General features: G+C 42.3%; 54 protein-coding genes and 1 tRNA gene (1 of these 55 running past the window's edge). 21 read left to right on the forward strand and 34 right to left on the reverse strand.

Going from position 1 to position 57,671, the window contains the following annotated elements; all coding sequences use genetic code 11:
• Window positions 1–125: 125 nt before the first annotated feature.
• Entirely contained in the window at window positions 126–545 is a 420-nt protein-coding gene (pfdA, locus tag FJ354_05300) for a prefoldin subunit alpha (GenBank protein MBM3906077.1), read from the reverse strand.
• Window positions 546–1,002: 457 nt separating this feature from the next.
• Window positions 1,003–1,623, reverse strand: coding sequence for a superoxide dismutase (locus FJ354_05305; protein MBM3906078.1), 621 nt, complete (start codon window positions 1,621–1,623; stop codon window positions 1,003–1,005).
• Between the two features lie 64 nt (window positions 1,624–1,687).
• On the opposite strand from FJ354_05305, the gene FJ354_05310 reads away from it, so the two are divergent.
• Window positions 1,688–3,754, forward strand: coding sequence for a peptidase S8 (locus FJ354_05310; protein MBM3906079.1), 2,067 nt, complete (start codon window positions 1,688–1,690; stop codon window positions 3,752–3,754).
• A 1-nt stretch (window position 3,755) separates the two neighbouring features.
• On the opposite strand, the gene pckA is transcribed toward FJ354_05310, so the two are convergent.
• On the reverse strand, window positions 3,756–5,354 hold the full coding sequence (gene pckA, locus FJ354_05315; GenBank protein MBM3906080.1) for a phosphoenolpyruvate carboxykinase (ATP): 1,599 nt from the start codon (window positions 5,352–5,354) through the stop codon (window positions 3,756–3,758).
• 129 nt (window positions 5,355–5,483) lie between these two features.
• On the opposite strand from pckA, the gene FJ354_05320 reads away from it, so the two are divergent.
• Together FJ354_05320 and FJ354_05325 are read left to right on the forward strand one after the other, a co-directional pair.
• Window positions 5,484–5,891, forward strand: coding sequence for a 50S ribosomal protein L32e (locus FJ354_05320; GenBank protein MBM3906081.1), 408 nt, complete (start codon window positions 5,484–5,486; stop codon window positions 5,889–5,891).
• Window positions 5,875–6,336, forward strand: a complete 462-nt coding sequence (locus FJ354_05325) for a 50S ribosomal protein L19e (protein MBM3906082.1) — start codon at window positions 5,875–5,877, stop codon at window positions 6,334–6,336. Before FJ354_05320 ends, FJ354_05325 begins: the two co-directional genes overlap by 17 nt.
• Here the strand turns inward: FJ354_05325 and FJ354_05330 are convergent.
• The gene (locus FJ354_05330; protein MBM3906083.1) at window positions 6,326–6,619 is read right to left on the reverse strand and encodes an MGMT family protein; all 294 of its coding nucleotides are present in this window, start codon (window positions 6,617–6,619) and stop codon (window positions 6,326–6,328) included. The genes FJ354_05325 and FJ354_05330 overlap by 11 nt on opposite strands.
• Window positions 6,620–6,624: 5 nt before the next feature.
• Entirely contained in the window at window positions 6,625–7,401 is a 777-nt protein-coding gene (locus tag FJ354_05335) for a D-tyrosyl-tRNA(Tyr) deacylase (protein MBM3906084.1), read from the reverse strand.
• A 39-nt stretch (window positions 7,402–7,440) separates the two neighbouring features.
• Here FJ354_05335 and FJ354_05340 point away from each other — a divergent pair, with 39 nt between their 5' ends.
• From FJ354_05340 to FJ354_05350, 3 genes are read left to right on the forward strand one after another with little or no spacing between them, the layout of a single operon-like run.
• A complete protein-coding gene (locus tag FJ354_05340) occupies window positions 7,441–7,611 on the forward strand; it encodes a protein translocase SEC61 complex subunit gamma (GenBank protein MBM3906085.1) in 171 nt (56 codons plus the stop codon).
• 6 nt (window positions 7,612–7,617) lie between these two features.
• The gene (locus FJ354_05345; protein ID MBM3906086.1) at window positions 7,618–8,076 is read left to right on the forward strand and encodes a transcription elongation factor Spt5; all 459 of its coding nucleotides are present in this window, start codon (window positions 7,618–7,620) and stop codon (window positions 8,074–8,076) included.
• 34 nt (window positions 8,077–8,110) lie between these two features.
• A complete protein-coding gene (locus FJ354_05350) occupies window positions 8,111–8,593 on the forward strand; it encodes a 50S ribosomal protein L11 (GenBank protein MBM3906087.1) in 483 nt (160 codons plus the stop codon).
• A 1-nt stretch (window position 8,594) separates the two neighbouring features.
• On the opposite strand, the gene FJ354_05355 is transcribed toward FJ354_05350, so the two are convergent.
• Window positions 8,595–9,053, reverse strand: a complete 459-nt coding sequence (locus FJ354_05355) for an Lrp/AsnC family transcriptional regulator (protein MBM3906088.1) — start codon at window positions 9,051–9,053, stop codon at window positions 8,595–8,597.
• Between the two features lie 165 nt (window positions 9,054–9,218).
• Between FJ354_05355 and FJ354_05360 the strand changes: the two genes are divergently transcribed.
• The gene (locus tag FJ354_05360; protein MBM3906089.1) at window positions 9,219–9,875 is read left to right on the forward strand and encodes a 50S ribosomal protein L1; all 657 of its coding nucleotides are present in this window, start codon (window positions 9,219–9,221) and stop codon (window positions 9,873–9,875) included.
• Complete coding sequence (gene rplJ / locus FJ354_05365) at window positions 9,876–10,742, forward strand: 50S ribosomal protein L10 (protein ID MBM3906090.1); 867 nt, start codon at window positions 9,876–9,878, stop codon at window positions 10,740–10,742.
• A gap of 2 nt (window positions 10,743–10,744) precedes the next feature.
• Here rplJ and FJ354_05370 read toward each other — a convergent pair whose 3' ends face one another.
• The 3 genes from FJ354_05370 to FJ354_05380 all read right to left on the reverse strand — a co-directional run bounded on the left by FJ354_05370 (window position 10,745) and on the right by FJ354_05380 (window position 12,286).
• Window positions 10,745–11,320: a trimeric intracellular cation channel family protein gene (locus FJ354_05370; GenBank protein MBM3906091.1), complete on the reverse strand. Its 576-nt coding sequence runs from the start codon at window positions 11,318–11,320 to the stop codon at window positions 10,745–10,747.
• A gap of 108 nt (window positions 11,321–11,428) precedes the next feature.
• Window positions 11,429–11,734, reverse strand: a complete 306-nt coding sequence (locus FJ354_05375) for a 50S ribosomal protein P1 (protein MBM3906092.1) — start codon at window positions 11,732–11,734, stop codon at window positions 11,429–11,431.
• A gap of 39 nt (window positions 11,735–11,773) precedes the next feature.
• Window positions 11,774–12,286: a hypothetical protein gene (locus tag FJ354_05380; GenBank protein MBM3906093.1), complete on the reverse strand. Its 513-nt coding sequence runs from the start codon at window positions 12,284–12,286 to the stop codon at window positions 11,774–11,776.
• An 80-nt stretch (window positions 12,287–12,366) separates the two neighbouring features.
• Between FJ354_05380 and FJ354_05385 the strand changes: the two genes are divergently transcribed.
• From FJ354_05385 to FJ354_05395, 3 genes are all read left to right on the forward strand, one after another.
• Complete coding sequence (locus FJ354_05385; GenBank protein MBM3906094.1) at window positions 12,367–15,075, forward strand: alanine--tRNA ligase; 2,709 nt, start codon at window positions 12,367–12,369, stop codon at window positions 15,073–15,075.
• Window positions 15,072–17,918 carry a leucine--tRNA ligase gene (gene leuS / locus FJ354_05390; GenBank protein MBM3906095.1) on the forward strand — a complete coding sequence of 949 codons (2,847 nt, stop codon included), beginning with the start codon at window positions 15,072–15,074 and terminating at the stop codon, window positions 17,916–17,918. The genes FJ354_05385 and leuS overlap by 4 nt, the downstream gene beginning before the upstream one ends.
• 547 nt (window positions 17,919–18,465) lie before the next feature.
• Window positions 18,466–19,476 (forward strand): NAD(P)/FAD-dependent oxidoreductase, encoded by a 1,011-nt coding sequence (locus tag FJ354_05395; GenBank protein ID MBM3906096.1) that lies wholly within the window; start codon window positions 18,466–18,468, stop codon window positions 19,474–19,476.
• A 65-nt stretch (window positions 19,477–19,541) separates the two neighbouring features.
• On the opposite strand, the gene FJ354_05400 is transcribed toward FJ354_05395, so the two are convergent.
• The 4 genes from FJ354_05400 to FJ354_05415 all read right to left on the reverse strand — a co-directional run bounded on the left by FJ354_05400 (window position 19,542) and on the right by FJ354_05415 (window position 23,607).
• Window positions 19,542–19,844, reverse strand: a complete 303-nt coding sequence (locus FJ354_05400; GenBank protein MBM3906097.1) for a hypothetical protein — start codon at window positions 19,842–19,844, stop codon at window positions 19,542–19,544.
• Window positions 19,845–20,405: 561 nt separating this feature from the next.
• On the reverse strand, window positions 20,406–21,569 hold the full coding sequence (locus FJ354_05405) for a cation:proton antiporter (protein ID MBM3906098.1): 1,164 nt from the start codon (window positions 21,567–21,569) through the stop codon (window positions 20,406–20,408).
• Window positions 21,570–21,639: 70 nt separating this feature from the next.
• A complete protein-coding gene (locus tag FJ354_05410) occupies window positions 21,640–22,800 on the reverse strand; it encodes a cation:proton antiporter (protein MBM3906099.1) in 1,161 nt (386 codons plus the stop codon).
• A gap of 180 nt (window positions 22,801–22,980) precedes the next feature.
• On the reverse strand, window positions 22,981–23,607 hold the full coding sequence (locus FJ354_05415; GenBank protein MBM3906100.1) for a YkgJ family cysteine cluster protein: 627 nt from the start codon (window positions 23,605–23,607) through the stop codon (window positions 22,981–22,983).
• A 111-nt stretch (window positions 23,608–23,718) separates the two neighbouring features.
• On the opposite strand from FJ354_05415, the gene FJ354_05420 reads away from it, so the two are divergent.
• Window positions 23,719–24,036, forward strand: a complete 318-nt coding sequence (locus FJ354_05420) for a hypothetical protein (GenBank protein MBM3906101.1) — start codon at window positions 23,719–23,721, stop codon at window positions 24,034–24,036.
• 37 nt (window positions 24,037–24,073) lie between these two features.
• Window positions 24,074–24,179: transfer RNA gene (locus FJ354_05425), tRNA-Gln, on the forward strand.
• Between the two features lie 243 nt (window positions 24,180–24,422).
• Here FJ354_05425 and FJ354_05430 read toward each other — a convergent pair.
• The 9 genes from FJ354_05430 to FJ354_05470 form a co-directional block, all read right to left on the reverse strand.
• A complete protein-coding gene (locus FJ354_05430; protein MBM3906102.1) occupies window positions 24,423–25,022 on the reverse strand; it encodes a 30S ribosomal protein S7 in 600 nt (199 codons plus the stop codon).
• Window positions 25,023–25,024: 2 nt separating this feature from the next.
• Window positions 25,025–25,462, reverse strand: a complete 438-nt coding sequence (locus tag FJ354_05435) for a 30S ribosomal protein S12 (protein MBM3906103.1) — start codon at window positions 25,460–25,462, stop codon at window positions 25,025–25,027.
• Between the two features lie 2 nt (window positions 25,463–25,464).
• Window positions 25,465–25,923, reverse strand: coding sequence for a NusA-like transcription termination signal-binding factor (locus FJ354_05440; protein MBM3906104.1), 459 nt, complete (start codon window positions 25,921–25,923; stop codon window positions 25,465–25,467).
• A gap of 50 nt (window positions 25,924–25,973) precedes the next feature.
• Window positions 25,974–26,282: a 50S ribosomal protein L7ae gene (locus FJ354_05445; protein MBM3906105.1), complete on the reverse strand. Its 309-nt coding sequence runs from the start codon at window positions 26,280–26,282 to the stop codon at window positions 25,974–25,976.
• A 109-nt stretch (window positions 26,283–26,391) separates the two neighbouring features.
• The gene (locus FJ354_05450; protein ID MBM3906106.1) at window positions 26,392–27,483 is read right to left on the reverse strand and encodes a hypothetical protein; all 1,092 of its coding nucleotides are present in this window, start codon (window positions 27,481–27,483) and stop codon (window positions 26,392–26,394) included.
• Window positions 27,484–27,523: 40 nt separating this feature from the next.
• Window positions 27,524–28,702 (reverse strand): hypothetical protein, encoded by a 1,179-nt coding sequence (locus FJ354_05455; protein MBM3906107.1) that lies wholly within the window; start codon window positions 28,700–28,702, stop codon window positions 27,524–27,526.
• 43 nt (window positions 28,703–28,745) lie between these two features.
• On the reverse strand, window positions 28,746–32,534 hold the full coding sequence (locus tag FJ354_05460; GenBank protein ID MBM3906108.1) for a DNA-directed RNA polymerase subunit A': 3,789 nt from the start codon (window positions 32,532–32,534) through the stop codon (window positions 28,746–28,748).
• Window positions 32,535–35,882, reverse strand: a complete 3,348-nt coding sequence (locus tag FJ354_05465) for a DNA-directed RNA polymerase subunit B (GenBank protein ID MBM3906109.1) — start codon at window positions 35,880–35,882, stop codon at window positions 32,535–32,537.
• Window positions 35,883–36,134: a DNA-directed RNA polymerase subunit H gene (locus FJ354_05470; GenBank protein MBM3906110.1), complete on the reverse strand. Its 252-nt coding sequence runs from the start codon at window positions 36,132–36,134 to the stop codon at window positions 35,883–35,885.
• A 178-nt stretch (window positions 36,135–36,312) separates the two neighbouring features.
• On the opposite strand from FJ354_05470, the gene FJ354_05475 reads away from it, so the two are divergent.
• The 3 genes from FJ354_05475 to FJ354_05485 all read left to right on the forward strand — a co-directional run bounded on the left by FJ354_05475 (window position 36,313) and on the right by FJ354_05485 (window position 39,028).
• Window positions 36,313–37,152 carry a PEFG-CTERM sorting domain-containing protein gene (locus tag FJ354_05475; protein ID MBM3906111.1) on the forward strand — a complete coding sequence of 280 codons (840 nt, stop codon included), beginning with the start codon at window positions 36,313–36,315 and terminating at the stop codon, window positions 37,150–37,152.
• 65 nt (window positions 37,153–37,217) lie between these two features.
• On the forward strand, window positions 37,218–38,126 hold the full coding sequence (locus FJ354_05480; protein MBM3906112.1) for a PEFG-CTERM sorting domain-containing protein: 909 nt from the start codon (window positions 37,218–37,220) through the stop codon (window positions 38,124–38,126).
• Between the two features lie 74 nt (window positions 38,127–38,200).
• Window positions 38,201–39,028, forward strand: a complete 828-nt coding sequence (locus FJ354_05485; GenBank protein MBM3906113.1) for a PEFG-CTERM sorting domain-containing protein — start codon at window positions 38,201–38,203, stop codon at window positions 39,026–39,028.
• Here the strand turns inward: FJ354_05485 and FJ354_05490 are convergent.
• The 3 genes from FJ354_05490 to larC are packed head-to-tail and all read right to left on the reverse strand — an operon-like array spanning window position 39,025 to window position 42,175.
• Window positions 39,025–40,179, reverse strand: a complete 1,155-nt coding sequence (locus tag FJ354_05490) for a cysteine desulfurase (GenBank protein ID MBM3906114.1) — start codon at window positions 40,177–40,179, stop codon at window positions 39,025–39,027. The genes FJ354_05485 and FJ354_05490 overlap by 4 nt on opposite strands.
• A complete protein-coding gene (gene larE, locus FJ354_05495; protein MBM3906115.1) occupies window positions 40,176–40,970 on the reverse strand; it encodes an ATP-dependent sacrificial sulfur transferase LarE in 795 nt (264 codons plus the stop codon). The genes FJ354_05490 and larE overlap by 4 nt, the downstream gene beginning before the upstream one ends.
• Window positions 40,967–42,175 (reverse strand): nickel pincer cofactor biosynthesis protein LarC, encoded by a 1,209-nt coding sequence (gene larC / locus FJ354_05500; protein MBM3906116.1) that lies wholly within the window; start codon window positions 42,173–42,175, stop codon window positions 40,967–40,969. Before larC ends, larE begins: the two co-directional genes overlap by 4 nt.
• 387 nt (window positions 42,176–42,562) lie before the next feature.
• On the opposite strand from larC, the gene FJ354_05505 reads away from it, so the two are divergent.
• Window positions 42,563–43,471: a malate dehydrogenase gene (locus FJ354_05505; protein MBM3906117.1), complete on the forward strand. Its 909-nt coding sequence runs from the start codon at window positions 42,563–42,565 to the stop codon at window positions 43,469–43,471.
• A gap of 35 nt (window positions 43,472–43,506) precedes the next feature.
• Complete coding sequence (larB, locus tag FJ354_05510) at window positions 43,507–44,277, forward strand: nickel pincer cofactor biosynthesis protein LarB (protein ID MBM3906118.1); 771 nt, start codon at window positions 43,507–43,509, stop codon at window positions 44,275–44,277.
• On the opposite strand, the gene FJ354_05515 is transcribed toward larB, so the two are convergent.
• A complete protein-coding gene (locus FJ354_05515) occupies window positions 44,264–44,986 on the reverse strand; it encodes a hypothetical protein (GenBank protein MBM3906119.1) in 723 nt (240 codons plus the stop codon). The two genes, larB and FJ354_05515, sit on opposite strands and share 14 nt — an antisense overlap.
• 119 nt (window positions 44,987–45,105) lie before the next feature.
• Here FJ354_05515 and FJ354_05520 point away from each other — a divergent pair, with 119 nt between their 5' ends.
• Entirely contained in the window at window positions 45,106–46,632 is a 1,527-nt protein-coding gene (locus FJ354_05520; protein MBM3906120.1) for a B12-binding domain-containing radical SAM protein, read from the forward strand.
• A 404-nt stretch (window positions 46,633–47,036) separates the two neighbouring features.
• On the opposite strand, the gene FJ354_05525 is transcribed toward FJ354_05520, so the two are convergent.
• The 3 genes from FJ354_05525 to FJ354_05535 are packed head-to-tail and all read right to left on the reverse strand — an operon-like array spanning window position 47,037 to window position 51,508.
• Entirely contained in the window at window positions 47,037–47,363 is a 327-nt protein-coding gene (locus FJ354_05525) for a hypothetical protein (protein MBM3906121.1), read from the reverse strand.
• A 30-nt stretch (window positions 47,364–47,393) separates the two neighbouring features.
• Window positions 47,394–48,575 (reverse strand): hypothetical protein, encoded by a 1,182-nt coding sequence (locus tag FJ354_05530; protein MBM3906122.1) that lies wholly within the window; start codon window positions 48,573–48,575, stop codon window positions 47,394–47,396.
• A 23-nt stretch (window positions 48,576–48,598) separates the two neighbouring features.
• Window positions 48,599–51,508, reverse strand: a complete 2,910-nt coding sequence (locus FJ354_05535) for a peptidase (protein ID MBM3906123.1) — start codon at window positions 51,506–51,508, stop codon at window positions 48,599–48,601.
• 74 nt (window positions 51,509–51,582) lie between these two features.
• On the opposite strand from FJ354_05535, the gene FJ354_05540 reads away from it, so the two are divergent.
• Window positions 51,583–52,941: a cation-efflux pump gene (locus FJ354_05540; protein ID MBM3906124.1), complete on the forward strand. Its 1,359-nt coding sequence runs from the start codon at window positions 51,583–51,585 to the stop codon at window positions 52,939–52,941.
• Here the strand turns inward: FJ354_05540 and FJ354_05545 are convergent.
• Window positions 52,938–54,104, reverse strand: a complete 1,167-nt coding sequence (locus tag FJ354_05545) for a divalent cation transporter (GenBank protein ID MBM3906125.1) — start codon at window positions 54,102–54,104, stop codon at window positions 52,938–52,940. The two genes, FJ354_05540 and FJ354_05545, sit on opposite strands and share 4 nt — an antisense overlap.
• A gap of 2 nt (window positions 54,105–54,106) precedes the next feature.
• Window positions 54,107–55,105: a copper oxidase gene (locus FJ354_05550; protein ID MBM3906126.1), complete on the reverse strand. Its 999-nt coding sequence runs from the start codon at window positions 55,103–55,105 to the stop codon at window positions 54,107–54,109.
• A gap of 132 nt (window positions 55,106–55,237) precedes the next feature.
• On the opposite strand from FJ354_05550, the gene FJ354_05555 reads away from it, so the two are divergent.
• Entirely contained in the window at window positions 55,238–55,738 is a 501-nt protein-coding gene (locus tag FJ354_05555; protein ID MBM3906127.1) for a hypothetical protein, read from the forward strand.
• On the opposite strand, the gene FJ354_05560 is transcribed toward FJ354_05555, so the two are convergent.
• The 3 genes in view from FJ354_05560 to FJ354_05570 are tightly spaced (at most 8 nt apart) and all read right to left on the reverse strand, a layout consistent with a single transcriptional unit that may run on beyond the window.
• Window positions 55,731–56,024, reverse strand: a complete 294-nt coding sequence (locus FJ354_05560) for a hypothetical protein (GenBank protein ID MBM3906128.1) — start codon at window positions 56,022–56,024, stop codon at window positions 55,731–55,733. The two genes, FJ354_05555 and FJ354_05560, sit on opposite strands and share 8 nt — an antisense overlap.
• Window positions 56,025–56,032: 8 nt before the next feature.
• Complete coding sequence (locus tag FJ354_05565; protein ID MBM3906129.1) at window positions 56,033–57,373, reverse strand: VWA domain-containing protein; 1,341 nt, start codon at window positions 57,371–57,373, stop codon at window positions 56,033–56,035.
• A protein-coding gene (locus tag FJ354_05570; protein MBM3906130.1) for a hypothetical protein crosses the window boundary here: on the reverse strand, window positions 57,360–57,671 show its final stretch. 1,299 nt of this gene lie beyond the right edge of the window; only the last 312 of its 1,611 coding nucleotides appear in the window; its start codon lies off the right edge, out of view; the stop codon is at window positions 57,360–57,362. Before FJ354_05570 ends, FJ354_05565 begins: the two co-directional genes overlap by 14 nt.

Below are 57,671 nucleotides of genomic sequence, written 5' to 3' on the forward strand. Positions count from 1 at the left end.
TTCCATTAATGCAATTTCTAGCTGGAAAAGAACATCATCAATGTCATTTACCTTTAACTCTTTTTCGCTAAACGATTTAGCAACAGACGAGAACGCATTTCGTAGTTTATCAAACATAATATCACTTACTGTTTAGGAGTTTCAGCCTGCATTAGCTGGTTCATTTGCTCTTTTAGGCCGTCTAACTGCATCATTGCTTGATGTTTTTGTGCAGAGGTTTCATTAAGTGCCACTTGGAATTCTTTGATTCTGGATTCTAGATAATTCATGGCAGATGTATGGTCTCGCTCCACTGCGATTCCCGCTCCAATATCCACAATTACTTTGGAATTTGTGGGAATTCTTGCCTTGGCATATGCACCGAGGCCAAGAGGCACGAGTGATTCTACCTCCTTGTCGCCCGAAAGATTCCTAATGGACTCGACTGACGCCATTGCCTCTCGCAGAAAGTTCACAATTAATCCTTCTTTTTGATCCAAGCTTGCCACTATTGATTCCAGCATTTGCATTCGATAAAGAAATTGTTGGGCTTGCTCTTCACTCATGTACAAAAAGCCTGCCAGTTGGCTAATAAATGCATTCATTAAAAATTTAGTTTGAGTATCGTTCAAAAATTGGAAAGTTCCCAGGCGAAAATCAGAATGGGTTTTCCCATACAAAAAAGAACATCCAACAGTCTAGATCGAAATCAAATTGCTCCTTGATGAGAAAATTAATGGAAGCAGAATTGTTGGATTTGAGGTAAGAATAGAGCTAGGCAGCGTGATCAATCACAATATATGAAATGGATACGTCTTGGTGTATTAACCAAAGGGAAAATGTCTTGTTACCTTAGAAATACAACAAGGACGATTTCGCCAAAGATAATGATGTTCATTCCGCTCAAAGTACCACATCGATTCTACAACATGTTTTCTGCACCATGGGGGAATCTCGTTTGCGATAGGTAACAACAAAAAGATCAACAAGATGTGGATGGAAAATTAAAAAAGAAGAGTAAGATTATTTTGCTTTAGAGTAGCGCTGTTCTACTTCATCCCAGTTTACAACGTTCCACCAAGCACCAACATAGTCTGCTCTTTTGTTTTGGTATTTGAGATAGTATGCATGTTCCCAAACATCAAGACCTAGCAGCGGTACAAGTCCCTCTGTTCTTGGGCTTGTTTGGTTCGGCATTGATTTGTATTCAACGTTCTTTGTTTTTGGGTTGAATACCAGCCAGCCCCAACCGCTTCCTTGGATTGCTGTGGTTTTTGTGGAAAACTGTTCTTTGAATGCGTTGAAGTCTCCAAATGCCTTTTGGATTGCATCTGAAATCGAGCCGCCTGGTGCCCCCCCGCCGTTTGGCTTCATGTTGTTCCAAAACAATCTATGATTGTCGTATCCGCCTCCGTGGAAGTTTATTGCTCCACGTACTGCTTCTGGAACTGCAGATATGTTAGCCAAGACATCTAGTAGGTCTTTACTTTGCATGTCTGCTGGAAGTTTTTCCCAGTTGTCGTTTAGGCCATTTGTGTATGCTTGGTGATGCTTTGAATGATGAATTTCCATCGTTTTTGCATCAACATTTGGCTCTAATGCATCGTATGCATATGGTACTTCAGGAAGTGTAAATTTTCCCATAATACCGTCGCTTCGTTTTCTAATTTAATGATTTGTCCCCCAAGATGCAAGTTTTGTCGGATTTTTGGACGGCACCAAAAATAAAACAGACATCAATTCAGCAGTATCAGTAGACAAGATGAAAAAAACAAGACTGCTGGCGTTTTACTTTTCTTTGGTTCTAGTTAGCGTGTTTCTTTTTTCTGCCAAAGTCCAGACAGAACCCGTATCAGAGGTTCTCATGGATAGATCGACAAAACATGTTGGAGTGCAATATCCACACAGTTTGGGATTTTATGGTAAGGACATCAAAATTGCGGTAATTGATACCGGTGTTGATTCTGGCCATCCAGATTTGAGAGACAAAATAATTGGCGGTTATGATTTTATTGAAAATGAAAATACGGTACAAGATATAGACGGACATGGAACCGAGGTTGCCGGAATAATTGCTGCAAACGGTAAGATGCGCGGTGTTGCACCAGAAGCAAAGATTTTGGCTTATCGCGTATCTGACACTGGAAACTCAGTATCATCGGATCTCATAGTGAAGGCAATTCAAAAAGCAATAGAGGATGATGTGGATATTATCAATCTGAGTCTTGGAGTAAATAGGACCAACGACAGGATAGAAGATGCAATAAACGATGCAGTAGAAGCAGGAATTGTTGTAGTGGCAGCTGCTGGAAACAGCGGCCCAGACCTTAGAACGATTGGAAGCCCTGGAAAAGATCCTCACGCAATCACAGTTGGTGCCACATACAATAACATCACGGCAAGCCTCGTTGCTACACTTGACATTGATGGAAAACGATTTCAAGTTTTGCCAATGGTGGGAATAATTCCTCTCTCAGAGCCCCTGACTAGTGAGATTATTTTTGGAAAATATGGTAAAGAGTCGGACTTGGCGGTCCTTAATGTCAAGGACAAGATCTTGCTAGTGGAGCGAGGAAGTGATGTAAACGACGAATTGTTGTACTTTTCCGTCAAGGAGAAAAACGCCGCAAGTGCCGGTGCTAAAGCAATCATCGTATACAATAACGAGCCTGGAATCTTTCTTGGAGACCTGAATAACAAACTGGAGGGTCCTGAATACAAGCCACGAATTCCTGCAGTATCAATGTCAAAAGAAGATGGACATACGCTTTTGTCGATTCTTCAAAACAAGACAACTGGTACAATCAACATGTTCTACCACCCTGATTTTGTATCATTTTTTAGCTCTCGTGGGCCGGTATCACCGTTTTACATCAAGCCGGATCTTGTGGCGCCCGGAGTCTTTGTGAACACTACATCCATCCAAGGAGGATACAACCTTACCAGTGGGACTAGCTTTGCAGCCCCCCATGTTTCCGGAGCTGCGGCTATTTTGCTGGAAAAAAATCCCGGTCTTTCCCCAAGCCAGATCAAGGCAATCATAATCAGTACGGCAGATCCTGTCTCAGATACATTTGGTACCCTGTTTCCGCAAGAGATTAGTGGAGCCGGCAGGCTAAACATTACTCGGGCAGTTGATGCTAATTTGGCAGTCAGTCCTTCTTTTGCCATTTTTAACTTGTCTCCATTTACAAAATCCCAGACACTCCAATTCAAACTGGAAACAATAGATGGTACAAGAGCCCAGCCGCAAATTAAGATCATGCCGGCTAATTCTGCAGCAAAGTTTGATCATTGGATTGACGGTTACACTCTTTTTGTAAGGGCCGAGATGACTGAGCAAAAAACAGGCCAATACCAGGAAAGTATTGTGATATTGGACAAGGTAGTACAGCGCATCCCGGTTTTGCTTAGGATCTCAGACGGTGTAATACAGGTTTTTGAAAACGACGGCAAACTTGATTTCAAAATAGACTCTGAGGAGAAATGGTCTTATGCGAAGATCTCGCTATACAATGACGATGGAAGGCTAGTCGACAGTGTTTCTCTTACACCCACAAAAGACCAGTCAATCACAGTCGGCGCTCCGGGTGAATACTGGGTCCAGGCAGAGCTCAAAACAGAAAATGGCACAGCATCAGTGTACAACAGCATAACTGTACAGTCTGCAGATCGCCAAACACTTGACATTGGGATACCATACCAACCATTGATCATACTGGGTGGAATTGGTGCTATAGTAATTCTTGTTGGGTTACTGATTCGCAGAAAATAGATTATGCTTTTGGTCCTGCATTTACTATAACAGGATCGACTGTCTTGAATTTCTTAAAATTGTCCACAAACATCTGAGCCAGCTTCTTTGCTGAGAGATCATATGCATCGCGATCTTGCCACGTCAATTTTGGATCTAACACCTCGAATGGTACTCCTGGGCATTCTGTTGGAACATCCAAGTTGAACAAGTCGTCGTGTCTGTATTTTACAATATCTAGCGCTCCTGTGAGTGCAGCTGTTACCATTGCTCTGGAATGTTTGATAGAGACACGTTTTCCTACTCCGTATGGACCGCCAGACCAGCCGGTATTGATTAGATACACCACGGTATTGTGATTTCGGATTTTGTCGCCAAGCATCTTTGCATATACTGATGCAGGTCTTGGCATAAACGGCGAGCCAAAGCATTCTGAGAAGGTTGCCTTGGGTTCTTTGATGCCTCGTTCTGTGCCGGCTAGCTTGCTAGTATAGCCAGACATGAAATGGTACATTGCGCCTTCCTTTGTGAGCTTGGACACGGGCGGCAAAACGCCAAGTGCGTCTGCTGTTAGGAATATGATTACTTTAGGGTTGCCTCCAACACTTGGGAAAATTGCAGTTGGGATGTATTCCAAAGGATATGCGGCCCTAGTGTTTTCGGTTAGTGAGCCATCATCAAAGTTTGGCTTGAGTGTTTGCTTATCAATCACTACATTTTCTAGTACTGCGCCCGACTTGATTGCATTCCAGATTTGCGGTTCTGATTCTTGGTTTAGGTTGATGCATTTTGCATAGCATCCACCCTCAAAGTTAAAGACACCCTTGTCAGACCAACCATGCTCATCATCTCCAATTAGCATTCGGTCATTGTCTGCAGAAAGAGTTGTTTTTCCTGTGCCTGACAATCCAAAGAAGAGTGTGGTGTCTCCGTTTTTGCCAATGTTTGCAGAGCAGTGCATTGGAAATACTCCCTTTTTTGGTAAAAGATAGTTCATTACTCCAAACATGGATTTTTTCATCTCACCTGCATAGCTTGTTCCGCCGATGAGGACTAGTCTCTTTGTCAGATCAATTAGGATGAAGACGTTGGTGCCAGTTCCGTCCACTTCAGGAATTGCCTCAAATCCATTAATACACAGTATAGTAAAGTCCGGCTCGTGCTCTTCTAGCTCTGCCGCAGAAGGTCGAACAAATAACTGTCTTGCAAAGAGGTTTTGCCAGGCATGGTCATTTATGACGCGTATGGATAATCGGAGGTCCTTGTCTGCCCCTACAAATCCATCAAAGATGAATAATTCCTTACCTTCTACGAATTTCTTCATTTTTGCGAAAATCTTGTCAAATCTGTCAATTGGGAATGGGTGATTTACTTTGCCCCAGTCTACATTGTCGTGGGTTTCATCGTCGTCTACGATGTATCTATCGTCTGGCGATCTACCTGTGTATTTGCCTGTCTTTACAGCCAGAGAGCCTGTCGATGTGACTACACCTTCGTTTCTTTGTACTGATGCCTCGACTAGCTTTTCAGGCATGAGATTTCTGAACACTTGGGAAGGTTTGATTCCAAAGGCCTCAAGTTGCGCGATAAATTTGGGCGTAAGTGTTGTTTTAGAGTCCATATTTTCACCACATCAATGAATCTGGGGTCATTGAATATCCACACCGTCTCTGCATTATTATTATCTCTTACCTTTTGATGGCTGATCTCAGGGTAACCTATTTATTGAAAAATCCAAGGAGTGCATCTATTGACCATCAATAAGGATCTGCTAGCATTAAGGGAAAAAGTCAACGAGAAAAGACCAGACTTTATCAGACAAGAAAGCTGGCGTTATGGCAGACTAGCCAAGTGGTCTTGGAGAAAGCCAAAAGGAATCGACAATCACCAAAGAAAGCAAAAGTTTCGTGGCAGACCAGGCCTAGTCAAAGTGGGATATGGTGGCCCAAAAATAGCAAGAGGATTGCATCCATCAGGATTTACAGATAATTTGATTCACAACGTAAATGATTTACAAAAACTAAACCCAAAGACCGACGGAGTGAGAATTGCTCATGGTGTTGGAACAAAGAAAAGAGTAGAGATAGTAGCAGTAGCAACACAAAAGAAATTCAAGATCTTTAACGCAAGAGTGAGAACAAGTGGTAGTAAATCTTAGAACCAAAAAACGACTCGTATCACGAGTTGTAGGAGTAGGCCTATCTAGAATCAAGTTTGACCCAGAAAGATCAGATGACATTGCAGATGCAATCACAAGACAAAACATCAGAGGTCTGATCACAGCTGGTGTAATTACAATCAAGTCAGCAAAAGGCACATCACGTGGAAGAGCCGAATTCAAGAGAACTCAAAAGAAAAAGAGAGGAACCACGACCGGTTCTAAGAAAGGTCGCAAGGGTGCCCGCGTAGGCAAAAAAGAAGTCTATGTAGCAAAGGTTCGTGCATTGCGACACCGACTCAAGGTAGCAAAGGACAGAAAGGAAATCACAAATCCGGAATTCTGGACAATCTACAAGAAGATAGGCGGTAACACTGTTAGAAACATTGCTCACCTCCGAAGCCTAATCGAGGAAATCAAAGAGCACCGAAAGTCTAGAACCTAAAGACTGTTTTTTCCCAATCTTTAATCTTACCATCTGTAATTTTTATGCCTTCATGAGACAGCATTCTTGTCTTGACTTTTTCGCCATAGTAATAGCCTCCAATTTTGCCGTCCGACTTAACAACTCGGTGACATGGAATTACAACAGGGAATGGGTTACGATTCATTATTTGTCCTATGACGCGCTGCCCATTTTCTAACCCAACTGCTTTTGCAAGCTCGCCATATGTCGTGACTTTACCCTTTGGAACTGCAAGTAGATTCCTGTAGACTTTTTGATCCAGTTTGTTCAGAGTTTGGTCACTTGGAGAGACGTAGTACTCAGCATGTCAAGTACTTTTTGTTTGTGAGGACCCAAACCTGCCCAATCAAGGAGTGCTGTTTTTGCTTCCTTGTTTTGTAACATTATATGCGAGAAGAGCTCGTCGTCTAGGAATTCCAGTACATGTTTTGGTATCACAGTTCCTAATGCATATGCTCCGTGGATCAGCTCCTCTGTGAATTTTTCTGGATAATGCGTGCTGCCAAAGCAGATGGCAACTGGGGATTTTTTGATCGGCTCCGACATTGTTTCTAGGACTAGCTTTGCCACAGAACTACACAGAGATTCGTCTGTCCATTGCTTTTCTGTTGTGCCAATTTCAATGAAAATTGTCGGCTTCGATAGCGCAGTAGGTCCATGATGTGTTGCCTCTATTATTACCTGAAAGTCGGAAAAAGAATCCTTGTTAAGATATAATTTTTGCATGTAGGCTTTTTGCAGGTGGGGATGGGGAATTGCCACCTGTCTTTCGTTGCCGCCAAACTGGGCAATAGAGAAATTTCCGGTACTATGGCAAGTAAGTGCAAGTTCACCTGACTCGGCGGCGTGTTTTGATAGAAAAACAAATCCGTCATAGTGATATTTTTGCTCTAACCAATCTGCAGAAATCGTAGGGCTGGGAATTATGGCCAAGTCGAAATTTTTGCTCCTGAAGACATCGCCGTCTTTTGCCATGTTTTTTGAGAGAAACTTTGCCATGTTGTGCCCTGCTGGGTCTTGCTCGTATGCAACCAGTAGTTCCATGTCCCAAAAAATATAAGGACACCATATTAAACCCCACCAATGGATCTAAATCAAACCATAAAGAACATGGTAAACACCATAAAGCTTGCTAAAAAGTCCGACAAGGAGGACTATATGCAGCATCTACGGCTAGTTCTCTTGGGAATTGGTGGCATCGGGGCGATTGGATTTATAATTCAGTTTGTATTTTCGGTCTTCAGATTCGGATAGATGGAATTGTCTCAAGAAATCAAAACACATCTTTTTGCAATAAGGACCACGGGAGGTCAGGAAAAGATAGTCATGAACCTTCTCCAAAGTAAGATTAACAACGGTCAGATCAACCTGTATTCGGTTTTACTAGTGGATAATCTCAAAGGGTATATCGTAGTAGAGGCAAAGGACGCAAACTCGGCATTCAACTCCTTACAAGGAATAAGGCACATCCGAGGACAGCTACGTGGTGAAATGGAATTCAAAGACATTGAGGGATACCTCGTTACAAAGAGCACTGCACCTATAATTGCAGTAGATAACATAGTTGAGATCATCGGTGGCCCATTCAAGGGCATGAAGGCAACAGTAACTAGAGTAGACAACGACAAGCAAGAAGCAACAGTCATTTTGCTTGACGCACCATACCAGCTTCCGGTAACTGTTGACTCTAACTATCTGAAAATATCCACATCCGCTTAGGAAGGATTAAATCGTCATCTAAAAGAGCACAGACATGGCCGATACACAAACAGTTTCTGCACTAGTAACAGGTGGAGGTGCATCCGCAGGTCCACCATTAGGTCCAGCTTTGGGTCCACTAGGTGTCAATATTATGGAAATCATTAAGGCCATAAACGACAAAACAGCAGACTTCGAGGGAATGAAGGTCCCAGTCACAGTATCAGTTGATACCAAGACCAAAAAATGGGAAGTAACTGTCGGAATTCCATCGGCATCCGCACTTCTTCTAAAGGAGGCAGGAATTCAAAAGGGATCTGGAACCAGTGGTACAACATGGGTTGGCGACATCAAGGTAGATTCCATTGTAAAGGTTGCCAAGGCAAAACTAGAATCATCCTATGCTACTTCGATAAAGTCAGTTGCAAAAGAAGTTGCAGGAACCTGTGTATCTTTGGGAATCAAAATAGAAGGCAAAAACCCCAAGGAGTTTTCTGCCGATGTAAACGCAGGAAAATATGACGATAAACTAAAGTAAATTATTTTTCTACTAGATACGACGGCTCTTTGTCCGTTTTTTGTAATTCTACAAAAGTTTCTGTGCTCTGTATTCCCTCTATTTTACCGATTTTCTCAATTACTATAGTGTGGAGCTCTTCTAGGTTTTCCGCATGAACTGAGACCATGATATCAAATCTTCCGGTTACCTCGGATATTGACACTATTTCTGGGGTTTGGAGTAGTTGCTTGTGAATTGCATCTTTTAGTTTTGGGTCACGGTTGATACCAATTGTTGCCTTGACGCCTATTCCAAGCTGTGACTCGTCTACTAGAATTGTGAACTTTTTGATTAGCTTCTTTTTTGTAAGGCGCTTTATCCTAGAATACAGAACAGAGGCGTTTATTCCCATTTTCTTAGACAGATTTGGAACCGATATGCTCCCATCATGAATAAGCTCGTATAGGAGTTTCATGTCCAGATCATCTAGCTTTTGCAATGTTTTCAAAAGAGTCGGTTTGATGTTAATAAACGTAGTTTTAGGCATGGAAAATTGCACATAATATAATGTGCTACGAGGAAATTAGAAAATTTTACATTTTCCACCAAAACCCGTGCCTGCCAACACTAACGATTTTAAAGAGGCCTTTTTGCAAGATTTTCGTTGATTAACGAAGCTGAGCTAGCTAAAATGATAAAGGATGCCAAGGACGCTGACAAGGAACGTAAGTTCAAGCAGACCTTGGAAATGTACGTAATCCTAAAGGACATTGACGTAAAGAAAGGCTTCGCCATGAACGAGACGATTCAGCTTCCAAAGAAACTCTCCAAGCCAACAACGGTTTGTGTTATGGCGGGAGGAGACATGGGCCTCAAGGCAAAGAGTGCAAATGCAGACAGAGTGGTTTCTGGTGATGAGTTAAACATTCTTGCGGCAAACAAGCGAGAGGCTCGTAAATTTATCAATAATTATGATTTCTTTTTGGCAGACACACAACTCATGACGACAGTCGGTAAGGTGCTAGGTCAGCTGTTGGGTCCAAGAGGCAAAATGCCAATCCCAGTTCCATTTAATGCACCAATAGAATCATTCCTTGACAGATTTAGATCATCAATTAGAGTAAAGGTAAAAAATTCCTTGTCCATGTCATGCAAAATCGGAGACGAATCCATGGATGATGGAGACTTGGCGGCAAACGCTCATGCAGTACTAAACGCAATTGAGAAAAAACTTCCAAGCGGTGACAAGAACATTAGAAGAATTATTGTGAAAACGTCTATGGGCAAGCCAGTAAAGCAGATACAGCAGGCGAGAAAGTAAATGCACGCGAACAGAACAACTTATCCTGCAAAAAAGACAAGAATGTACCAGCAGCTGCAGGAGCTTCCAGCAAAATACAAAGTAACTGCCCTTGTTAGAATGGAAAAGGTCCGCTCATCACAAATGTTGCCTTTAAGAAAAAAATTCCTAGGCCAAGTTGAAATCATTAGCATCAAAGATAAGGTAGCACAAAAGGCACTTGAAAAGCTAAACATCCCTGGAATTGCAAAGATGGCAGAAGCCCTGACAGGTCAGTGTGTTTTGATGTTTACAAATATGTCACCATTCAAACTAAACGTGTTACTAGGCAAGAACAAAATCATGATGTTTGGTCGTGGTGGAGACATTGCAAGTGTAGACATCAACGTACCAGCAAAGAACACAGGTATTGCCCCAGGTCCAATGCTCACTGAATTCAAGGAAGCCGGCATTCCAACCAAAATCGACCAGGGAACAATTTGGATTCTAAAGGATTCTACTCCAGTCAAAAAGGGTCAGCCGATTCCTGACAAGCTTGCAACATTACTGCAAAAGCTAGACATCAAGTCAGTAGAGGCAGGAATCCTACTTGATGCTGCGATAGAGGAAGGAATCCAGTACAAGCGAGAAGAGTTGATAATAGATTTGGAATCATACAGAGGCCTATTTGCACAAGCACACCAAGAAGCAATATCACTGTCTATTGAGGCAGGATACATCACAAAGGACAACATCAAACAAGTCTTGGCAAAGGCTGCACATGGTTCACGTTCCGTTGCAATCGAAGCAGGCTATATCACAGAAGATACCAAAGAAGCAGTCCTCCAAAAAGCAAATGCCCAAGCCCAGTCTGTTGCCTCTAAGGCAAAAGGCTACACTCCTGCGTAAAATTATTTTTCTCGCGCCCTAGGCAAATTCCAGTTGTACTTCATAGCTACCAGTCTTAGTATTGTAGTTACTATGATTCCAATGATTGATGCCAGATATAGTGGGATTTCTGCCACAAGTAATCCATAGAATATTACAACTCCGACAAAGCTTGCAGTGACATATAGCTCTTTGACAAAAATGAACGGCACTTCATTTACAAAGACATCTCGCAAGATTCCACCGCCCACTGCTGTCAAAATCCCTGCAAAAGCGATTGCCAAGAAGTTCAGGCCGAAAATATTGTACGCAAATGTTGCACCAGTAATGGAAAACACTCCAAGACCAATTGCGTCAAATTTCAGAAACAAATTCCAGTGCTTTTTGAGATACGGGTGCAAAAAGAACAGGGTAACGCCAGAGGTCACGCTAATTCCGACATACAGAGGATCAAATATAGAGTTTGGAGGAACCCTGCCAATTATCACGTCACGGATTGTTCCGCCTGCCACGCCTGTAATTATTGATAGAATTAGAATGCCGACAATGTCGGACTTGTGTTCTATTGCCTTGAATGCACCAGTTACTGCAAAGGCCATTGTACCAAAGAGATCAAAGACATAGATCAGAAACAGAAACGGTGTGTCTGCCACTATACCGTATGGTATATTGTGCTAGATAAAGGTAAAAATGAGAATTTTGAGGAATTAACCAAATAGTGAAGCGAGGCCTTCCATTGCTTGCTCTTCAGATTTACCTGCTGGAGCTTCTTCTTTCTTTGCATCAGCTGCTGGAGCTGCGCCACCTGCACTTGCTGCTGGTGCTGCTGCTACGGCAACTGGAGCTGCCTTGATTGCTTCTTCAATGTTTACATCAGCTAGTGCAGAAACCAATGCCTTTACTTGTGCATCACTAACTTCCGCGCCTGCTGCTTTGATAACACTACTAACGTTAGCTTCGTTAATTTCCTTCTTTAGTTTGTGCAAAATTAATGCAGCGTAAACGTATTCCATTGTATCGTGACTCTTTTTGGGGATAATATAAAACTACGTCTAGTTTAGGATTTTGAGGCTTCGACATACAGAGTAGAGATTCTGCTTTAGGTTCTTGTCGTATAGAGTATCCATTCTTTGCTTGAGTATTCTCTTTGACTGATCGCGCTCTGCACCATCCGGTAAAGATAAGACATTGTTGATCATTTCTGGCAGCGATTCGCGAATCCAGCCGTCCAGAACATAGAATAGTTTTTCAGACATTTCCACCACATTGTTCTCTTTGAGATCTAGGGTATCATTGAATGTGTCATGTTCTGTTCTGTAAACTAGTCCAAGAATGCAGCTTTGCGGTGTTGGATTTTTGAGAATTTCTTCGGATCTTGGCCCTGCCTTTCCTTGTGAAACTTTGTTTTTGAGGCCTGCCATGTTTATGATTAGGCCGCTAACGCCTATTTTGTCGCCGTCAATTCCAGTTACAGCGCCGACGATCACATTGGTGAATTGACCATCAGGCTTTGTTGCAAAGACATAGTTACCTTCTTGGAGCTGTTTTGGTTTTCGGCCGAACATTAATCAAATTGTAAAACTTGCGTATTTAATTGATCCTAAATGGTAATTTTTAATATTAGTCAGCCAGAGTTTTCTTCAGAATGAACAAGGATGAGATTCTTGCCAAGTTTTCAGCAGAGCCAGAGCGATACTACAAAATCAGATTGTTCCAAGAGCAGGGCTTTGCGAGAAAATCATGCAGTGTTTGCAAGAGATTTTTTTGGACGCTGGACTCGACAAGACACGCTTGCCCTGATCACTCTGATGACACTTATTCGTTCATTGGAAATCCGCCGACATCAAAGCGATTTGATTATACGCAAGCCTGGAAGGAAGTAGAATCTTTTTTTGTAAGAAACGGCCACACCTCAATTAACCGCTATCCAGTTGTGTGCCGATGGCGAGATGATCTTTACTTTACCATAGCATCAATTGTTGATTTTCAAAGAGTAATGGGCTCCAAGGTTGTATTCGAATTTCCTGCAAATCCTCTTGTAGTTCCGCAGACATGTCTTCGCTTCAAGGACATAGAAAATGTTGGAGTAACAGGTAGGCACTTCTCCAGCTTTTGCATGATTGGTCAGCACAGCATTCCAAACAACAAGGGCTACTGGAAAGATGAATGTGTCGATCTTGACTTTAGATTACTAACAGAATCGTTTGGAATAAACAAAAATGAGATCACGTTTGTAGAAGATGTCTGGGCTGGCGGCGGCTCGTTCGGCTCTTCACTGGAGTATTATGTTAGAGGATTAGAGCTTGGAAACGCAGTCTTTACTGAATTCCAGGGAGAGCTTGGAAACCACACAACGCTAGACCAGAAAATCATCGACATGGGCGCAGGCCTAGAGAGATTCGCATGGATTACGATGGGGACTCCAACTGCCTATGATTGTTGTTTTGGTCCAATCACGCAAAAATTATTTCAAAAGATGGGAATCGATACTGATTCACAAATCTTGACAAAATATTTCACTGAAATTGCAAGAAACCTAGAGAAATTCCCGGATTTGTCACAAGTAAGAAAGGCCGCAATCAGTGCATCTAATTTGTCAGAGAATCATCTCTCTAAAATGATAACACCGCTTGAGGGACTCTACATGATTGCAGACCATCTGCGAACCCTGATCTTTGCAATATCGGATGGTGCATTGCCAAGCAATGTAGGCGGCGGATACAATCTCAGAATTATTCTGCGAAGAATTATGGCTACAATAGACAGATTGGGACTAAAATTGGATCTAGACGAGCTGATTGACGCCCACATTGACTATCTAAAAAATACCTATCCAGAACTTGAGCAATACCGAGCCGAAGTCAAGACCATCATCAGTATAGAAGTCGGCAGATACCACGAGTCAAAATCCAGAATGGAGAAGATTGCGCAAAACCTCAAGTCTCAGAAAAAGACATTAAATGTAGATGACATGATCCGCCTTTACGAATCAGACGGTGTCACGCCAGACTATCTCAAAGAATATGATGTGATTTCAGAGACTCCAGACAGCTTTTATAGTAAATTATCTGATCTGCACCAATCTGAGAAGAAAAAGGCTACTGAAGAATTTGACTTGACCGGAATTGCAGAGACTGAACTATTATTCTACAAAGACGATCCACCGAAATTTGACGCCAAGATACTCAAGGTAATCAAGGGAAAATTTGTCGTCCTAGATAAGACGTCATTTTATGCAAGGGGTGGAGGACAGGAACCAGACCACGGAAAGATCAACGGTCAAGACGTTGTAGATGTAACTAAACATGGTAGTGTTGTTTTGCATGAGATCAAGGGAACAGCTCCCAAGGAAGGTGATACAATATCATGTGAGGTTAATGTTGAAAGGCGGACAAACATTACCAAGCATCACACCAGCACCCACGTGGTAAACTCGTCTGCAAGAAATGTTCTGGGCTCTTGGGTCTGGCAGCACTCCGCATACAAGGAAAATGATTACGGGAGACTGGATGTGACACATCACTCCAGTTTGACAGAAGATGAGGTCAAAAAAATTGAAAACTTTGCAAACATGATAATTCAAAAAAACCTTCCAGTTACGATACAGGAATACGAGCGAGGTCAGGCAGAACAGACCTTTGGGTTTAGGATATACCAAGGCGGAGTCGTGCCTGTAAAAGCAGTTCGAATCGTCAAAATAGAAGACTTCGATGTAGAGGCTTGCGGCGGGACCCATGTCAAGAGAACGGGTGATCTCGGACTAATCAAAATCATAAAGACGGAAAGAATTCAAGACGGAGTTATTCGAATGGAATTTGTGTCAGGGCAAGCTGCAGTTGACTTTGTACAAAAGCAGGAAGGCGATGTAATGAATATAATAAAATCACTTGGGACAAACCGAGAAAAACTGCTAAAGTCATTCGAGCATGCAATGGATGACTCGGAATCCGCCAAGAAAAAGCTAAAGCAGCTAATCAAGCGAACCAGTATAACATCCGCTAAAGAGGCAATTGGGGTAGCCAAAGTTTTCGGTAATGTCAAATTCTATCACGTAATAGAAGAAGAATTGGATGATGAATTTCATATTGCAGTGGGTGATGAGGCAATCAAGACAGACCCGACTCTGATTTATTGTGCATTGATTGTAAAGGGATCTGGAATTAGAATAATTGTATTTGCTGGAGAAAAGGCAAGCTTCAAGGCAGGAGATCTAGTCAAAGAGATCTCGTCTGAGCTTGGGGGCTCTGGTGGAGGCGATACAAGATTTGGTCAGGGCGGTGGCAAGGATATCTCCAAGCTAAATAACGCATTGGCCCATGCAGAATTTTTAATCAAAAAGACAGTGAACGTATGATTTCCTGGAATTACATCGAGACAAAGTGGCGCGCCAAGTGGGCACAGGAAAAAGAATTTGAAATAGAACCAGACTCGCGCCCAAAAAAATTCATCACAGTTGCATATCCGTATCCAAATTCACCTCAACACATAGGCCACGGTAGAACATACACTTTGGCAGATGTCCACGCACGATTTTTGCGCATGAAAGGCTACAATACTTTGTTTCCGATGGGATTTCACTATACCGGCACACCCATACTAGGCATGGCAAAACGAGTCCAAGAAGGCGATAAGGAACTAATCGAGAATTTTGAAAAACTATACCATGTTTCACCAGATACAATCAAGGAATTTGTCGAGCCAGAGAAGATTGCGGATTATTTTCACGAGGAAATCAAACAGGGAATGATAGAGATGGGTTATTCTATAGACTGGCGGCGTGAATTTACCACTATAGATCCAGTTTACAAAAAATTCATCGAGTGGCAGTTTCGAAAACTAAAGTCGCTCAATTTTGTAGTGCAGGGCTCGCACCCTGTGGGTTGGTGTCCTAACGACCAAAACCCAGTATCACAACACGATACACTGGGTGATGTAGAACCGGACTTTACAGAATACATTTTGGTAAAATTCCACCTAGATGGTGTAATAATTCCAACTGCTACACTACGCCCGGAGACAATCTTTGGCGTGACAAACCTCTGGGTAAACCCACACATAAAATATAAAAAAATCAAGGTAGACGACGAAACTTGGATTGTCAGCCCAGAATGCGCATACAAGTTGGGATTTTTGAACAAATCCATTATAATGATTTCCGAAGTTTCCGGCTCTGAGCTAGTAGGAAAGACCGTTTCTATACTTGACAAAAAGATTCCAATGCTTCCTGCAAGCTTTGTAGAATCACAGACAGGCACCGGCATAGTAATGTCAGTGCCTGCACATGCTCCATTTGACTATCAAGCATTAGTTGACTATCAAAAACAGAATTCCAGTATTACAATACAGCCAATCCCAATCATCAAGACAGAGGGATTTGGCGAGATTCCTGCTAAGGAAATTGTCGAGAAAATGGGCATAACGACTCAGGATGACCCCAAGCTGGACGAGGCTACAAACGAGGTTTATTCCAAGGAGTTTTACTCTGGAATACTGTGCGAGAACACCAGCAAATTTGCAGGACTCAAGGTTTCTGAGGCAAAAGAGACGATAAAGGCCTGGCTTGTAGAATCAAAGAATTCCGATATGCTGTTGGAGCTAAATGACGGGCCTATCCGATGTAGATGTGGAGCAGAATGTGTTGTAAAACTATTGAACAACCAGTGGTTTCTCAATTATCTAGACCAACCCTGGAAGGACAAGACAAATCAGTGCTTTGAGAAAATGAGTATTCTACCAAATGAAATCAGGACGGAGTTCAATTATGTTGTCGGTTGGCTACGACAAAGGGCATGTGCAAGACAGCATGGACTAGGAACTAATCTACCTTGGGACCAAAACTGGATTGTTGAGAGCTTGTCTGATTCCGTAATCTACATGGCATACTATATTCTGGCAAAATACGTTAATTCAGGAGAATTAAATGCAGACTCGCTTTCTGATGAATTTTTCGAGTTTGTATTTTATGGAAAGGGTGATGTAATGCAAATAGCTGCAAAATGCTTAGTACGGGAAAACATTTTACAAAAGATACGGGCAGACTTTACATATTTTTATCCAGTTGATGCAAGACATTCCGGGCGCGACCTAGTTCCAAATCATCTGACATTTTTTGTTTTAAATCATGTTGCCATATTCCCAGAAGCACTATGGCCAAAACAGATCGTAGTAAACGGATCCGTACTGATGGACGGCAAAAAAATGTCCAAGTCAATGGGAAACATCATCCCGTTAAGAAAAGCAATTCAAGATTATGGCGCAGATCCGATTCGACTGGCAATAATCACATCTGCCGAGCTGCTCCAGGATGCGGATTTCAATTTGGAATCCGTAAACACTATCAAGGGTAAGCTAGAGGTAATCTACGAGGATTGTGTCAGACACAAACCAGGCATGCCTGCAAAACTGCAATCAGAAGATGGTTGGATTCTGGGAAGACTTGATCACCTAATGACACAGACAACCGGTGCAGTGGAAAAAATGAGGTTGAGAGAGGCCCTGCATCATATTTTATTTTCGTTTGAATCTGACTTGCAGTGGTATCTCAAAAGAGTCGAGGCAAAAGGTAGGAATGATGTTTCAGGAATATTGCACCGGGTATTAGCTGTTCGGGTCGCAATGCTGTCTCCGTTTGCACCACACCTAGCAGAAGAAATGTGGGAGCGACTGGGTAATTCTGGCCTAGTATCTAGATCAGATTGGCCTGTACCAAACAACTCTACAGATTCTTCATCAGTGCAATCAGAGGAATTATTGCAATCCACAATTGAAGATATCAAAAATGTTCTCAAGGTGACAAAGATCACTCCACAAAAAATTGTCCTGTACACAGCAGACCCCTGGAAGGTCAAGGCATTTGGAAAAATCGCAGCAAGTGTGGTTGCTGGCCAGATAAACATTGGTGTAATCATAAAAGAATTAATTGCAAATCCAGAAACTGAGAACATCAAAAAAGACCCAGACTTTGTCAAAAAATCTGTCAATTCTATTTTGGCAGAGCCTGAGGAAATGAGGAGGATTAGAGCAGAGCTAGAACCAATCAACGAAACTGCAGTCTTGTCTTCAGAATTATCAGGGCTGGTCAAAAAGGAATTTGGAGTAAACATACAGGTCTTTGCAGAATCAGATGCTACAAAATATGATCCAAAGAATAAGGCAAGGATGGCACGGCCATTCAAACCGGCCTTATACATAGAATGAAAACTATGTTAGATCATAATATGTTGAATATTGGGTTATTGATAAGCGATTTTTATTAATTTCCATGAGGCACTGCCTCTTGAAAGAGCTAGATACAATGTGTAATTGCACAAAGATTATCATGTGGAAATGGATGAGAAGATTAAACAACTTTATTCATTGAACGGACACAAAATCACGGGAAAAACTCTGGTTTCTTAGAATAAACGAAGATTGAATCAGATTGGCATTCAAATGTGTCTGTTGTTGCGTTCAAGTATTTGTACTTGAGAGTCAGGTGAAAAAAATCTACTTTGATGTATTACAGCTCAGCAATAATGTGGACAGAAGGGGATTGTAAGAAACAATCAAAGGGCTATAATCTACAAAATCAGCATCTACAATTTACCAGTCATAGAACGGCTCTTCCACAGGTTCCTGATCGTAAGCTTTTGTGCGTAAATTTTACGATTTTTGAGCATTTTTATTTTTAGACTAATTTTTCCTGAGGCCAACAATTCAAAATACTACACATTCTATTTATTAGACCAAGGAAAATTCTAACTCGATGAAAATAGCAGTAGTAGGAATTGGAGTCGCGGGCGGATATCTGGTATCAAGGCTCAAAAACGACCACGAGGTTGTCGGCTATGAACGTATGACATTACAAAATCACGATTCCATTTGTGCATGGGGAACATCTGCAAACGAGATGCGGGAGTTGTGCGCCAAGTCTGAAATCAATTTTGATGATTTCATCATACATCATGGAAAAGACATGCATATTGACATGAACAACAATGAGCGATTTGATATCAAGCTAAAGGGCCTAGTAACTTATGACAAAATCGGACTCATTAAAAAAATGTCTGAAGGTGTGAAAATTCACTATGGCGTTTCGCCAAAACTTGTAGACTTGGAAAAAGAATTCGACATGATCGTGGACTGCACCGGATTTTATCGCAGCTATTTGCCAAAAATTGAAAAAGACTTTTTCTTGCCCACATACCAGTATAAGATCCAGTATGATGACAAGGTTCCAATAGATGATTTCTTTGTAAAGCCATTTGCAAAAATGACCGGATATTTCTGGTATTTTCCACTAAACGACAACATGGCACACATTGGTGCCGGTGATTACAAGAAAAATCACGTAGAGGAAACTGACAAGTTTTTTAAAAAATATGGTGGCAAGATAACAAAGACGGTAGGCCGTCCAATTAGATTGGCTACTCCAAACATGTGCGAGCCGTTCTACCATGGAAAGGTTGTAGGTGTTGGCGAATCAATCGGTACTGTTTATCCATTGTTGGGCGAGGGAATCATCCCAAGCATGATTTGCGCAGACATTTTTGTGAAAAATATCAACAACTTGCCAAAATACAGAGAAGAAGTCTTGGAATATTTCGCAATTTACGGTAAGGTTCTAAATTTTGTTCGAGCAAAAATGCATGGCAAGTTCTCTGCTATTCGTAGTATCGCTGATCTTATTTCCATATTTCGCTATATGAAGAAAAACGAGCAGCGCTTTGGAATGGAAATTCACATGCGTGACTTGATGAAAGTAGCTAAAGCCTAGTAATTTTTTGATTCATTCAGATTTGAAATTATTTTAAAACTAGATTTAACATTGCTCCGATCTATTCAATCTCCAGCATTGCAATCTGGCAGCTTTCCGTATTTTTCCTGAAATGCGTCCAGAATCATTTTTTTCTTTTCTGTCGGATTAGGAGTAAACATTCTCTGATATGCATATGTTTTTTGCTTACATGGCTCTCCCTCAAAATTACCATCCAGATATTTAGTGAATTGGCTTTGCAGACTATTGGACTCTCCTACGTATATCGCATCAAGCTTTTTGTCATACAGAACATAGATTCCTGGCTTTGATTGTACGAACCTTGCGCTATCTATCCAGATGTGAACTTTTTCGTCTAGTATTTCCATTGTCTTTTAGAATGAGTTTTCTCACGCTCCATTACTTTGGAGAATTTGTCCATTATACATGCCCAATGAAAATTATAATATTTGCAGGTGTGGATCATTTTTCCCCTTCTGACTCTACAGATATAGCTAGTTTTTGTTGTTTTGATTTTGATAATAGATTTTTTAGCACATCAGATAATGCCATCACTACGATATAAGTGACAAATGGATCACAGTTGATAGGTCGCAATCTGAAAATTCAGAAAAAAATTTTCCAAAATTCTCAAAATAAGCATGCTTAATAACATAAAAACAATGTACTATGCATGGCAGCAAAAGCTAAAAAAGCATCCAAATCCAAGGGCAAGAAAAAATCAAAGTGACCTAACAAAGGTCTATTTTCTTTTTTCAGCTTTAAATTTTTTCTCTGAAATTTCGGTGCATTGACAATTAGTTTTCACAAAAAGATATTGCACTTGCCGCAGGCGTGACAGAGGTCGCCATACGAAACCTGTACAAAGACATGTGAAAGTCACTTTGCTTGTAATAGTCCCACATCATGTTATAGACGATTCAATTTTTTCAATACGAAACCAGCATCTTCGTTCCCCTCTTGATTAGGAACGGGGCAAATATCGTAGACAATACCACAACCATTCCTACAATTGGGAAGAGGAACGAGCTTGTAGCCCCCAAGTCTTGGCCCACCATCAACACAATGAATGAAAACTCGCCCAGCTGCGCCATAGACAAGCCTATTCCCATGGCATTGTTTGGCCCAAGCCGGAAGAGTCTTACGCCCAAATACACAGACGCAGTCTTGCCCACAATGGTAACTAGCGTGATAATTATGATTGGAAGCCAGTATTCCGCGATAATATTGATATCCATCAGGGCGCCGATTGTGACAAAAAATATTGCAATGAATACTTCGCGAATCGGCGTAATCAGATTAATGATATCTTCAGAGAATCTAGAGCCTGCAAGGATCACGCCTGCCAAGAATGCGCCCGTTACCGCAGAAAAGCCAAGCTCGTGTGATAAAAACGACAACCCAAACGCAAGGCCTAGCGCCACAAGAATTGTAATTTCGTATCTAGGAATGTTTGACAATAACGAAAAAACCTTTGGCATCCCAAGGCACCCAAGTGCTACTGTTCCGCCAATGAACATGCTGATTTTTGCAATCTCCCAGATCATTTGATCAAAGCTAAATGCGCCCGACAAAACCGAAGAGTGTAGTGTAGAAATTAATACGGCCGCAATGATATCTTCTATTACCAATACCCCGATTATCAGCATGGACGACGGCTCTTCAATTACGTCCATTTCCTCTAGAACTTTGACTATGATTGCAGTTGAGCTAATCGAGAGTGCAGCTGCCAAGAACATCGAGTCCATAGTAGACCATCCAAACGCCCAGCCAACTGCAAACCCGATTCCAAGCATCGCAAGTACTTCTATTACGGCAATTACTGCGCCAATCTTGCCAATGTTTCTAAGCTGAGTTATTGGGAATGCAAGGCCCACCCCAAATAACAACAACACAATTGCAATCTCTGAAAAATTAGTCAGCATTGTGGTGTCCTTGATCAGACTAAACGGTCCGAACGGACCAATCAAAATGCCGGCTACCAAAAATCCCAAAACCAGAGGCTGCTTTAGGATATACGCAATGATTCCAATTGCCGCCGAAAACAGCAACAGATATCCTAGATCCCCGATTAATTCTATTCCCGCAGCCAAGTTCTAAATTGGTTTTTTCTTATGGATTATTCTGGGATATAGTCAAAATTACTTTGCAATGCGTGAGATTTTATTTAGTGCCTGATGAGCCTGCCTCTTTTGATTCTAGGCGGCTTGTAAGCTTCCAGCCGTATTTTATCAGATATGGCGAGATGAATGTGGTGATTATAGTCATTGTGCCAACCATCGGCAAGACAAACGAGCTGGTGGCACCAACGTCGGCACCTCCCTTGGCCGCAACCAGTGCAAGCTCGCCCCCAGATGAGGATAGGCCGATTCCTGTCTTGAGCGATGTTGTCTTGCCAAGTCTTTGGGCTCGCGACGCTGCCCACACCGTTATGAACTTGGCAGAAAACGATACTATAATCAGAATCACTGCAGGTATGATGAATAATGGAAGCTGTTTGATGTCCATTAGCGCGCCAACTGAGATAAAGAACAATGCGCCAAACATGTCGCGAATAGGAGTTGCGATTATTTTTGTGGCAATTCTCATTTTTGATTCTGCCACCAGAACTCCCGCAAAGAATGCCCCGGTAGCAACCGAAATGTCCAGCTTGAACGCAACAAAGGAAAGACCAAACGCAACGCCCAAGACAGCAATGATTAGCAGCTCGCTGTGTTCAGTCTTGCCCACAAGATTAACGCATCTTGGTACGATCTTGGAGCCAAGCACAATTACCCCAACTATAAACGCAATTACAAGTGTTATTGACATTCCAACTTCATTGACGGTCAGATCCCCAGTAGACGCAACAGACTGGAGCACCGCAAGCAGCGAAATTATGATTATGTCCTCAATTACCGCAATGCCGACAATAAGATAGGTGGCCTCGTCTTTTATCATGCCAAGCTCTTCTAGTACTTTCATGATAATCACAGTGCTTGTAACAGAGATTGCCAAAGAAACAAACAGGCTGTCAAAGAACGTAAAGCCCATTGCCTGAGTTACCACAAATCCGGCCATGAAGGTGCCAGATGCCTCGGCAACTGCGATAAAGGTTGCTTTTTTGCCAACGTTTTTGAGCTTTTCAATTGGAAACTCCATCCCAATTACAAACAACAACAATATGATTCCAATTTCCGCAAAGACATGCAGTATTTCCACATGTGTAATCAGGCTAAACGGGGGTGTGTTTGGGCCTATGATCATTCCAGCTATAATGAATGCCATTATCATTGGCTGCTTGAGCTTGTACGATATGAGCGCCATAATTGACGCAATTATCATGATTACCGCAAAGTCTTGAATGATGAGCTCAGATGAGGACGGAGTTGAGGAAATTTTATCTAGAAACGGACGCACAAACGGCTGTGCAAACTCTAACTCCACAAAATTACTTTGTTTTCATCATAATTAAATGATCAGACCAGACGAGATTTTGAAAAAAGTAGAGAAAAAATTTCTGCATCAGACAAAGCTTGTCTGACTGTATCCTTCTCGTGTGGTCCTAGTGTACTGCATGTTGTATTCATATATGGATTTTGAATAGTCCGTTAACACCTCTTTCATTGGTTCCAGCGAATCTGCCAGGTAAAACCCGGGACAATCACCCGTAAACTGGTATGTCGAGTGCACCCGCGCCTTGCCGTTTTCATTCTCAAGCCAGGTAGAGAATGGATACAGATAGCACACGCCGGGGCGATTTGGGTGCATGGAACATGCACCTTTCTCATCTAGGAATCGACACCTGATGTGGGTGCCATCGTCCGCTTCTGTTTCGTCTGTTTTTCTTTTGAGATTAACTGATGTCATCAGGACTCCGTTTCCTGACGGGCCTGCCTCCATCCATGTGGTAATTATTGTTTCATTTTTGACAAAGTCAGATGTTTTCTGGTACTTCAAGCCTTTTCCTATTGTAATTAGATCATCTGATGTTAGAGGCAGTCTTCCCTGTCGCTCGCAGCAATTGTGGCAGTCGGGCCAGTAGCATTTCCATAAAATGTATTTTTTCTCTTGCGTCAGATATGGGATGTGAAATATTACTTGCTTTACCTTGATTGCATGGTCTGTTACATCTGTTCTTTTTCCAAGCATGAAATCTTCCAGGATTGGGTCAACGTCCCAGTTTTTCTTTAGTAATTCAAGTGATTCAGAAATATGAGAGGACAAATGCAGTTATAACTAAATTATTTAGATTATTAATATTTGAGCGAAAAGGGCAAGTACGCATCTGGAACGCAGAACAGGAGATTTGTCTGGAAGGAAATTGTCTGGCCCATAATACTGGAGCTAAACGACGTCTCATTTACTCTACAGCAATACCAAAAAAGGCGAGACATTGTCTGCAAGCAACATAATCTGCCGCTTGCGATATCATCAAGGGGCTTGGTGTCGTTGATTCAAAAAAATATTTTATTCAAGGAAAACGATCTTTATTCCATTCACTATAGACTAATTCCATACATGAGACTCAAGGCAGAATGCGACTATGCAACCGCAATCAAAGAAGTCCGAGTCAAGTAGAAATGTTATATTGCTAATGCTTGGGAGTTTTTTCAGTAGCCCGATAGTCTAGCGGCCAAATGAATTCTTCAGGTTAGGGATTCGGCGCTCTGGATCATTAGAGAGGATACGCCGAGACGGCAGTTCGAATCTGCCTCGGGCTACTTTTTCTAAATAAAATCCCGAGTGCATAGTATCAAAAAGCCGATTAGAATCAAGATGCAATTAGTATGCCATGCCTGCTCAGAAATTCAAGAATACTTTTGCTCCCAATTCACTAAACAAAGAATTCACGCTAGATGACATTAGAGCTTGTATGAAATATGGACTCATTTCAGTCGAGATGTTACCCGATAATGTGTTGCAGAATTAAGAAATTCTAAGGCAGAATAGATATTTTCTGAATACTATCTAGATGCCTGTGCTACGCGCTCTAGTTCGTTTTTCTTTTTGACGGAAGGAGCTGCCGCATCGTTTGCAGCTGCCGCAATCAGGTGTTCTGCTAGATATTCTTCCATTGATTTTGGATTTGAAAACGATGACTCTTTGACACCATCAGAGATGAAGCGCAGTGCGAGGTCAACTCTTCGTAGTGGTGAGACATCAACTGATACGTGATATGCAGTACCGCCATACACTATTCTTGTGGTGTCCTCGTTTGGTGACGAATGCTCAATTGCTCGCACCAAAACCTCGATTGGGTTTTTGCCTGTCTTTAGGTGAATGATTTCAAATGCAGCTTTTACGGTGTTCATGGTTCTTGCCTTTTTGCCCCCCATTCTGCCGGTGTTCTTGGCGTATTTTTTCCCAAAGTGCATCAGCTTGTTTGCAAGTCTTTCCACAATGTTGACATCGGCCTTGTTGAATTTCTTAAGAGCCGATGAGCCAAATGTATGTGGGTATACTACTTTGCGCAGAGAAATTACTGTCTTGAGGCCTGGATCTTTGATTTCTACTCCTGTCAGGTCCCATTTTCTAAATAGCAAAAGATTCTGAGTCTCGGCCATTTCTATCTCCTTGGTTTTTCTTTTCTTCCGCGGACTAGCTCCCGCAGTGAAGTACCATTAACCTTGAAAACCTTGAATCGTACACCTGGAATATCTCCCATTGCGCCGCCTTGTGTTGCACCCATTCCCTCTACGTGGACCTCGTCGTGTTCATCAATAAAGTTCATTGCGCCGTCTCGTGGCAAAAATGCAGTTACTGTTTTGCCATTTTTGATCAGTTGTACTCGAACACATTTTCTAACTGCGGAGTTTGGCTGCTTTGCCTCAACGCCAACTTTTTCCAAAACAATTCCTCTAGCCTGTGGAGAACCTCCAAGTGGGTTTGCCTTTATGTTCAATCCTAATAGTCTGCGCTTGTAGGTGCCAATTTGCCAGCGTTGTCGCTTGCGCTTTGCCTTGAGTACGCGTCCTGCGAATAGTCCTAGTGGTGACTTTGCCATATCTACTCCATCATCCTGTCCTGACTGTTAATTAAAACGCTTGTAATCTCAAAGTATCGTTTTGCAAGCAGCCTTGCCTTTTCTGCGTTTCTTCCTTCTCTGCCCACTACGATACCTTTCTTTTTGGCATCAACTAATACAATAGCCTGAGTTGAACCATCAAGGCGCTTGTTCAGCTTTACATCAGTTACAAGTTTTGGGTTCAACATATTTTTCAAAAACACGGCTGGATCATCAGAATATTCAACTAGTTCTACTGATTTTTTGACAATGTTCTGCAGGTTTCTAATATGGGCGCCGCCCTTACCGATTGCTAGGCCCATTTTTCCCTCATTTACTACAAAAATTACGCGGTTTTGCTTTTCGTCTTCCACACAATCACGCGCAGACGCACCGGTTACGTTTTGAAAAAGCGAGATCAAACGCATTTGATCAGTTGTTAGTTTGATTGTTTGTGGCATATCGACGGATTATCTCAGACCGAGATGGCTCTCATTTAAACTTTCAGTGATCATTTGGATTCTTCTTTTAGGATTGCCTTGACATTAGAGTCGGCAATGGATGTTAGTGAAGCTGCTGAAACTCTAAACTGTAATCCGCACAATTTTCCTAGCGCGATTGATGTTCCACTAAAGTTTAGTGTTGAGATTTTTCCATCACTAGTCGAGTCTTGAATTTTTTTTAGTTCGTCTGGCGTTACTGAGTTTGAAATTACAACTAGCTTTGCGCCCTTGATTGATTGTATTACTTGCTTTGAACCCAGTACGCATTTGTTATCGTTTAGTGCGTCCTTGAGTGCTTTTTCTAAGAGTTTTCCCAATTATATCACTGTGTAATGTCGATCCGAAACAGCTCCTTTATAGATTTACCCTTGAATGTTTTGATCAAATGTACGGTTTTGCAATTTTAACTAAAAATAAGAAAAGAGGTTACTGTGATGCTACAACTGTGTAGCTTACAGTAAATGGTTCTGTAGTTTTTGTGTGTACTGCAAGTGCGTTGCCTGCAAAGTTCCATGTACCAGACGCTGTTTGTGTGTCAACTACTGTCAGTGCAAATTTTGTTTTACCGTCTGGCGTCCAGATTGGTTGGCCCTTGTCTTCTCCTTCAGCAAGAGGTCCAGTTAGTGCTACTAGCTGTACTGGCTGGGATGCCGAATATGTTAGAAGGCCGCTGTACGGTTTTTCAGATGGTTTGAGGATCAGTGCTAGCTGATGCGATTCGTGCCCAACTCCAGGATCGGTTGCAGAAGTTAGAGTGCCGGTCTTGATAGTTTCAGTGGATTCTTTTTCCATATAGCTGACAGTGTAGCTTACGGTAAACGGTTCTGTATTTCTTGTATGAATTGCAATTGCATTTCCTGCAAAGTTCCATGTACCAGACGCTGTTTGTGTGTCAACTACTGTCAGTGCAAATTTTGTTTTACCGTCTGGCGTCCAGATTGGTTGGCCCTTGTCTTCTCCTTCAGCAAGAGGTCCAGTTAGTGCTACTAGCTGTACTGGCTGGGATGCCGAATACGTAATGATTCCTTTGTAGATTGACTTGCTTGGAGATAAGACTAACACTAGCTGGTGTGACTCGTGGCCAAGGCCCGGATCAGTTGCAGAGGTGGCAGTCTTGGAGGTTATGATAGATTTGTGAGCTAATAGTTTTTCTGCTGGCTTTTCTTGAGGCTTTGCTGGTGTCTTGCATTCTCCTTTGTATGCAAGATTCATTCCCTCTGCCTTTAGCATGCATTGATTTCCATATGTGATGCCGTTTGCTCCACAAACCGGCATGTACTCTTTGGTGCATGCGAAGAGTTTTGCTTTTTCAGATGGCGTTTCAGGTTTTGCAGACGATTTCTTTACGTCCTTGCAAAGCTTATCGCCGCAAATCTTACTTGCAGTCTTTGAGCTATACATCTTGGATTGTGTGCCTTGTGCCTTTTCGGCCTCGGCAGCCTGTACTGCAAACGATGTGAAAAATGCGGCAGACAACAATACACTTACTGTCAGAATTGACAGTATTGTTTTTGCCATTATACTCGGAATGTAGAGATGTCTATAATATTCTTGGGTGCTACTGGATTGTTATTTTTTGCATTTGGGCTTCTGAGAGTGGCGTTGCATCACTGAGTGATTTCCACACAAACGCCTCTATTGTATAATCACCTTTCTTCTTTGGAGTCCAGGACTGGGATATCTCAAAGTTTTGGCCCGAATTCAGGTTGCCGACAATCCACGATAATGAGACAACTGCACCGTTTTGGTCAGTGATTTGAATAATATTGGTAAAGTCTTGCTTGTGTGATTCTAGGCTTTGTATGTGCGTTATGATTTGGAGCTGCTGATTTTGTTTTGGGTTTTGGATTTGCATTCCTTGCGAGTCAGCCAGATAAATTTCATCAATTGCAATTTTTGGTGCCCTAGGAGAGCCGGAACCAATTTGCGATTTTGCAATTATGTCTAGGTCATCTAGCATGGAATTTGGCGCAGGCAGTGTCCTGTCCTTGTATATTGCGGTGATGGTATCACCTTCTGATGCACGCAAAGTGTTTCCGCTGGAGTCATTGCTTTGCGTCAGAATTATTATCGCCTCAAAGATTCCAGACTCGTCATCTGTTTCTGTTGCAATGACTTTGATTCCTGCAGAATCCAAGTCAGATGATACAACGATTTGTACATTATCTAGGGTTTCTGGATTTAGATTCATGTCAGGATCAATTACTCGAATCATAGCTTGGTCATCCTCCAAATAATTTGGATTTGAAAATTCAGCTTCACCGACATTCCATTGAATTTGGGCAGATTCTGTTAGGACAACTCCATCTGCAAATTCAAACGATATAGTCAATCCATCATCACGTTTTGCTTCCAAAAATCCTCCAGTTGGACCACTGCCGCTTGTTCGCGGCCTAGTATCATTATCGCCGTCTCCGTCTGCATCATGTAGAAATCCGGAAAGAATTATCTCTCCTGTAAAGACTCCGCTGTTTGGACTGGTCTCTGTAAGCCTGTATCGATTCAAAGATGCAGATGATGTGTAGATTTTGATTGGATGATCAGAATCAGCACCAATTGAATCAATTCCGTATTGATTTGCGTTCCACGCAGGTGCAGCAATTGTAATTCTAACCTTCTCAGTCCAAGAATAGACGTCCCTGTCAAAGTAGATTGGCGCGTACGGCTTGTAGTAATCTGGGATTTGCTCTGCAAACGCACTTGAAAAGAGCAACGGGACAAAAAATAATGCTAGCAATGTTTTGTAGAATGCTCTGCTGGCTTTTGAAGATAACTAGTGATTAGTTCTTTGAGACTTGCATGTAGAGGTCTACTGTTCCAGAACCAACTGGAATGTTTGATCCCACGATAACATTTTCTGTTACACCCTTGAGCTCTTCAATTTCTCCTGTAAGAGCGGCCTCTGCAATCGTTGGTACTGTAATTTCAAATGCTGCCCTTGCCAAGACACTGTCCTTGGTGCCTGCAATTCCGTGTCGACCGATTTGCTGTAGATATCCACGAGAGCACATCATGTCTGATACCAGCATGATGTATCTGGAATCGACTTCCAGTCCTTGGTCTTCCAGAGTTGTTGATAATTCGTTTATCAGTGCGTTTCTTGCAGCCTCTATACCAAGTGTTGCTGCTATCTCAAAGACGTTGTTTGTTCTGACGTTTTCCTTGTCGATTCCGTCGATTTCCAGCACCTTTGCCAGATTAGAACCGGTTGTCTGGATGACCCATTCGTCGTCTTTTTGTGCAACTGTTACACGTGTGATGTCTGGTACTCCCTTTACTGTTGAGTTTAGTACCTTGTTTCTAATTGCAATTGCAGTTGGAGCATCAGATTCTTCTGCCAGTTTTAGTGTGATGGTGTTGCCACTAGTCTCCATTTTGAATTTCTTGTTTGATGCGAGTGCTGCCTCGACTTCTTCAACCGTGCAACCTCTCTGGGAGAGTGCGGTTGGGCTGAGCTCAATTGTGATTTGTGTTGCATAGTCAGTATCTACGTCTTCTACCAGTGCCTGTATCTTGGTCTGTAGTGTGTTTCTTGCGACCTCGATTGCCTTCTCTCTGGATTTTTTGTATTTTTCTTCCAAGTAGATGTCCATGGTTGGTGTTACTGGCTTCTTTCTTGCATCTACTAATTCGATTAGTCTAGGCAGGCCTAGTGTTACGTTTCGTTCTCTGATTCCTGCAAAGTGGAATGTTCTTAGTGTCATCTGGGTTCCTGGCTCTCCGATAGATTGTGCAGTCACAATTCCCACCGCTTGTCCCGGCTCGGCCTTTGCCTTGTGGTACAAGTCAACTGCCTTTTTGAGTACTTTTTCAGTTCCCTCTTTAGATAATTTAGAGTGCAAGATGGACTCGTCGACTAGGCTGGTAAGTCTTGGGTTGAATGACTTTGTGTATTTCTTTAGCATGTCTTCTGCTTCTTCTTTGGTGATTTTCTTGCCTGAATCTACGATTGTCTCCGATTCGATTAGTCTGTTGATGTTAAACGCCTCGCCGTGGTCGGACTTTGCAACATCAATTCCGTCTTCTCCATACAGGAATTGGATGATATGTCCGTGTGGGTCACGCACTGTATTGTCGTATTCTAGCTTGATGTGCTCTAGTGCATTGACTAGTCTTCTCTGCATGTAACCAGACTGCTGAGTTCTGACTGCGGTGTCTACCAGTCCTTCTCTTCCTCCCATTGCATGGAAGAAGAATTCTATTGTGGATAATCCGTCCCTATAGTTTGATTTTACAAATCCGTGTGCGTCTGGGTTATCGTCATTTACCTTAAAGTGTGGCAGTGCCCTGTTGTTGTAACCCTTGTTTAGTCTATTACCACGAATTGACTGTTGTCCTAGTGCGCCTGCCATCTGCCCAATGTTAAGTGATGATCCTCTGGCTCCTGTTGTTGCCATGATTCTTGCGGCATTGTTTTTGTCTAGCTGCTGATCAGCCGTGTTACCTGCCTTGTCTCTTGCTTTTGATAATTCGTTTACAATATAGGCTTCTAGCGCCTCGTCTGCAGAAAGTCCTCTAGTAAGCTTTAGTGTACCTTTCTTTGCCTGTGAAATTAAATCATATACTGTATTGTACGATTCGTCAGTTCCTGCATGGATGTCGGATCGTACTTTTTCTGATAATTCCAGATCAGAGTAACCATAGCTGAATCCATAGTGAGTGATGAATTGTTTTGCCACAATTAGTACAGAGTTGAGGAATTTCTTTGCAACCGCGTTACCATAGTCTTTAGCAACTCTGTGCAAGACGCTTTCCGGTTCTTCTGCGCCAATTGATGCCTTGTCAATTACACCGCTGATCAGCTGACCGTTCTTAATTACAACGTCTTTTTGTGCACCTTTTGTTCCCTTGGACCACTTTGATGTGATTACATAGTTAAAGTCTGATGGCAAGAATAATGAGAAGAGTTGCTTACCAGTGTACATTGGCCCGTCTTTTCCTTTTGCTGCTGGTTCTGGGAATGTTCCCTCGTATCCACCAAGCATTGCATAGTTTGCAAATTCTTGTGGTGTGAGCATTGTCTCATCTTTTGTTAGAAGGTATGATCCAGTGATAAAGTCACGAAGGCCTCCGATGATTGGACCGCCGTATCTAGGCGAAATAAGTTGGTCTTGTACTCTCATCAGTAGAATTGCTTCTGCTCTAGCTTCCTCGCTTTGTGGTACGTGTAAGTTCATTTCGTCTCCATCAAAGTCTGCGTTGTATGGCGGACATACAGATGGGTGTAGTCTGAATGTTTTTCCCGGCAGTACACGGACATAGTGAGCCATAATCGACATTTGGTGAAGTGATGGTTGTCTGTTGAACATTACAATGTCGCCGTCTGCCAAGTGTCGCTCCACTAGATATCCAACTTCTATGTTTTGTGCAATTATAGAGCGATCCTCTACGAAATCCAGTCTGATTTTGACGCCATCCGGTCTTACAATATAATTGACACCTGGGAACTTGTCAGGTCCGTTGATTACCAGCTCTCGCATTCTCTCAATGTTCCACTCAGTTACAATTTCCGGAATTGTGAGCTTCTTTGCTACTGCCTCTGGCACACCTACCTCGGACAGATCAAGGCTCGGGTCTGGAGAGATTACGGTTCTGCTGGAAAAGTCTACTCTTTTACCAGATAGTGATCCTCTGAATCTTCCTTCCTTTCCTTTTAGTCGTTGAGTTAGTGTTTTTAGTGGTCTGCCAGATCTATGGTGAGCTTGTGGGATTCCAGAAACCTCATTATCAAAGTATGTCGTTGTGTGGTATTGCAATAGATCAACTAGGTCTTGGACGATTAGTGGTGGGGTTCCCGCATCCTTGCTTTCCTTTAGTCTTTGATTTACACGAATAATATCGACCATTTTGTGGGTTAGGTCATCTTCTGATCTAATACCTGTTTCCAGAATAATTGAAGGTCTAACAGTCACTGGTGGTACCGGCAATACCTGCAGGATGAACCATTCTGGTCTTGCAGTGTTTGGATCATAGTTCAGTAATCTTAGGTCCTCGTCCTTGATTTGTGTAAATCTCTCTCGTATAGTGATTGGTAATAGTCGGTGCTCGCCAATTTCGGTTTTTTCGATAAATATTGTTGGTTTGGTAAATATCATGTCGTATTGCGGTTTTCCACAGTGCGGGCATTCCTTTGCTTTTTTAGCCTTGTCTAGGATTTCATCTGGAATTCTCTTTTGAGAAATTATTGTGTATGCTGCTTCCTTTTTGAGAACTTGGCCGTAGTTGTCAAGGTCTTCCTGTGGGAGTTTTAGTCTGGAGCAAGATCGGCATGTTGCTAACAGTAATTTGTGAATGTTGTCGATAAACGCAATGTGTAATACTGGCTCTGCTAGTTCTATATGGCCAAAGTGGCCAGGACATCTTGCCGCGGTATTTCCGCATGTGAGGCATTTTTGTCCAGGCTCCAGTGTTCCTAGTCTGCCATCCATGAGTCCTCCTTGGACTGCCATTCCATCTTCGTCGTATGTCTCTGGTGCCGTGATTTCGGCTACAGAGTATTTTCGAATTTCGGTTGGTGACCAAACTGAGAACTTGATTCCGTCAATTGACTTTACTGTTTGAACTGACAATTACACTCTCTCCTTGATCATTAGTCTTGGCGCTACGTTGAGGCTTTGCATTTCCTGAAGCAATAGCTTAAACGCATATGCCACAGAAACTGATGAAACCTTTGCCTTGTCTCCGCAGACTCGGCAAACGTATTTTCGTTGTTTAACATCATGATATGCAACTAGACCGCATCGCTCACAAACATAGATTTCAGACTTGTCTGATTCATCTAGTAATCTGTCTTTGAGAATCATCGATGCACCATATGCAATTAGGCAGTCTCGTTCCATTTCACCAAATCTGAGTCCTCCTCCTCTTGCACGACCTTCTGTTGGTTGCTTGGTCAGCATTTGGACTTGGCCTCTTGCTCTTGCGTGAATCTTGTCTGCCACCATGTGGTGCAGTTTTTGATAATACACAACTCCAATGAAGACCTCTACTGGGAATGGCTTTCCAGTTCTGCCGTCATACATTATTTCTTTACCAGAATATTTCAATCCAGAGCCCTCGAGTGCTGCCTTGATTTCCTCTACTTTTTCTCCGACAAATGCAGAGCCGTCAAATCTCGCGCCTCTGACTGCCGCTGCTTTGCCAGACACAGATTCCATGAACATTCCAACTGTCATACGTGATGGGAATGCGTGTGGGTTGATCAGTACGTCTGGAATAACTCCTTCTGCAGTATATGGTAGGTCCTCATATCTTGCCAAAATTCCAACTACACCTTTCTGTCCATGTCTTGATGCAAATTTGTCGCCAATTTCTGGAATTCTCATATCTCTAACTCTAATCTTGTACATTTTGCCGCCCTCGTTGGATTGTGTCATGACTACTGTATCTACAACACCAGTCTCTGATGGTCTAACGCCAATTGATGTGTCTCTTCTGTACGGTCCCTTGGACTCGAACTCTCTGTACTCTTCCATGAATCTTGGAGGACTGGACTTGCCAATCAGAATATCTCCACCAACAGCGTTTGACTCTGTTGCAATAACTCCGTCTTCTTCTAGTAATCGATATGCCTTTTCTCCCTTGTATCCTCGTATGTTGTCTTCGGCATTTGGAATTTCAAAGTTGTCTCTCATTCCGCCTGGGTATTGTTTTGCTTCAGCCTCATAGATTCTATAGAAGAATGTTCTTCCTAGGCCCCTATCCACCGCTGCTTTGGAAATTACGATTGCGTCTTCAATGTTGTATCCGTCAAACGGTAGTACAGCAACCACACAGTTTTGTCCTGCCGGTCTGTCCTCCATTCCAAGCAAGTTTAGCGCTTTGGTGGTAACAATTGGTGTTTGTGGATACCACATAAAGTGCTGTCTAACATAGGTGCTGGTGTTCATCATTGGTGTTGAAAATCCTAAGCTTTGTTTTGCCATTGCAGACTCGTATGTGTTTCTTGGGGACTGGTTGTGCTCTGGATATGGAATGATCGATGCTCCTGCTCCCAAGATTGCGGGTGGAAATATTTCCAGATGGGTGAATTTCTTTGTGTCCTTGTCTTCTATTGTGATGTAACAGTTTTCCTCCTCGTTTGCATCGTTTAGCTCAATGATTCCCATTCTTAGAAGGTCATTCCAAGACATGAGCTTCTTAGATACTTTGTCGATTAATTCTTGTGTGAGTAGTGGTTTTCCGTCCTTGATTACAATTAATGGCCTCAAGACACGGCCCGCGTTGCAGTTAACGTAAAGTCGCTTTGTTGCGCCTTCCACGTCTGGCTTGAAAAATGAAATTCCTACGTGTGGGTGAATCTTGGAGTTTCTTCTCAGTTCACGCAATGACTCTACCAGCTTGTCGCCATCCTTGTAGTAGCCAACTAGTCTTCCATCGACAAAGACACGTGTTCCGTCTAGCTTTAGATCCTCTTTAGCATCAGTGAAGTGTACCGAGCCCAAGTCATAGAGCTTTTCGATGATTTCTTCTGGTGAAACATTTACTGATATTATAGCAGATAATGCCAAGTTCTTGACTAGTCCACAGTTAGAGCCTTCTGGTGTTTCGCTTGGACAGATTCTTCCAAAGTGAGTTGGGTGCAGGTCTCTTGCCTCAAAGTTTGGTTGTGTTCTGGATAATGGTGATTGAATTCTTCGAAGGTGTGAAATTGTGGATAGATAGTTTGTTCTGTCTAGGAGTTGTGTTACGCCGACTCTACCTCTGCCCCAGTTTCCTGTTGCAATTGCGTTGTTTAGTTTGTCTGATACAATGCCAGGTCTAATAGCAGCTGCTACTGCATTGATTCCTCTTTTTTGTCCGGATCTTTCTAGTTGATATTTCATGTCGCGAACCAAGTTTCTAAATGCAGTTCTGAACAGGTCAGCTAGCATTTGTCCTGCGAACTTGATTACTTTATTTCCATAGTGGTCCTTGTCGTCTGGAGAAATCCAGCCCAACTTTAGCTCGATTAGTTTGCATGCTGCCTCACCTAAGAATTGGGCCTTTTCTCTTCTGTTTTCTTGGTGCTTTCCGAGGTGCGGCAACAAGCCCCAGTCAAGCAATGTTTCTGCTCGTTTGATCTGGAATTCTTCTAGCATACCTGGCGCAATTCTCTTTGAAATATACACGATGGAATCTTTTGATGTTTGTACTTCAGCCACTTTTTCAAATGACGCCTCTAATTCATTTTGGATAGATTCAACCAAAGAAACACATGCCGCGATTTCTCTGTCAGACTCTAGACCAAGCGCCCTCATCAGAGTGACTACTGGAATGTCTACGGGAGAACCTGGAATTCTTGCTACGATTAGTCCGTCATTTTTCATTACCAGTTCTAGTTTTGCGCGGTAACCAACAATGGAAGAATAGACTTTAGCCTTGTAGACATCATTGCCACCAACCTTTTCCTTGTCGACGATGATTTTGTTGTAGGATAGATCTTCCAGTCCTACTATGACTCGCTCAGAACCGTTGATGATAAAGTAACCACCTGGGTCGTTTGGATCTTCGCCGTGTTCAATTAATTTTTGAGTAGAGAAATTGTGTAGAATACATGCATTGGATCGTACCATGACTGGAATGTCTCCAATGTGGACGAATCTAGATTCCAGGATTTTTCCGTCTTCTACTACGCTTGACTCCATCATTATTGGCGCAGAATACGATACGTTTCGCAGTCTTGCCTCTGTTGGAGTAATATGAGTAATAGAGCCGTCAAGTTCCATCATTCTTGGCTGTTGTAGTTTTACTTTGCCAAGCTGAATCCTGTATGGATATTCTGCATTTTCAATGTCAATTTGTGCCACTTCGTCAATGATGCTTTGCAATCCTCTTTCCAGAAACTCGTCAAATGAGTTTAGGTGTTGTCTTGCAATTCCCTCTCTTTTTAGTAGGTCTTGTATGATTGGCCAGCGTTTGTTAGATGGGTCTGTCATTTAGATTTCCACCACATATCTGTAATAGATGCTCTCGCCAGCAGTTGGACTTTTTCTTGTGATTCTCATCATGTCTCCAGGTTTTACGCCAAGTCCGATAATTGCTGGATCGTTTGCAAAAATCAGTGGCATCTCAGTTGGCTTGCAGTTGAATTTTTTGAGAACTTCTTCTGCTTCTTTTTTAGTCATGATTTCGTGTTTTGGTACGTAAATGTGATCAGGTACTAGAACGTGTGTTTTTTTAGTTGCCATTTTTCTCACCATGGATAGCATTAGCTAAATCTTGAAAATTACCAAACAAACTAAAAAAACTCTAAAAAGACTTTATATATAGTTAATCAAGATCTGCGCAAAAATCCAATATTTTTCGTTATTAGTCAATGATTTTTTTACTAAGCTTAAATAGTATTCGTTAGAACGAGAAAGCAAGATGAATACTCTGTACGCAACACTAGCGTTGTTTACAATTCTGGCTACAGGCTCAGTAGCAATACCAGCTTTTGCTCAGGAATTTGTAGATGCAGTTACAGTTAGTACCGACAAAGAGGCATACGAGGACGGAGAGACAATCACAGTATCAGGCACAGTCCGAGAAAGACTGTCTGGCTATGATGTGACTTTGCAAGTCTTTGCAGCCAACGGAAACTTGGTTACTGCTCAACAACTACCAGTTTCAGATGATAGAACATTTGGAATTGACCTGACTGCTGGCGGTCCTCTGTGGAGATCTGCTGGAGAATACACCGTAAAGGTGCTATATGGAACAGCAACAAGAACTGCAGAGACTAGCTTTGAGTTTGGTGGCTCCGGAGACGCAATTCCAGGACCGAGAATGCCACAATTCTCGCTGGCAAACCCAGACGAGGGATCAGTTGGATACAAGATAACTGGCGGTAAGATACTCAGCATCACCCCAGACTTCGATGCAAAGTCCCTAACCGTAGAGATAGAGACTACAAGTGACGGAGAAGTAACCCTGATTATCCCAAGAGGCATTCTTGATGCAAGACTTGGTCCAGACGGAATGAGCGGTGAAGATGACAGCTTTTTCGTCGAAGTAGATGGAGTCGATGTGGGCTTTGAGGAAACAACCACCTCCGAAGATCGCACTTTGACCATACCATTTGAAGACGGAACCACTGAAATCGTGATTTACGGAAGCTTTGTGATCCCAGAATTTGGAACAATCGCAGTAATCATTCTTGCAGTGGCAATTGTATCAATAGTTGCCATATCGAGAAGCAGATTAAGTATACTACCAAAATACTAGATCCCCTAACCTTTTTCATTTTTTTAAATATACATAAATAGTCAGTATTCTAAACGCCAATCAAGATGAATAGTTATGCACTATCCGTGCTAATTGCCATAATTGCTGCAGCAGGCACTTTAGCAATAGTACCAACTTATGCATCTACCTACGACGAGGAGGCATGTCCAGATTGTGGCGGCGACGACATTTACGAAAGAGCAGAATTGGCAAGACAGAATTTGTTACCAGTTACTGTGTCGACAGATTCAAAGGTCTATGACCACGAATCCGAAGTAGTAGTAAGTGGGACTGTTGCAAATATCAAGCCTGGCTTTCCAGTAACAATTACGGTGATAGGTCCACAAAACAACATCGTAAGTGTTCACCAAGTTGAAGTTTCAGAAGACAAGACATTTGAAACAGTGTTTAGCACTGCAAGCGCTCTCTTCAATGCAAATGGTATGTACACCGTTCGAGCACAATATGGTCCACAAGAAATCAATGATAAGACCACAATTGAACTCGCAGGTGAAGCACCATCTCATGGAGGAGCATGTAGTGATGGTGAGCTTGCAGTAAAAGCCGGCAGTGAAGTAGTCTGCATCCAATATGAAATAGATGGAGCAGTAGTAACAAAGGCCACTGTCAGTAGTGCAACAAAATCACTAGTCCTGCAAATCGAAGCTGTAAGCGACGGACACATACACCTCACAATACCAAGAGAAGTCATGGATGCGACGGATGATGGTTCCGATGCAAATTTCATTGTCTTAGTTGATGATGCAGAGGCAGACTTTGAAGAAGTAGATAGCAACGATTCGATAAGAGTTGTAGAGATCACATTCGAAGAAGGCGCTTCACAGATTGAGATCATAGGTACTTATGCAGTTCCAGAATTTGGCACAATGGCAGCAATCATTCTCGCAGTAGCAATTGTATCTATAATTGCTGTTTCTGCAAGAACACGACTTAGCATCTCACCAAGATACTAAAGTCTCTATACTTTTTTCATTTTTTACTACAAATTCCTAGAAAAGGAAATATACGATTATCCTAAGGTTTTGGTGTGAAGATTAGTCACGTTTTGATTTTGTTTCTAGCTGCATTTGCACCGCTGAGCTATGGCTTTGCATCTGCCCAGACAGAATGTAGTCAGATCTGCGTAGCCAAGCAATTTTACAGGGAAGGGGAAGCAGTAATAATATCAGGCAAGGTTGATGTCTTTTTGTCAAACACCCCCCTGTTAATCCAAGTATTTCGTGAGACAAACCGCGTGCATATTGCCCAGGTAGATGTTTCGCAGGATGGCACGTATAGCTATTCGTTGATTGCAGACGGACCATACTTTAAGACCGATGGAAAATATGTAGTCCAGGCATCATACGGCGTCACGGGAAACGTCTTTGAGACAAGATTTGATTTTCAAACTACTGCGGCAGGACAAAACCCATCACAAATTTTTGAGGTAAGGGCAGGAGACCAAGGAACATTTGATATTCCATATATCATGAAAGGTGGCACAATAAAGAACATCATAGTAGACCCAGCAATTTTGGGACTAGTAGTCACAATACAGGCAGACAGTGACGGCTACATAACATTGGACTTGGGAAGACAGTGGATTGACGCAAAAACAGGCGCTAACGGTAGAACCGGTGATGATGGTAAGTATATCATCCATATTGATGGGCAGCAGGTACCATACCAGGAATCCTCAACAGGACCAGAGTCAAGATTCATTACAATCCAGTTCCAGGATGGCGACTCTGACATTGAAATAATTGGAACCTATGTGGTGCCAGAATTTGGCCCAATCGCAATACTGATACTAGTAGTTGCAGTGTCATCCGTTTTGGTCTTGTCAAAGAAAAGTGCGTTTTTGCGATTTAGTTAGAATCCGTATTTTATCTTAAACGGGGAAACCGAACGCAGCTCTGCCACTATAATCTTTAGAGCCTCAACTGTCTGGTCAATTTCTGATTTTGTATTTGATATGCCAAGACTTAACCGAAGCGAACCGGTAATTTGCTCATGAGAAAAACCCATCGCCAGTAGGACGTGCGATGCCTTTTGCGTCTTGACAGAACATGCAGAACCTGTTGATGCTGCAACGCCATGTTCATCCAGCTTTATGATGAGGTCTTCACCATTAACTCCTAGAAATGTAAAGTGTGCATTGTTTGGAAGCTTTTCCTTGTTGCCATTTACCGTAACATGGGATATTTCTGATAAGACCCGCTGCACCAAGTAATTGCGGAGGTTTTCGAGATTTTTGGTACTTTCTTTCAGATTCTCTTTAGCAATCTGGCATGCTTTTCCAAACCCCACAATGTTTGCTACGTTTTCCGTGCCAGAACGCATTCCGTTTTCCTGCCCACCACCCAAGATGAATGGATCTAGTTTGACGCCATTTCTTATGTACAGTGCGCCTACTCCCTTTGGCCCGTTTATCTTATGAGAGGATATCGACATTAGGTCAACTCCCAATTCCTTTACGTTGACTGGGATTTTTCCCACTGCCTGGACTGCATCTGTGTGCAAAAGTACATTGTATTTTTTGCAGATTTTTGCAATTTCAGCAATTGGTTGGATTGTTCCAACCTCGTTGTTTGCAAGCATTATGCTCACTAGATAGGTTTTCTCAGAAATTATCGATTCAAGTTTTTGCAGATCAACTAGTCCAGTGGTATTAACTGGGAGGTATGCAACATCAAATCCAGAAGACTCTAGCTTTTTGCACGGCTCTAGTATTGCATCATGCTCAATTGATGTGGTGATGAGCTGCCCTGATTTGTTTTGGTTCATTATTCCATTTATGGCAGTATTGTTGGACTCGGTTCCACCAGAAGTAAAGAGAATCTCGCCAGGACTTGTGCCAACTAGTTCTGCCACTCTTTTTCTTGCAGAGTCGATTGCCTTGATAGTTAGTCTCCCAAATCTATGAATCGAGGAAGGGTTACCATAGTTTTCCTTCAGATACGGCATCATTTCCTGCAGTACAGAATCGGCAATGGGAGTAGATGCAGCATGATCCAGATATATCAATCAGCAATCACGTTGATTTTGCCCGGCCTGTATCCAGTTTCGTCTATCGATACAGATTCAAATCCAATTGACTTTAGTTTGAATGTTAATTCCTCAAGATTTGTGTTTTGGAGTAAATGTAGTTCGTCAATACCTATTTCGATTTTTGCTGCACCGCTTATATCACGAACACGTACCTGACGTGCCCCGACTGCCTGCTTGACAAATATTTCGCCCATCTCAATTCTTGCCAGTCTTTCTGCAGTGACTCTTTGTCCCCATGGAATGCGCGAGGCAAGGCAAGAGTTTGACGGCCTATCATATACAGAGAGTCCGACTGATTTCGCTGTATCTCGTACCGCTTTTTTTGTCAGGCCAGACTCTACAAGTGGGCTCCTAATTCCGTTGTTTTGTAGCGCGACTATGCCTGGCCTGTAATCACCGAGATCATCAAGATTTGTCCCATCCACTATTATCTCGATGTTTTTCTCCCTAGCTAATCTGATGAGGTGGTCTGCAAGCTCGGATCTGCAGTGAAAGCACCGATTTTGGTCGTTTTTGACAAAATCTGGATTTTGCAGCTCGTCATACGATATGATTAGGTGTGCAATTCCAATTTCTTGACAGATCTTTTTGGCAGATTCCAGCTCTTCTTGCGCCAATGTTTTATAGTCAGCAGTGACTGCGATTGCAGATCTTCCAAGAGCATGATATGCAGAATATGCAACTAGTGCACTGTCCACTCCACCAGACAGTGCAACAAGGACGCTTTTCTTATCAGAAAACCAATTATTCAGAGAATCTAGTTTCATTTTAGTTGCTTTCTTACTTCGGCTTTGATTAATTCTTCGGTTTGCTTGAATGTCATGGCTAACTTCTCAGAGATCTTTTTGATATCATCGTATTCTATTTTGAAGGATTTACCTGTGGTTTTGCACCGTACTGTGAGATCCTTGTTTTGTATTTTTACTTTAATTGGGATGATTTTTCTTGGAACGATAAATCTTTCCGATGAGCGAATTCGTATTCCCAGTGTTCCAGTCTCTGAAATTAGGATATTTGCTAGCTTGTCCACGTCTTTTGGAGAGCAAATTACAGAGATCATGTGGCTCGGCCTTCCCTTTTTGGTCACTGTTGGAATTATAGAAACATCCTTTGCGCCACTTGACATTACCTTGTCAATTACGTGCCCAAGCACTTCGCCTGAAACATCATCGACGTTTGTATCCAAGATGCTCACAGTGTCGGATTCCAGATGGGATTGCTCGCCCAGTACCAGTTTTAGAACGTTGGAGAATCCTTCAAAGTTTTTCTGGCCTCCCCCATATCCTACCGAGTCTATCTTCATTAGTGGATAGTGCTGGACGCATCTATCTACCAGATTTACTAACATGCAGGCTCCAGTAGGTGTGGTAAGCTCTGATTTTGCATTGTTTCCAGAAATTATTATACCCGATTTTGCAAATATTTCCAAAATGGCCCCTGCCGGATTTGAAACAACGCCATGAGAAAATGAGACCGTGCCGTTTCCCACAGCAACAGGCATTGTGATTATTTGGTGATCAAAACATTTGAGATCATCTAAGGCTATTGCGGTGCCGACAATATCAATCACAGTATCAATGCTTGCCGCCTCATGAAAATGAACGGAATTCTTTGGCACGCCGTGGATTTTAGATTCTACAGAGATTAGTGTCTCTATGCTGTTTTTGGCAAATTTTACAGCTTTCTCAGATAATCCGATTTTTTGTGCAGTTTTTTCAATACAATTCCGGATTTCGGTTCCTTTTCTTTCATGGTGTTGCTCATCTAGTTTCAAGAACAAGGAGGTGGCATTGACGCCATGTTTGTCTATTTTTTTAAAATCAATTTTTGTTATTTTGGAATGATGTAGGAATTTTTCTGATGTTTTTACCCCTGAAATAATTTTGGATTTTTTTGCTCCAAGATCCACCAAGCCGGAAAGCAACATGTCTCCAGAGATTCCGGCAATTTGCGGATCTATTACAATAACCATATCAACAAGGCTTCAAAAATGCATATAAATTCTCATATCTGCAAACACAATTTTACGCCAGATTATTGTTGTTTTTACAATATCTTTTGCAGTGATTTCTATCTATTCTTTATTTGAGATTCAAAGATGAGTTTGTCGGTGCCTTTTTTCCCTAACTAATATGATCTCTCCTCCGATTATTTGTAAATACTGTGATCTAATGATAGCGATTACATTCAAACACAATAAAAAAACAATTAGCATGAGACTGATCTTGTGACGACATAATTGCGGGAGTTTTAGTTGGAATAAACGAAATCGTAACTGAAGACAGTGTTTGAGAGGAATATACTGATTCATTTGTCTACAGTAGATTTAATTACAGAGTAAAAAAGTCGCAAAATGTAAATGATTACAATTATCGGCTCAGGTAAAGTTGGCGGAGATGCAGCACTGTTCTCTGCACTAAAAAAGGTCGACAAAGAAATTCTACTGTTAGATGTAGTAAACGGATTGCCACAAGGTGAGGCAATGGACATCAACCACATGTTGTCAGAGCAGGGAATTGATGTCACAGTCAGAGGCTCTAACGATTATTCAGAAATGAAGGGCTCCAAGGTTGTTGTAGTTGTGGCAGGCTCAGGACGCAAGCCAGGCATGACCAGAATGGATCTGCTCAAGATCAATGCAGGAATTGTAAAAGGAGTAGTCGAGAATATCAAAAAATACGCAGACGACTCTATCATAGTTCCAGTCACAAACCCACTTGACCCAATGGTTCACATCTCATTTCAGACATCAGGCTTTGATAGAAGCAGAATAGTAGGAATGGGCGGAATGTTGGATTTATCAAGATTCATCCAGTTCATTCATGAGGCAACAGGCCACTCTAGAGAATCCATTCGCGCACTAGTCATAGGCGAGCACGGAGAAAATATGTTGCCATTACCAAGATTTTCCACAGTTTCAGGAATTCCGCTAAATTCAATGCTTCCAAAAGAAAAGCTTGCAGAACTGGTCCAGAACACAAAGCAGGTGGCAGCCAAGGTAATTGAGCTCAAGGGTGCAACGGTTCATGCCCCAGGAAATGCAATCTCTACCATAGTTGACGCCATACTAAAAGACAGAAAGAAGGTAATTCCAGTTGCAACGCCGTTGGACGGAGAATACGGTCAGTCCAGTGTATCAATTGGCGTTCCGGCAGTGATTGGCAGAAAGGGAGTAGAAAAAATAATCGAGCTGGACTTGGATGCGCAAGAAAAGGAAAACTTCCTCAAGGGAGTAGAAAGTGTCAAGTCTGCACTTGCAGGCATCTGATCAGTTTTTTAATTAAGTCAATCAAATCTAAAATAATGGAAGTAACAGATGTTTTAGAATCACTCAAAATCGGCAAGATTACTGTGTCAGAGGCAAAAAAACTCCTTTCACTATATTCAATTGAAAAGATAGAAGATTTTGCCCAAATTGACATGGGTAGAAAGCACCGCAAAGGTATTCCAGAGGTGATATTTGCAGAAAGAAAAACCCCAGAGGAAATCAAAAAAATCATTATACGTATAATGGAAAAATCAAACTCTGTTCTAATATCGAGAATTCAAAAAAAGGACTATCCTGGAATAGTCAAATTTGCAAAGACAAAAAGGCTCAAAATCAAGGACGGCAAGAACACTACCACCCTTTTGATCTACAAAAACACGCTCAAAGGCACAGGCGGAAAAGTGGGAATTGTGACTGCGGGCACTTCAGACATTGGTGTTGCAGAAGAGGCCAGACTCACATGTGAGGCAATGCACTGTGATGCAATAACAGCACATGATGTCGGAATTGCCGGCATGCATAGAATATTTCCAATCATAAAAAAATTCATCGAGTCCGATGTGGATGTGATTATTGTAGCCGCTGGAATGGAAGGGGCGTTGGCATCTGTAGTATCATCCTTGGTCAATGTGCCGGTAATAGGCCTACCAACATCCGTAGGATATGGCTATGGAGAAAAAGGAGTTGCTGCACTAGCATCAATGCTTCAGAGCTGCTCTCTTGGATTGTCTGTAGTGAATATTGATAATGGTATTGGTGCGGGGGCAGTTGCATCAAACATTGCAAATCTGGCTAGACGTCGATAATTCCAAGATTTGCAAGCTCCGAGCCAATTCCAAATCCAATTAGTGCTATTCCAGTTCCTAGGCCTGCCATTTCAAGACCGCCTTTGATAATGTTTGTCTGAGCAAGCCTTGACTTTACTGCACCGACTGCAAAAGACGTGGACAGACTTATTCCAATTGCTATTATCAATGGTATGTATCCTTGCGCAAAGAAAAATGGAATTATCGGCAATATTCCGCCGATTAAAAATGCACCAAACATTCTTAGTGCGCTCTTAAACGGATTGCCAAGTACATCCACGTTTAGCTTTAGCTCTTCTGTTAGCATTGTGTCCAGCCAGACTTTTTTGTTTGATGTAATCTTGTTTACAATCATTTCAAGATCCTTTCCCTCAAAGCCTTTAGCCTTGTAGATTTGCTCGATTTCCTGGCGCTCTATTTCCGGCTTGTTCTCAATTTCCCATTCTTCGCGAGCAATTTCGGATTTGAGTAATTCCCTCTGGGCTTTGACTGCCAGATAATTCTGAACTGCCATTGCTTTTGCCCCAGTAAACATTCCTACCAAGGCAGCTAAAATGATAATATTCGATGAAACTTCGGCACCACCCACTCCCGCGGCAATACCAAGTGATGTGTTGATTCCATCCCCAAACCCAAATACAAAATCTCTAACTCCGCTGGACTCGGACATGTGTGGCTCTATGTGACGGGGCTCGGACACATCTTTCATAATATATGTAGATTTGATTGTAATTTAAGTTTGAGACCGGGAAAATAATTTATACCATATAGAAGGTCAGTGGTTAGTTGTCTGGCAAACGTATTGTTCTTACTGCTGACCGCAGTTTAATGACAAACTATCGCGGAAATTTCCTTTATGGGTTTATTGCATGCGGCCCGTATGAGCTGCTCCCAGAATGGGTATTTGACAAGGTTTTTTGTCCAGCAGTAGAGACCGACCCAATTACCGGCGAGGCAAAGGTAGCCCAAGTTGGATTAAGAAGAGTAGAATCCGCATTACTCCAAGGATATAGACGAGATGAGATCTTTGTTGCAAACCCGGATTACCTCTCCAAGGCAATCGGTCCAGAGACCAAAGTAGTTGGCATCAACGTAATGGACCCACTTGGAATGGCGCCAGTCACCACAACCATGTCTCCTGAAAAACTATCCTATGTTGCAATGAAGTTCAAGCGCATGTGCGCAAATATCATCCAGCTAAAGAAAAAATATGATTTCAAAGTTGTAGTAGGCGGAAACGGCGCATGGGAGCTTGCAAAATCCGATAGAATGAAGATTCATGGAATTGACACAGTCGTAGTAGGCGAAGCAGACGAGCTTGCACTTGATTTATTCAAGGACTTGGAAAGCGGAGATGCACCAGAGCTAATGCACTGCTTTGTCAAAAACATACAAAACATTCCAGTGATTGAAGGTCCAACTGTCAACTCGCTTATAGAGGCAATGCGAGGATGCGGCCGTGGATGCGACTTTTGTGATGTGAACAAGCGCTCAAAGAAGGACCTGCCAATAGAGCGACTAAGGCATGAGGCAAAGATAAATCTCGATTACGGATTTGATTCAATTTGGTTGCATTCTGATGAGATGCTGCTATACGGATGCGACAACAAGGATTTCCAGCCAAACAGGGACGCAATTACCGACCTGTGGAAAAACCTCAAGGGCCTGGGAGCAAACTTTGTTGGAACTACACACATGACATTCTCAGCAATTGCGGCAGACCCAACACTACTAAAACAAATGTCAGAGATCAACGAAATGCACACAAACGGCAGATGGCTTGCAACAAATTTGGGAATAGAGACAGTTGCGCCAAGGATGGTCAAAAAGCATCTGGGTGTCAAAACAAAGCCATTCTCAACTGACGAATGGGGATGGGTTGTGAGAGAAGGTGCAAGAATAATGAATGAAAACCATTGGTTCCCGGCAGCCACACTGATTATTGGATGGCCAGATGAAACACCAGATGAGACTCAGTATACAATAGACCTAATCGAGGACTTTAGAAAGACCAACTTTAGGGGACTAGTCGCACCATTACTATACCAAGACTTTTCTGAAAAGAATTCGATGCACTTTGGAAACCTCAACGAAGCCCAATTCACATTATTTTGGAGATGTTGGGAGAATAACTTACGCGTAATCAATGACATTGTTCCTATTATCCTGAGAAATAAGACCTATGGTCCACCAATGAAAATTTTCATGTATGGTTTGATCAAGGCAGGGACTTGGGCCATTATGAGATATCTACGAGGACTCTGCAAGGACTTGTTCAATGGTAAGCTGCCAGAAGAGATTGTCGAAAAATACGCAAGAAGCAGATCAGTAGCTGCCCCAACATATACTAGATAGTTATCTAATTTCGTAAGGGAATTTCTTTATCGTATTTCCAAGATAGTTAATTGTGATTTCATATTTGCCAGGCAGAGTCTATCGGCTATATTGAATGCATAGTCCAGATTGCCCTCGCTGTTTACTAGGAATTTTTGCGCATCTTTCTTTACATTATACAATACTATGACGTCCACCTTTTCGCCTTTCTTGTATAGTTCTGGAGGTATTTGGACTGTTATTCATTCAATGATTGTTTTGCCCTTTTATCGGAATTGTCTTTGAGGTTGATTTTTCTTTTTTATTTCTGATTTTTTATTCCAGTCATCGCTACAATAGATTTCTTTGAGATTGGTAATTTCTACAGGTATTCTCCATTAGTTCAGGATCCAGCGAGTGCGGCTTGGTGTTGGTTTTTAAAAAAACTAGCCTAGCTTTTTGATTGCCTCATCAGCAATTGTGTTTCTCTTTGGAGAAATGACAATGAAATATGTCTTGTCTGCTCGCTCTATTGCGGCTACCTTCCTGTACGAATTTGCATTGATATCAAATTCTAGAATTCTTCCGTCTAGTTCTGCCTTTGTGTATATCATCAGGTACACGTCGCCTCCATTGTGGGTCAGCGGGATAAATGCAAAGACATAGCCCTTGTAATAGTTGATCGGCATTGTGTTTTTCATAGGTGGCATGACAGCTGCCATGTATGAGAAAATGTCAGTAATTGAAGAAAATTCCTCATATTCTACGTGCATGAGGTTGTTTTGATAATAGAGAATATAATCCTAAAGGCGTCTTTGTTGGAGCAAGCCCTTAACTTTGACTATGACTAGCGCTGGTGCGACAAAGTACATGCCAATGTTTAGCAGTATCACACCAATACCATAGCCCAACATTTCCTGTTCGGAGTCAATGTTAGCATAGTTCAGTATAGACATTGTCGACAGCATTGGAGTTATTGCGGTCTTTACTACTTCCTTGAATAGTGGACTTTGCCTTTCCAGGTCTGCCACTGCCGGACTGAACGCATAGTAGAATTCATTGAATCCTGCCATGAATGTTGTTCCTGCGCCGGTACTATAGAGAGTTCCGTCTCTTACTTCTCTGAGTAGCTGTACTTGTGGTGCAAGTTCAGTTCCAAAGGCTGCGGTTGCAATCAGGCATCCACTCTCTTCACCTGCTTTTGCATCTGGGACACAAATTCCGTTTTCAGCGTGAGTTCCTGGACCACAGTTGATTAGGGTTTGTTCTTCAGTTTCAACACATTTACCATTAACTAGTTCCTCTCCTGGTGGACATTCTACTGTTTCTACTGGTTTTACTATGCAAGAGTTGGTTTCTTCATCATATTCTGTTCCGGCTCCACAGTTTGGCTGTGTTGGCATGGTTGGCGGAGTTATGCATTGATTATTGACAATGATTTGATCTGGGGCACATTGTACTGGAGGTAATACTGTTGGTGAATCTTCTCCACCATTATAGAAGAATGTGGTTTCTGCCTTTTGAGGGCCATAATTTACTATGATTTTGTAATCACCTTTTTTATTCCAAAGTGGACCCCCTACGACAAAATTATCTGAAAAAGTACCATCTAAGAGAGGACTCACTTGTTTAACTGTGACGATATTAGTAGCGCCTGTTCCATTAATAATTGGCCCTACAATTCTGACTGTAATATCTATCAGATTATTGACATCCGGGCTCTTGATTAAGCCACTAAAAATTACTCTGTCACCAGATTCGTAAAGTGGGAGTTCTGCTGAAACCGACAGTGGTGGTATTTGGGAAGACTGACCAAACGCCATAGATGTGGTTGATGTAAACAACATTATGGACAATAAAGCTACTACGAGTCTCCCAGCTCCTGTCATGTCTAGGCTGATACAAGAATTCAGGGTATTTATGTATTCTATGAAAGAAAAGTTGACTCGAATATGGTTTTGTTGAACCTTTTTTGACCTAGTCATCTCGATCTAGTTTTTCAAAAAAATTATTTTTTCTTTACCGTAAAGTTCACTTTGCCGACATAATTTTTTAGATAATCAATGTCAACTGTATACTGACCGGTTGGCGAATTTGGTTTTAGCATAATTATTGTTTTGTAGCTACCAGTCTTTGTGGCAAATGCATGTAGTGTGGTGGATTTTCCGTCTGGCGTTTGCAGTGTGAACTTGATCTTGGTTCCCGGTTTGTAGTCTTGGATCTTGCCTGTCAGAACCACGTCTGTTGTTTTTCCAGGACTGGGTAATGTATATGATTTTGAATCAAGCTTTGCGGAGCTTGGAGTAGCCAACTTTGCCTTTGTTGTAGTCTTTGTCAGACTCGATATGCTTTCCTGGCCTGATGAATCCCTAAAGTCATAATATTTCAGATCAATAGTTCCACCTACTGGGAAAATCAGTGCAGTGCCTGCCTTGTTGCAGATTTTTGAGGGCATCTTGAATACTCCTTCGAATCGTCCTGTGTTTGGTCCAGTCTCTACTAGTGAAAATCCACTTGCACCTAGACCGCCAGTTTCCACGCCGTTTATTGTGCAACGCTTGTACCTAATGTCCTTGATTAGCACCTCAAGAAGAATTCCTCCACTTGAGCTGCCTACAGTATCTACGTTTGTCGAGGCTGGATCGTCTATTACAGAATAGGTGTCAATGGAATCGTGGTTTATGTTCAAGTCTTGGTCCACAAGAACCACGGTTACTGGTTGTCCAAATCTAAAGACGTTTGTAGTAAGTGATGCGCTACCAGTGTGAGTCCTAATGTCGGTTTTTGACGACACCCCTGTTGTGGTACCGGTTTTTGCAACATCGGAATATGCAATGTTAATTCCTTTTTCATCAATTAGTCTTTGGTTGACAAAAAACTTGACATCATCATCTATTGTGCGAAGTGTCTTGATGGTGTTTGCGTCAAACTGGTTTAACTGGTTTGCGATGGTATACTCCATGCTGCCAGTAAATATTCCGGAGTTGGACGATGTCTCCTCCAATTCAAATCTATAAATTCCATTAATAATGTCGACATTATTTTTGCGCCCAAACGAAAATAGATCAAGGACTATTGGTTGTGTGTCTGTCTCTGAAGATATAGAACCTTGCGCAGGGGAATTATTTGACGAGTCAAAGTTTACTACTAAAAATGCAGTGCCAGACTTTGCTGCAATTGCATCAACTGCAGCATTTGGCAATTGCACAAATCCCTGTTCACTTGTCATGTTTGCTGTACTGACAAGCGTTACAGGTGTTGCATCGGTTAGGCCAAAGAAAAGTTGAATTGTTGTATCTGCAAAGTCAGAAATTCCAAGCTGTTTTTGCAATGATCTGAAATCATAGTTTACCCAGTTTGTTCCCTGGTCGCCAGAGTTTATTCTTAGCAAGAGATTTTGCAGCGTAGTGGCAGAAAGTCCCGTGTCTGCTGACAGTTTCTCAAAGCTTTGGTTTGCAATTCCTGTTGATGGTCCTGTATTCAGAACTAGCCTGTCAGATGCAGTGTCCGGTACAGATGATGAAACAGATGTGCCTCCAGTCAGTGCGTCGGTAGACAGAGTGTATATCTTGACGCTTCCTGCTCCTTGGAGTGTGCCTGGATTTCCTATTGTGAGACTAGGAATCAAAGCAGTACTTCTAAAGACGTCGAGCTTGTCCTTTGCGCCAGAGTTGACGTTTTGGTCTGGGTCGCTTACCGTGATTACCACCTTTTGGCCAGAGACGGGCTGATTTGTGCCTAGTAAAATATTGGCATCGGCTAGGCCAGACATAATAGAGTATGATTTTTGGTCGTATTGTATGGTAGCAGATTGTCCACGTGGGGCATTTGATTTGATTTTAATGGTAGACACGTTAGAAAAGTCAAAGTTCGCAAATGTGGCCGAGTTTGGCTGAGATTCTACAAGAGTTATGATTTGTGAAAATGTTGTGGTGCCGTCGCTTACAGTTGCGGTTTGGTGCCCGTTTGCCTGCAGTTCTGCAACGCTACCAAGGCTGATTGCTATTTTTCCATTGTTGTCAAATCCAAGAGAAGATAATTGCGATGAGAGATTTACCAGTCCTGCACCCCCGGCTGCCGAATTTGCACCATTTTCCGTAAATGCTGCATAAAAGACAGTTTGTGGTGAATCAATGTTAAATGTCCAGGAATCCCTAGATGTCGGGTCTTGATTTAGCTGCATGTCTCGAATAGTCATAAAGACTTGGGAGTTTGGCGGATATTTTGGCCTGTCTAGCGATGTTGTAATGTTTGGTATTTCATCATATTTTAGTTTGACAGATTGAGTTCCTCCCGCCGCATTGTATTGTATTATAACATCATTGTTGAAAGAATATAGCTGAATTATTGGCCAGACTGCAGAGTTTAGGCCTATCTGTCCTGATGGGATTACCGAGTTTGTGTTAATTGTTCGCGGGTTGCGGATCACATTGTTCACGGTTGCGCCTGCAGGAACACTGGTACATGTGGAAAACCCAGAGTTGCCGTTTGTTGCGCCGGCCGCACCTGTCTTTGGTATTGCTATACCATCAGACTCTGAAAATGACGGGCCAAACACAATTGTGTCCCTGCTGCAAAATTCGCCAAAGTCAAGGCCTAGTCCCGCAAGACCGACTGTCTCGTCCGCTATCTTTGCTTTTTCCAAATTTGCAAAATAGCCGTACCACTTTCCGTCGGTTGCCTGGACCATTCGGATGTTATTGCCGTTTAGTGTGACGTCTGGCTCGCCCTTGCCTTCGCCGGTGGCAGAAAGGGACTGATCGTGGATTACTACCTCTATTACCATCGAGCCTGCAAAGTGATTTTTATGGTACGAGTTTTCTGCGGATACGTAAAGATTTGGGTTGGCAGCATCAACCTGTGCCAAAAAAGGCACCAGTAAGAATCCCAATGCTCCCAGCAATGCCAGCTTGCTCAATTTATCTGAGTTTTGTGCCTATCAAAAATAACGTTTCCGTATGATTTATTCGTAAACCACTAGTTATTGCTTTGATGGAAAATGTCTTTTTGAAAAGGACTGTGGTACTCAAGATATCACTGACAGCAATTTTGTCGGCATTTTTAGTAGAGTTCTTTTTTGGGATATTATCGAATAGTCTAGCATTACTAACAGACAGCATTCATGCATTATTGGACAGTGTTGTAACAATAGTGTTGTTATTGGCAGCAAGATTTGCGATCAAGCCTCCAGATGCAGAGCACACCTATGGTCACGGAAAGGTAGAGTCCCTCGGCGGAATGATTGGCGGAATTGCGATATTCCTGATTGCCTGTTTTTTTATTTTTGAGGCGATAATGAGAATACAAAGCCCTACTCACCATACCTTCACCAGCACCTTGGCTCTTGTTGGTGCAGCATACACAATTTGTGTGGATATTTTCAGAATCATACTTCTAAGACGTGCCATATCAAAACTAGGAGGCACTACGCTCAAGGCCGACTTTTACCATGCGTTTTTGGATTTGGGATCAACACTTGTTGTAATTGCTGGAATTGCACTGGTGTCATTTGGCTTTGACCATGGTGACTTTTTTGCGGCAATAGTGCTTGGCGGACTGCTTTGCGTTCTTGCAATCAAGCTAGTATACAGAACAGCCCAAGACCTAACGGATATCATCTCACCGGAGCTGGTAAACAGGGTTCAAAATATCGTATTGTCCACAGAGGGAGTAATAGGTACAGGTCCTATTCTTATGAGAAGGTCAGGCGACTCGATATTTTCAGATGTAACAATATCTTTGCGGGCAGATGTCAGCTTTGACAAGGCGCACGAGATATCGACTGCGGTTGAGAAAAACATCAAGGAGCACATCTCAAACTCTGAGATCACAGTACATTTTGAGCCCAGCTGGAAGGGTGTTCCATCGGATTCAAAGATTTACGAAATCGCATCAAGCGTTTCAGGCGTAAAGGGAATACATAACATAAGTCAGCACACATCAGCAGGCTCTACATTTGTTAGTCTTCATGCAATGGTAGACAGACAAATGAGCCTTGATGATGCACACCGCATATCAGAGATAATTGAGGAGAAAATCCTAAAGGAGTTGCCAGAAATAGACCGCATTACAATACACCTAGAACCATACATTACAATGCCAAAGGACCTAAAGTCATACGACACCAATGATGAAAAAATAATTCAGTTACTAAAGGAGCACACCCAAGTCAAGAAGATAGGCAGCATTGTAACATTGAACTTTGATGATTTGATCAAAATAGACATCGACTGTTCATTTGATAAGAACCTAACAATTGAAAAGGTTCATGATGTGACATCAAAAATAGAGCAAAGCATTCGAAGTCACTTCAAGAATTCCGTCATAACAATACATCCAGAGCCATATTAGATCAGAATGCTAGTCACATACATGATTATCATTCCGACTGCGATTCCTCCGGCAGTTGGTGCAGACAGGAGCCCCTGCTCGTCTTGTCTTATCCATTTTAGAATTGCCACTATGACCTGAAATATTGCGCCAGCTCCTACCGACAAGAAGATAATTGCAGAAATTGGTGAATATTGGAATCCGCCAATCCATGCACCAAATATTGCAGGCGCCCCTGCTATTACGCCCATTGCTGCTAGTTTTGCAATCATTGGCTTTTGGCGAGCCATCGGAGCTGCTATTGCCAAGCCCTCAGTGGTATTGTGGATGGTAAAGCCGACTATGAGAAATGTGCTCAATGCAATTTCGCCCAAACCAATTGCTGCGCCTATTGCTAGGCCCTCACCTAGGTTGTGCAGTCCTATCCCTATTGAGACCATCAGGGCGATGGTTACTGACTTGGATGCGGATGAAACACGGCTGATTAGCTTCTCAGACACATAATACAATCCGACAAAAGAGCCAACTACAACTGTTGCAACAAGCAGCTGCCCATTGAATGCACCAGAGAGCCTTTGTGCAGAGATCTCCATTCCTTCCTCTATTGCATCTATTCCCAAAAACAAAAGCAGGCCTGCAGTTAGTGCCAAAAAGAACTTGTATTTTGCAGGGCTCATCTTTGCAATAAACGGAAACCACAGTAATCCAATCAATACAGGAATTATGCCAACATAGGTGCCAATCACTGCAAAGTACGACACAAGATCAATGTTTGGCTTGATTGCAGGAGCTGCCGCCTTTACTGAATAAGCGAAACGGGTTCCGTCATTTACTGTGAGACCTATCTCGTACGGTTCTGCTTCATTCCACGAATATGGTATTCTGACTATGGCCGTCTCAAATCTCGCCAAATGCTTGTCTGGCTCTATTGCCGCCGGCTGGATTCTGTCGTTGACGTCGGCCTGAGCAATTGACAATTCTATTGGTCCTGTGTTTCTTACTGTGATCTGGATTTCAGATTCCACAAAGTCGACTCGCTCTATTGTGATGTTAGGTAGTGGAGTTCCAAAGTTTACAAGCTCGGCCCCCGGGCCAAAAAGATAAACAATCATTGTTGAGAGTAAGACTAGCGGTATTATTCCAGCTACCGCGATTTTTGTCTTGGATGTTTTTGTAGATTCCATTATTACGTTACCTCGTCTTGCACCAAGAACAGTCCGCTCCAGCCCTTTTCCGCAAACTCGGTCTTGTGGGCATGGAACATGAACTTGCCTGGAGTGTTATAGGTAAACTCCATTATTCCACGCTCGCCTTGCGATAAAGTTATCATGTCGGTAAATGCGCTAGGCACGCTGTACGTGCCTGTTGGGTAATAATGGTACAGATTGGCATGGAGGTGGAAATTGTTTATCTGATCAAATTCCAGTATGTTTACCACATAGATTCGCACAAGTTCGCCTTTTTTGATCTGGATTGGGTGATGCTGATAGTAAAACGGTATGGTATTTGCTGCGTAGAAATTATTTTCTGCATCAAAGTCAGTGTCAAATCCATTTAGCACCATCACCATTTCGTCTGCTTGTGGGCGCGGCTCTTTTGGATCTACAATGTAAACTCCGTACAGTCCGTGTGAGATGTGTTCCTCTAGTGGCATGACATGACAATGATATGGATGAACACCTACCGGGCCTGCCTCAAATTCGTATGTGAATTGTCCCCCACCAGAACCTACCGGCTCAAAGACTCCGTCCATTTCTGCGGCATGGAATCCATGAAAGTGAATCGTGTGGGTTTTAGAGCCCATGTTGATGAATTTTACCTTGACCCAGTCCCCTTCGGTGGCACGTATTGTGGGGCCTGGCACCGTTCCATTAAAGGTCCAGACATTGTAAAAGACGCCCGGCGATATCTCCATTACCTTGTCGTCTTCTGCAATTATGGTGTATTCACGTACTGTCTTGCCATCAACACTTGATATTCTACCATAGTTAAACTCGCGAAGATACTTGTCGGGATCGATTTCTACTGTTTGCGCAGTGTATATTGGATCCAGTACATCTCCAGACGTTTTGATTACGCCGCCAGTATGGGTGACAAAGGTTTTTTCCTCTTTTGCATCAGAGGAAGTTGGATAAACAAGATAAAGTGCGGCTAGAGTTGCAGTTACTGCTAGGGCAAATAACATCTTTGAGAACGGCTTCAAGACAATCTTGGTTGAATTTTTGTTTATTTAAATTTAGCCTAGGCTAAATTTCTTAACCAATACTAACTTTTGAGGCTCCAATACCAATATAGAGGCTCAAAAAGAGGCATATGCATGATAAAAAAGTCTGTCCTGATCCTCTTTGTGGGCGGCGCACTAGTAGCAATCGGGATGGTGCTATCATATACTGGCGCATCAGTCATTTCTGGCCAAGTATCCATTAAAGAAATGCTAGTCAACGGAACGATACCCGCTACACTTGAAAAAGAGCTAGACCCGTCAGTGACAGAACAGGGTGCATTTGTAGTACGGGCAGAAAGCGAAGAGCGAACAAACCTAATCGCCACTGTGTATGGTCCGTTTGGAGAAGAAATTGCTTCAAAGAAGATAACCGAGGTTTCAACTGAGGATTATTTTGACATTGAATCCAAGGGGGCATACAAGCTCGAAATAAGAAATAGTGGCCAAGAAACTCCAGTCGTGTTGGGCCTGACTCATATGCCAGACAAGTCAATTATTGCACTAAACATGTTGGGACAGTACATGATCCTCACAGGGTTTGTCGGAGTCGGAGTTGCCGGAATATACGCGTTGAAAACAAGAAAGTCTAGTTAAGATAGCTGTCTAGCTCTGTTAGGCCGTCAACTACACCCTTGTAGTTTTCGTCATTTTCCATGAATTTTGCCAGCTTGTCAGAGTCAACCGAATAGGTATTGCCAGACAAAATGACAAATCCGGTTCCTGCAAGATATGCCAGTCTGGTTTTAATTTCAGATTCCTCTATTCCAAGGCTTGAGGACAATACTGTAGATTCCTTTGGTCCAGACTCCAGTTCCGCCATTATTGTTGATACATTATAATCAAAGAGTGCTTGTGCTACTTTGGCCTTGTCATATGACATGGTTTTGGTTAGTTTTTTGACCCTAATATCTTCTTGGTGTTGTAAAGATAGTCAATCACTAGGACTTTGTCCATGTTGTTTTGGTTTATGAGGTAGGTTTTGCCTTTGAGAGTTTTTTCCATCTGCTGCACGTATTCTAGCAGTTCTGATTCCTCGCTGACTACAATGGAATCAATTTGGATGTTTTCTCGCAGGCATTTTTTTGCCTCCAACATGGTTCGCTCGTCTACTTTGGAATCGACCTTTTTGTACCTGTAACAAAGGTAGACCTGCGCTCCTTGGGACTGGTCGATTGCAAGCTTTCTTTCCGATTTTATTTTGGATAGTAATGGCTCGTTTGGTACATAAAAGTTGGAGTGCGGCTTTTCTGATAGAATTGCATTCTTCTGGGAATCATTGTCAACAAAACAGGCACTGGGCTGGCCGTCGGTAATCATTACGATTCTTTTGTTTTTTGCACTTGTCTTTTGGAGGATCCTTTTTGCTAGCCTAAATGCAGCCTGATAATTTGTATAGTGGAGGAATTCGTCGTTTGCATCATATGTCCTCAAAAAAGGAATGTCAAATGGATTAATCATGGATGCCATCGAGGCAAAACCAATTATTTTGATGGAATCGTTTGGAAAGAACCTATTGTTCAAAACGTAAAGACTCCATAATGCTCGCTTTGCTGCCTCTATTCTGCTCATCCCAGAGCTGCTCAGAGACGATTTCATAGTAGAGCTCAGATCAATACAGTACACAATTGCAGCTCGGACATCTTCGGTTGTCTCAAATTCCTCAAAGTCGTCAATATCCAAGTCCAGAGGAAAGTCAGGTGTTTTTCCTTTCTTTGATAGCCGCCGGATTGTGTTTAGCATGCTGGCATATACATTTAACAGCTTTAGCTCGCCGCCAAGCTCAAATTTTTTTGTGGTGTCAAGTATGGTGTTGCCAGTGCCTATGGATTTTGTCTCATGCAGCCCAAAGTCGCCGGCTTTTATCTCTGCCAGCATATCCTTGAGGATCTGGTTTCCTATTGCAAGGAATCCTTTTTTCGTGAGCCAATTTTTTTCGTCCTTGAGATAGCCGTGCTCTAGCAGATATTTGGTGATGGGTTTTGTATCGTCACTTTTTGGGAATTGGTCGGATTCTGTTTGGGTCTGATCCGAGCTTTCCCCATCAATGTTTCTCTGGAGAATTGACTCTAGTTCCTCTAAGCTTGGCGCCGTTTCCCGCATCGATTGGTTTGCCAGTGACTGGAGCAGTTTTTCTATTGTCTGCGTGTCCAGGTCTTTTGATCTTTCAGAGGATTGCTTTTCTTCTGTGCTTGACTGGTAGACGAATTTTTTTAGATTATGCTGCAACATAGCCCGCGTCTTTTTTGTCTATTATCTTTGGTGTGGAATAATGCAAGCCGTCCAGGATTATTTCTAGGATTGCAGCTTTTAGTTCGGCTTCCGTGTTTGGCGATATTGTAATGTTTTTGGCATGAGTGTCTTTTGCAAGGCTTGACTGTTCTGGTATTATTTGTTCCAGCTTGGATTGAACCAATTTTGATAGATTTGTAAAATTAAGAAGCTGGTTAGAGTAAGAGACTTGGCCGTTCTGCCAGACCATTCCCTGTGATACTTGGAATGTTTTGCCAGAGAATTCCTGTTTTATTGC

The organism is Nitrososphaerota archaeon (assembly GCA_016872055.1).
Lineage (GTDB): Archaea > Thermoproteota > Nitrososphaeria > Nitrososphaerales > Nitrosopumilaceae > Nitrosotenuis.

Coding starts and splice junctions, on each gene's coding strand:
- pfdA (MBM3906077.1), bottom strand. CDS start 545: ATGAGTGAAGAGCAAGCCCAACAATTTCTTTATCGAATGCAAATGCTG.
- FJ354_05305 (MBM3906078.1), bottom strand. CDS start 1,623: ATGGGAAAATTTACACTTCCTGAAGTACCATATGCATACGATGCATTA.
- pckA (MBM3906080.1), bottom strand. CDS start 5,354: ATGGACTCTAAAACAACACTTACGCCCAAATTTATCGCGCAACTTGAG.
- FJ354_05335 (MBM3906084.1), bottom strand. CDS start 7,401: ATGGAACTACTGGTTGCATACGAGCAAGACCCAGCAGGGCACAACATG.
- FJ354_05340 (MBM3906085.1), top strand. CDS start 7,441: ATGGATCTAAATCAAACCATAAAGAACATGGTAAACACCATAAAGCTT.
- FJ354_05350 (MBM3906087.1), top strand. CDS start 8,111: ATGGCCGATACACAAACAGTTTCTGCACTAGTAACAGGTGGAGGTGCA.
- rplJ (MBM3906090.1), top strand. CDS start 9,876: ATGCACGCGAACAGAACAACTTATCCTGCAAAAAAGACAAGAATGTAC.
- FJ354_05370 (MBM3906091.1), bottom strand. CDS start 11,320: ATGGCCTTTGCAGTAACTGGTGCATTCAAGGCAATAGAACACAAGTCC.
- FJ354_05375 (MBM3906092.1), bottom strand. CDS start 11,734: ATGGAATACGTTTACGCTGCATTAATTTTGCACAAACTAAAGAAGGAA.
- FJ354_05380 (MBM3906093.1), bottom strand. CDS start 12,286: ATGTTCGGCCGAAAACCAAAACAGCTCCAAGAAGGTAACTATGTCTTT.
- FJ354_05385 (MBM3906094.1), top strand. CDS start 12,367: ATGAACAAGGATGAGATTCTTGCCAAGTTTTCAGCAGAGCCAGAGCGA.
- leuS (MBM3906095.1), top strand. CDS start 15,072: ATGATTTCCTGGAATTACATCGAGACAAAGTGGCGCGCCAAGTGGGCA.
- FJ354_05395 (MBM3906096.1), top strand. CDS start 18,466: ATGAAAATAGCAGTAGTAGGAATTGGAGTCGCGGGCGGATATCTGGTA.
- FJ354_05400 (MBM3906097.1), bottom strand. CDS start 19,844: ATGGAAATACTAGACGAAAAAGTTCACATCTGGATAGATAGCGCAAGG.
- FJ354_05410 (MBM3906099.1), bottom strand. CDS start 22,800: ATGATAATTGCGTCAATTATGGCGCTCATATCGTACAAGCTCAAGCAG.
- FJ354_05415 (MBM3906100.1), bottom strand. CDS start 23,607: ATGCTTGGAAAAAGAACAGATGTAACAGACCATGCAATCAAGGTAAAG.
- FJ354_05430 (MBM3906102.1), bottom strand. CDS start 25,022: ATGGCCGAGACTCAGAATCTTTTGCTATTTAGAAAATGGGACCTGACA.
- FJ354_05435 (MBM3906103.1), bottom strand. CDS start 25,462: ATGGCAAAGTCACCACTAGGACTATTCGCAGGACGCGTACTCAAGGCA.
- FJ354_05440 (MBM3906104.1), bottom strand. CDS start 25,923: ATGCCACAAACAATCAAACTAACAACTGATCAAATGCGTTTGATCTCG.
- FJ354_05450 (MBM3906106.1), bottom strand. CDS start 27,483: ATGGCAAAAACAATACTGTCAATTCTGACAGTAAGTGTATTGTTGTCT.
- FJ354_05465 (MBM3906109.1), bottom strand. CDS start 35,882: ATGACAGACCCATCTAACAAACGCTGGCCAATCATACAAGACCTACTA.
- FJ354_05470 (MBM3906110.1), bottom strand. CDS start 36,134: ATGGCAACTAAAAAAACACACGTTCTAGTACCTGATCACATTTACGTA.
- FJ354_05475 (MBM3906111.1), top strand. CDS start 36,313: ATGAATACTCTGTACGCAACACTAGCGTTGTTTACAATTCTGGCTACA.
- FJ354_05480 (MBM3906112.1), top strand. CDS start 37,218: ATGAATAGTTATGCACTATCCGTGCTAATTGCCATAATTGCTGCAGCA.
- larE (MBM3906115.1), bottom strand. CDS start 40,970: ATGAAACTAGATTCTCTGAATAATTGGTTTTCTGATAAGAAAAGCGTC.
- larC (MBM3906116.1), bottom strand. CDS start 42,175: ATGGTTATTGTAATAGATCCGCAAATTGCCGGAATCTCTGGAGACATG.
- FJ354_05505 (MBM3906117.1), top strand. CDS start 42,563: ATGATTACAATTATCGGCTCAGGTAAAGTTGGCGGAGATGCAGCACTG.
- larB (MBM3906118.1), top strand. CDS start 43,507: ATGGAAGTAACAGATGTTTTAGAATCACTCAAAATCGGCAAGATTACT.
- FJ354_05515 (MBM3906119.1), bottom strand. CDS start 44,986: ATGAAAGATGTGTCCGAGCCCCGTCACATAGAGCCACACATGTCCGAG.
- FJ354_05520 (MBM3906120.1), top strand. CDS start 45,106: ATGACAAACTATCGCGGAAATTTCCTTTATGGGTTTATTGCATGCGGC.
- FJ354_05525 (MBM3906121.1), bottom strand. CDS start 47,363: ATGCACGTAGAATATGAGGAATTTTCTTCAATTACTGACATTTTCTCA.
- FJ354_05530 (MBM3906122.1), bottom strand. CDS start 48,575: ATGACTAGGTCAAAAAAGGTTCAACAAAACCATATTCGAGTCAACTTT.
- FJ354_05540 (MBM3906124.1), top strand. CDS start 51,583: ATGGAAAATGTCTTTTTGAAAAGGACTGTGGTACTCAAGATATCACTG.
- FJ354_05545 (MBM3906125.1), bottom strand. CDS start 54,104: ATGGAATCTACAAAAACATCCAAGACAAAAATCGCGGTAGCTGGAATA.
- FJ354_05550 (MBM3906126.1), bottom strand. CDS start 55,105: ATGTTATTTGCCCTAGCAGTAACTGCAACTCTAGCCGCACTTTATCTT.
- FJ354_05555 (MBM3906127.1), top strand. CDS start 55,238: ATGATAAAAAAGTCTGTCCTGATCCTCTTTGTGGGCGGCGCACTAGTA.
- FJ354_05560 (MBM3906128.1), bottom strand. CDS start 56,024: ATGTCATATGACAAGGCCAAAGTAGCACAAGCACTCTTTGATTATAAT.
- FJ354_05565 (MBM3906129.1), bottom strand. CDS start 57,373: ATGTTGCAGCATAATCTAAAAAAATTCGTCTACCAGTCAAGCACAGAA.